Source organism: Castellaniella sp. (assembly GCF_041675725.1).
GTDB lineage: Bacteria > Pseudomonadota > Gammaproteobacteria > Burkholderiales > Burkholderiaceae_B > Castellaniella.
This window is the reverse complement of the sequence record NZ_JBAYTI010000017.1, coordinates 1-52089: the sequence shown is the minus strand read 5'-3', so window position 1 is coordinate 52089 and position 52089 is coordinate 1. Positions and strand designations below refer to the sequence as shown.

Genomic DNA, 52089 nt, shown 5'->3' with positions numbered 1-52089 from the left:
GTTGGCGATCCCCAGCAGGGTCTCGCGCAAATCCGCGAGCGTGGCGGCCAGGCTGCGCCGATCGGCATCGGACAAAGTGCCATTGCTGACTTCGACCAGACGCGCCTGAAGATCCTGCATCGACAGCGTCAGCGCGCCCAGGGCATTTTCTTCGAGTTCCAGCCCCTGACGGGCCACCGACCGATTCGCGGCGTAGCGCTGGTTGAGGGACAGCGACTGGGACAGATTGATGGCCTGCGAAGCGGCCAGCGGATCGTCGGCGGGGGTCACCAGCTTCTGGCCACGGCCGATCATTTGGTACAAATGCAGGAAGTCGGCCTGCTGGCTCTGGATGGTCTGCAGGCCGGTACGGAAAACCAGCTCGGAACTGATGCGCATGATGGGTCTCCCTGAAAGGGGCTCAGGCCCGCAGGCCCAGCAAGGTATCGAACATGGATGACGCCGTGTCAATCAGGCGGGCCGCGGCGCGATATTGTTCCTGGTAGCGTTGCAGGAGAATGAATTCTTCGTCCAGGTTGACGCCCGAAACGGCCTGCTGAGCCGCATGACTTTGCTGGTACAGCGCATTTTGCGCCTGTATGGCCGTCTGGTTGGCCTGTGCCTTGACTGCCACGGTATTGACCAGGCGGGAATAGGCTTCGTTCAGGCTCATGGCACCCTGCCCAGGGCCCGAATGGACGCTGCCGCCCAGCAACTTGCCCAGCTGCAGCTGGGCCATTTGCAAGGCATTGTCGCCATGGGCGGTACCACCCGGCAGGCCATCGGCGCCCAGGCCCGCTGCGGCGAATTCGGACGGATCCTGAAGCACCAGGCGCAGCCCCTTGATGGCATCGCGCACAGGCTCGAGGCGCCAGCTGTCGCCTGGCTGCGGTTGCAGGGCGCTGGTATCCAGCGCCAGGCCATCGAACGACAAGGGTTCGCCGGCCGACCCTGCTGCGACCTGGATGCCGTCGGACAGGCGCACGATCGTATATTGGACGCCGTCAAAACGGGCTTCGTAGTCGCTGCCGGTCAGTTTGGAGGCATCTTCGTAATGCAGCCCTGGCACCAGACCGGTCGAATTGCCGCCAAAGGCCCGGACCTGGGGATCCCCCACCGAGAACACTTCGCCGCCTGGCTGCCCGGACAAGCCATAACCCTGGGCATGCTGCGCGTTGATGGATAAAGCCAGGCCCACGGCCAGCCGGCCCAGATCGTTTTGCGCGGTATCCAGCACATCGCGCCGAAATTCGAGCAAGCCCCCCAACTGGCCTCCGGTCACGGAGGTTTCGGCCAGGGCCAGGGCGACGAGGCCGCCGTGGCCATCGGGAATCTCGACGCTGACGGTCAGGCGGCCGGCGTCAGCCGGCGCGGGCGTGGCCCGCAGATGGAACACGGTGTCGCCCGCCAGCAATAGCTGCCCATTGCCTGCATTCAGGCTCACTTGCCCATTTTGTTCGACCATTCTGACGTTGATGAGTTCGCCCAACTGGGCCAGGAGCTCGTCTCGCTGGTCCAGGAGGTCATTGGGCGGCTGCCCTGTGACACCCGCCCCTGCCGCAGCCACTTTCTGATTCAGGCTCTGAATCCGGTCGAGCAGACTGTTGGCCTGCTGCACCGCCGTGCTGATTTGCTCGTTCAGGTTGACCCGCTGATCATTCAGAAAATCATTGACCTGATGCAGCTGACTCACCAGGCTGTCTGCCCGCCCAAGGAGCTCCTGGCGTGCCGCGACGTCGGCGGGCGCCGACGCCACGGCCTGCAGACCGTCAAAAAACCGCTGCAATGCCGGAGACACCCCAGTGGATCGATCAGCCATCAGATTATTGATTTGCGCGATTTGCCCACCATAGGCATCCAATGCCGCCCCGCGCGTGCGCGCCTGCATGAGCTGCGCCGACAGGAAGGCATCGTAGGCGCGCTGCACGGTCACGGCACGTACGCCACGGCCCACCCAGCCTGCCGAGGTGGCCGTGGCCCCGGCTGTCTCGACCAGCACCTGTTGCCGGCTATAGCCTGGCGTGGCCGCATTGGTGATGTTGTGACCGGTGGTCTGCAAACGGTTCTGAGCCGCCAGCAGCCCCGATTGACCCACAGTTGCCAGATTCATGATGCGCTCCGCCTGAGAAATTCGACCGGGATGATTTTTCACACCCCCATACTTATATAAACGGCACGATTCCGAAAAACTTTAGCCAAAATCCGACAATCCGCGAAAATTATCCATGACCGCCACCAGTTTGTCGGCATAAGCGGGATCAGTGGCATACCCGGCCGCCTGAATCCGGCGCGCGGCGTCCGCGGGGTCACGCGCTTCGAGCACGGACCGATAACGCGGGCTGCGGCTGATCAGGCGCGCATAATCCGCAAAAGCCTCTTGGTAGGAATCGTAAGCGCGGAACGTCTGCACCATCTTGCGGGGCATGCCCTCGATGAATTCGGTCGTCATGACCTCGGCCGTCGGCCCTGTCCAGCCCGCACCGGCCTTGATGCCAAACAGGTTATGGCTGGAACGCCCATCGGCATGCCGGATTTCCCGCTGCCCCCACCCGGACTCGAGCGCCGCCTGCGCAAGAATCAGCTCGGCTGGCAAGCCACTGCCTTGCGCCGCGCGTTGCGCCGCATCCCACATTTGGCTGATGAACGCCTGGACAGGCCCGGCCGGCGGCTGGTTTTCAGTGTCGGCACGCGGCGTGGCATCCCCGCCTCCCAGGGCCATCTTTTGCAGCAGTTCATCAATCGAATCCGCCACCCAGTCGCGCCCTGGATGGCCCATCCCGGCCCCTGCGGACAAATCCAGGGGGGAGACGTCATCGCTCGGCAGGCCACGCCCCAGATTCATCTGTGCGACCAGGGCCTCGGCCAATCCGAAGCCCGTCTCCGTCATGGCAAGCGCCAGCTGATCATCCGCCAGGCTTTGCGCCATCTGCCGTGCAGAAGAGTGCGGCAGGCCGGCCATACCCTGTGCCGTCTGCCGCGCCTGACGCAGCAAGGTCTGGATCAGCAGGGACTCGAACTGACGGGCCACGGCCTTGAAGTCCGCGGCATCGGGCTCGCGGCCCGGCTGCACTTGAAGGCGCAGCGCATCCAGGCCGGAAAAATCGAGCGCCGAAGGGGCCATCCCGAAGCGCGGCAAAGGGGTGTGGGTGACCAGGGTCATGTCATGCGCCCTGAAACCCCTGCCCGGCGGCGGCGCCAGGAGGTATCGGACATGAGGGTGGTGTCGGTCATCAGATGATCTCCAGATCGGCGCGCAGGGCCCCGGCACTCTTGAGGTTCTGCAGAATCGAGAGCAGATCCTGGGGCGTCGCACCCAATAAATTCAGCGCACGCACGACCTCGGCCAGATTGGTGCTGGTTGCCACGCGCCGAATCGCGCCGTCGGCCGCCTGCACCTGGATATCGGTCTGTCGGGTCACCACGGTTTCACCGCCGCCGAACGGCGTGTCCGGCTGATCGACGTCATCGTGCTGGCTGATGACGACCGAGAGGTTGCCGTGCGAGACCGCGGCTTCGTCGATCGTGACCGTGCGGTTCATCACCACGGATCCGGTGCGCGCATTGACGACCACCCGGGCCCGGGCGGGCGGCAGGTTCACCTGCAGATTCTCGACCTGCGACAGGAAGGCGAGCTGATCGTCCGTCTGCAGCGGAGCGCGCAGTTCGATGGTGCGTCCATCCAGCGCCCGCGCCGTACGCGAGCCGAATGTTCGGTTCAAGGCCTGGGTCAGGTTTTGCGCGGTTCCGAAATCGCTGCTGTTCAGATCGAGACGCACAATGCCGTCACGCACGTAGGTGGTGGGCACGTCCCGTTCGACGATCGCGCCGCCGGGGATGACACCCGCGTTGAGCTGGTTGACCTGGACACTGGAGCCCCCTTGCGACGCCCCCGCCCCCCCGACCAGCAGGTTTCCTTGTGCAAGCGCATAGACCTGGCCATTCACCCCCTTGAGCGGCGTCATCAACAGCGTCCCCCCGCGCAGGCTCTTGGCATTGCCCAGCGAGGACACCACCACGTCGACCATCTGCCCGGGCTGTGTAAAGGCGGGCAGCCGTGCCGTCACCATTACAGCGGCGACGTTCTTCACCTGCATGTTCGTCCCCTGGGGCACCGTAATCCCCAACTGCGACAGCATGTTGGTGAGGCTTTGCTGGGTGAAGGGGCTTTGACGCACCTGATCGCCCGTGCCGTCGAGCCCGACCACCAGCCCATACCCGAGCAACGGATTCTCCCGTACCCCTTGAAAGGTCCCCAGATCCTTGATGCGCTCGGCCTGGGCGACCGACAGCGCACACAGGCACGACAGGATCAAGCCGGCCCAGCGCAGGCCCCGTGGGCCGACCCAGCGCCCTCGCCCCTGTGTTTTCATCCTGCTCATCTCGGTGGAAATCCTCATCATGTAGACCGCCCTGGTTTCGTGGGCCTGGGCCGTTACGGCCTAAAAAGGCGCAACATTCAGGAAAAACCGCTGCAGCCAGCCCATTTGCTGAACTTCGTCCATCACCCCCCTGCTGCGGTATTCGATCCGGGCATCCGCCACCAACGTGGACGAAATACTGCCCGCTCCGGTGATCGAACGGGGGTCGACCACACCCGAGAAGCGGATGTATTCGCTCCCCCGGTTGATCGCGATCTGCTTTTCACCGGCAATTTGCAGATTCCCGTTCGCCAGCACGCCAACTACCGTCGTGGTCAGGCTGCCATTGAACAGATTATTGGCGCTGCTCGAGCCCTTGCCCTTCGATTCATTGCCGCCGGAGGCATCGAAATTCTGGCGCGGCCCCAGGGCCGGCGGCAGAAAGTCGGGCGCCAGCGTGATCCCCAGCCCTGCGCTGCCAGCACGGTTGGTGCTGGTGTCGACGCTTTTGGTGGCATGGGTCTTCTCCTGGATGATCACGGTCACGATGTCGCCGACGTGGCGCGGCCGGTGATCCTCGAAGAGAGGATAATGGCCATAGGTTGACGGCTGGTAGATCGAACCGTTGGCCACGGCTTCGGGCGCCGGTGCCGGTGGCGGCATCGCGGTGAGCGGCCCCGTCACGATCGGCTCGGGCGGCACCAGGGCGCAGCCTGCCAAGCCCGCCAACGCCCCAAGAGCGAGCCAGCGCCCGCCACACTGGAAGCCGGCCCAGACCGCGCGGCCAATGGCGATGGTCGTCATGCCCCCCCCATGGACAGCGCTCAGAGCTGCGTCAGACGCGCCAGCATCTGATCCGTGGTCTGGACCGCCTTACTGTTCATTTCATAGGCCCGCTGCGTCGTGATCATGTTCACGAGTTCCTCGGCAACGTTCACATTGGAGGTTTCGACAAATTTCTGCAGCAGCAGACCGGCCCCCTCGGTACCTGGTTGCAATACATTGGCAGGACCGGACGCATCGGTTTCCACGTACAGGTTCTCGCCCAGGCTTTGCAGGCCCGCCGGATTGATGAACGCGGCCAGCTGCAGCTGGCCGACTTCCACATTCGTGCCGGGGGCGCCGGGCTGCGTGACCGACACCGTGCCGTCGGGGCCGATGGTGATGCTCATTGCGTTGTCCGGAATGTTGATCTCGGGCTGCAAGGGATACCCGCCCGCCGTGACCAGGCGGCCATTCTGGTCACGCTGCAGGCTGCCGTCCCGCGCATAGGCGAGCGTACCGTCCGGCAGTTCGATTTGCAGAAAACCATTGCCCTGGATGGCCACATCCATCGTGTTGCCGGTTTCCTTGAGATTTCCCTGGGTATGCACGCGTTCGGTGGCGGCAGTCCGCACCCCGGTACCCACCTGCAGCCCCGAAGGCAGCTGGTTGGCCGGCCCCTGGGTCGCGCCGGGCTGGCGCACGGTTTGATACATGAGGTCCTGGAAGACGGCCCGGCCCCGCTTGAACCCGTTCGTGTTGACGTTGGCCAGATTATTGGAAATAACCCCCATGTTGGTGTCCTGGGCCTGCAAGCCGGTCTTGGCGATCCACAGCGAAGGCAGCATCTCGATTCCTCTTTGGTTCTTGCCCCCATGGGCGTCCCATCCTGCGGCCCGAACGGCCGGCCCATCGAAGGACCCGGCCTGGCATCAGCCGGCGGCCGACAGGATGGCGTTGCTGCGCTGATCATTTTCGTCAGCGGTCTGGATGAATTTCATGTGTTGTTCAAACGCCCGAGCGTTGGCGATCAGAGCCACCATCGCTGCGGCCGGCTCTACATTGCTGTTCTCGACGAAACCCGGCAGAATGCGCAAGCGTTCGTCGGCAGGGGCTACTTCGGATCCCGGCAAAGAAAACAGCCCATCGGCCCGACGCCGCAGCTGTTCCGCAGGCGGGTTGACCAGCTTGAGCTGGCCGACCAGTTGCAAGTCGGCCGGGTGATCGCCCGCGCCCAAGGCACTGATCTGCCCGTCTTCAGCGATGGTCGGCGTGCCGCGCTCGGGCAGCTCGATGGGCTGCCCATCGACGGACAGCACGACCGCACCGGTGGCCGTGACCAGTTCGCCGTTGTCATTGACGGTAAATCGACCCGCCCGCGTATAGGCCTCGCCCTCGGGCGTGCGAACCGTAAACCAGCCGTCGCCCGCCATGGCCGCATCCAACGCATTGCCGGTCTCGACGACGGCGCCCTGGCCCAGGTGGGCCTGATGACTGGCCAGCACCGTGGTGACCCGGGTAGGCATTTCGCCGGCGGCCGGCTGGACGGGCACTGCGCGGTAGACGTCCAGCACGGCACGGAACCCGGTTGTGGTCGTGTTTGCCAGGTTGTTGGCCAGCGCCGACTGCTGCTCGAGAATGCGGGCCGCGCCATTGGATGCAACATACAGGATCCTGTCCATGCCGGGTCACCCGTCTCTAGCGCATCGTGATCAAGGTCTGCATCATCTGATCCTGGGTCTTGATGGACTGGGCGTTGGCCTGATACGTGCGTTGCGCCATGATCATGTCGACCAGCGACTTGCTGATGTCCACGTTGGACTCTTCGACCATCTGGCCCATGATGGACGCCAGACCATTGCTGCCGGGAATACCAAAAATGGGCTGGCCGGAATCGCCCGATTCAACCCAGGCGTTGCCGCCGACCGACCGCAGGCCCAGCACGTTGTTGAAATCCGCCAGCACGACAATGCCTATCACGGACTTTTCACCGTTGGTGTAGTGGGCCACCATTTCGCCATTGGTGGCAATGGAAATGCTGGAGAACTCGCCAGACGCGAAGCCATCCACTTGAAAGGACTGGGTGAAGCCACTGCTGTACTGGCTGGATCCTTCGTAATCGATACGGATATCCAGGTCATCCACCGGAGCCCCATTGACCACCAGGTTGGAAAAAGTCATGGTGGCGGCAGAGACCGCCGCAGGGTCCAGGGCCCCGGCGGAATCAAAGCTGAGCAGCAAGCTGGCGGCGTTGTCGGGCGCCTGGCCATCGAGCTGGAAATTGACCTCCCACTGGGCCATGCCACCCGCAGCTTCGCGCTTGGTGTAATACTGCATGAGACGATGCTTGTTGCCCAGAGAGTCGTAGACGGTGACCGGCACCACGTTCGAATAGGTGGCCGGATCGTCGGCGTCGAACACCACGGCGGCCGGCACCTCGGGCACCGAGGCATCCAGGTTGACCCGGTTGTCGAGCGTGGTGGACGCCTGGGGAGCGAGGTTTCCAGCCGGGATCTGCAGCCCGACCAGATTTGTGCCGCCTGGCGCATAGCCCATGAGCTGATAGCCCTGGGCGTTGACCACGTGATTCAGGCTATCGGGGAAAAACTGGCCGTTGCGCGTGAACAGCAACGAGCCCTCTTTGTCCTGCAAGACGAACAATCCCTTGTCGCCATCGATCGCCATGTCGAGCTGGTTGCCCGTGGAGCTTAACGTGCCGGAGCTGAAGTCTTGGCTGATACCGCTGACGTTGACCCCAAGGCCAATCACCGAGTTGGAATACACGTCCGAGAACGTCACGCTGCCCGATTTGTATCCAACGGTCGCAGAGTTGGCAATATTGTTGCCGATGACATCGAGGTTCTTTGCTGCGGCGCTCAGGCCGCTGAGGCTTTGTCCGAAACTCATGGCTGCTTTTCCTTGATTGAATGGGTCTTTTGAACGACCCGATTACATGATCTGACGCACGTCGAAGAGACTGACCGTACCGGCCAGACCCAGATCCAGCTGAAGCCCCTGAATCCCATAGGCCACACTGTCGACATGCCCATGGGTCAGGGCCTGGGACGCCAACAGGGCCCCCTCCTCGTCTTTGGCTTGTATCTCCAGGCGGTAAGAACCATCGGGCACGGTTGCGCCCGCATCGTCGGTGCCGTCCCAGACCAGGGGATGCACCCCGACCGGCAAAGGTCCGAGATCCATGCGCCGTACCGGCGCACCGGACGCATCGAAAATGGTGACCTCGGTGCTCGCTGCAGGCGACAGAAGGTCCATGCCGAACGGCGCCGCCACTTTGCCCTCGCCATCGGGCGACGAACCCAGCAGGATTTTCTCGCCGGGCACCAGTACGTCCTTGCCGATCAGGCCGGCTGCCTGCAGCGATTGCGACATGTCGATCTGTCCCGACAAGGCCAGGAGCGTCTGGTTGAGTTGCTGGATACCGTTGACGGTCGACAGCTGCGCCATCTGGGATGTGATTTCGGCATTGTCCATGGGGTTGAGCGGGTCCTGGTTCTGGAGTTGGGTAATCAGCATGGTCAGGAAGCGGTCCTGGATGTCGTCGGCCAAGCGCTCATTTCGATCCTGGGCGGTCTGGGCCAGCGTCTGCAGGGGACTGGTTGGCGTGGTCGGGGCGGATGCTGTGATGGCCATGTCGGGCATTCCGTTATTGGCCCAGGGACAACGTGCGGGCCATCAGCGTCTTGCTGGTATTGATGACCTCGACGCTGGCCTGGTAGGATCGCGCGGCAGAGATCACATTGACCATTTCCGCGACGGGATCCACGTTGGGCATGGTGACGTAGCCCTCGGCGTCTGCCAGGGGATTGCCCGGCTCATACTGCATGCGAGGGGGCGCATCGCTTTCCAATACGCGCACGACCCGTACCCCGCCGACCCCAACGGTGCCGCCATGAGGCTGAACCTGAAAAACCGGCAGCCGGGCTCGATAGGGCTGGCCATCCGGCTGCATGACGCTGTCGGCATTGGCGATGTTGCTGGCCGCGATGTTCATCCGCTGCGACTGGGCTGTCAGGGCGGATCCGGCAATCTGGAAGATACTGAAGGAAGACATGAGGGTCACCGTTCAAATGGGTGTCAGGTCAGGATTGGATCGCGGACAATAACGACCGGATGCGCTGGTTGAGCACCTGCAACTCGGTCTGGTAACGCAGGGTGTTGTCGGCGAATTCAACCCGCTCGACATCCATCTCTACGGTGTTGCCATCCAGGCTGGGCTGATGGGGGATGCGGAACAACGGATCATCCACCCCGGGCGCACGCGGCGCCTGCGCACCGATATGCCGCGAGGACGTCAAATGCAGGGTCACGCGGCCCGGCGCCGGGATACCGCCGTGGTCCGTCATGCGCGCCAGCGTGGCGGCAAAATCCACGTCACGCGCCTTGTACAGCGGTGTGTCGGCATGGGCGATGTTGGATGCCAGAACCGCCTGGCGCTGCTCGCGAACGGCCAGGGCAGTTCTGTAGAAATCCAGGTCAACCGCAATCCGCTCCATCATGGCGTTTTCCCAAAAGTGCTCATGACGGCATCATAGGGGTGCAAGCCGCTCGCAGAAGGTTTGAAGAAACAGCGCTTTCGGGTTCTATTCGAACTATCCCCAGCGGCTGATCCCTCTTAAGATGCCGGCATGGGGACTTCCGTCACACCATGGGTCGGTCGCTGCGGCGGCCTCGTCATCACCAGCCTGGTCTGCCTGCTCATGCCAACCGCCACAGCTGCTTCCGTACAGGCCATGCAGCCCGTTGAACCTCTCATGGAAGCGGCCCGGGCCCTGATCGAAGCACAGGCAAGCCACTACCCTGGCCAGGTCAGCGTTCATATCGATACGCCACGCCTCAACCCGCAGCCTGCATGCACCGACCTGTCATTCGATCTCATGGGCTCCGGCGCACTGCAAAGCAGAACCACCGTTCGGGCCCGCTGCCGTACGCCGCAACCATGGACGCTTTACTTGCGCGCAGAAGTTCGCCTGCCCGGGACGTATTTCGTCACCAACCGGCGCATCCGGCGGGGCGAGGCCCTGTCGCTGGACGACCTGGACACGCGCGAGGGCGATCTGTTGCGGCATTCTTCCTATGTGAGCGACCCCTCGCTGATCATCGACTGGATCGCCACACGCCCCATGGGGCCGGGTGCGGCCATCGAATCCGGTGCGCTGCGCCACCCAGACTCGATCGAGCGCGGCCAGCCCGTGCAGACCCGTATCAGCGGCCCCGGCTTCACCATCACAGGGACGGGACATGCGGTCGAGTCGGGGAACCCGGGAAGCGTGATACAGGTTCGCACACCGCACGGAAAAATCATCATGGGCACGGTCGTCAACACCCAGTGGGTACATGTCCCTTTGTGACATTTCAAAAAAATACTAAAGAATTCCGCATTTCTTCCGTAATAGAGTATAGAGACACCATTTCCGGAGACCCTCGTGAAAATCCCCGCCCTGCCAAACAACCAGGTCAGCAGCCGCAACGCGCCAGCGCCGGCCGACGGGCCCCTGGGCTCTACGGCCGGTTCCACGGCACCTCGTCGGTCCACTGACCCCGCCGTCGCCCTCAGCCCGGCTTCGCGGCAACTCACAGCTCTGCATGACCCAACCCAGGACGTCGACATGGCCCGCGTGCAACAGATTCGTCAGGCCCTGGACGAAGGCACACTGGTCATTCGCCCCGAACGCATCGCCCAAGGCCTGATTCAAAGCGCACTCGAGCTTCTTCATCCATGAATATCCCATCCGTTCTGCAACACGCCATTTCACGGCAGGCGCAGTTATTGAAAAAATTCATAGAATTCCTCGAATCTGAAACCGATGCGCTCAGCCAGGCACCTGACCCACAGACGCTCAGTCAGCTGGGCTTGCGCAAAAAAGAGTTCGCCAGCCGCCTGGCCGAGCTCGATGAACAGCGTACCGAGGCTCTGCTTGCCGCCGGATCCGACGACATCGACGCCACCTTGAACCTGTTCTGCGAACACGACCCTGCGCTGCAGCAAGCCGTCACCCATTGGCGACAGCTCGTTCGCCAGGCCCGCCGCATCAACGTGCGCAATGGCGAAATTCTGCTGGCCTTGAACCAGCACAACCAAAAAGCGTTGCAAATACTCCAGGCGCAACATGGCACCAGCTTGTACAACGCTCAGGGCCGTCTGGCGCCTGCCGGCCAATCACCCGACACGCCCGGCTGAGCGCACGGCGCCCGCGCCGTCATCCTGAAGGCGCCGCTCCTTCGCCCATCACAGCGGTTACCCGAATCAAGCTGTCTTCGGGGATCTCTGCCGTCGACAATACCGCCAGCTGCGGCAATTGCAGGCGCAGGAACCGGGCCAGCGCCACGCGCAATGCCGGCACGACCAGCAGCACGGGCGCATCGCCCCGGGTTTCCTGGATCTGCAACGTGCGCTGGGCCTCACGCAGCAAATTCTCGGCCAAACCAGGCTCCAGCCCGGCTTCGTTGCCCAACGTTTGCAACAAAACCTGCTCGAGACGGTGATCCAGCCCAATGACCCGCAGTTCCTGCGTTTGCCCGAACCATTGTTGTACGATGCTGCGCCCCAGCGCCTTGCGCAACTGGGCCAGCAAACGCCCCATATCCGGCCCGGAGGCCGCCGCATTTTGCGACGTAGTGGCCTCGGCCTGCTCGGTCATCGTTTCGAGGATGCTGCGCATGTCGCGGATCGATACCTCTTCCTTGAGCAACCCGCGCAGCAAGTGCTGGACTTGGGCCAGGCTGAGGATTTTGGGCACCAGTTCCTCGGTCAGTTTGGGAAAATCGCGCGCCACCCGCTCGATCAAGGCCTGGGTTTCCTGGCGGCCCAGAAGATCGGCGGCGTGCGTGCGCATGAGGTGGTTCAAGTGGGTGGCCACCACCGTTGGCGCATCCACCACGGTATAGCCCGCCAGTTGGGCCTGTTCGGTATGATCCGCAGAGATCCAGACGGCAGGCAGGCCAAAAGCGGGATCATGGGTCGGTGTGCCCGGAAGCGCCTCGGCGCTGTCCCCCGGATCGATGGCCAGCCACTGCCCATCATGGGCCTCGCCCTCGCCGATACGAACCCCCAGCAACAAAATATGATAAGCATTCGGGGCGATTTCCAGGTTGTCACGAATATGGACGACCGGCGGCAGAAAGCCGATTTCCTGGGCGAACTTCTTGCGCAGGCTGCGGATACGCTGTAGAAGCTCGGCGCTTTGCTGCACGTCGACCAATGGGATCAGGCGATAGCCCACCTCCAGGCTCAGCGTGTCCAGACTGTGGACATCATCCCACGTGGCCTCGACCGCAACCGGGTCCGCCAAAGGGTCCGCGAGCCCCGCGCGCGCCTGAGCCTGAGTATCCTGTGCTTTGCGCTGGCGCTTCAACAACGCCCAGCCAGCCGCGGCCAATACCAGGGCGAGCAGCAGAAAAGCCACGTGCGGCATGTTGGGGATCAACCCCATCAGAGCCAGGATGCCCGCAGTCAGAAACATGACGCTGGGATTGGAGAAAAGCTGGCTCATGACCTGCTGGCCAACATCCTCTTCGTTGGCCACCCGTGAAACCACGACACCGGCCGCCGTCGAAATCACCAGGGCGGGAATTTGGGCAACCAGACCGTCTCCAATGGTCAACAACGTATATACGCTGGCAGCCTCGCCGACGGGCAAATGGCGCTGGACCACGCCCACGATCAGACCCCCGACGACATTGATCACCATGATCAGCAACCCAGCGACGGCATCTCCGCGGACGAACTTGCTGGCGCCATCCATGGCCCCGTAGAATTCCGCTTCTTGGGCGATCTCCCGGCGTCGCGAGCGGGCCTCGTCTTCGTTGATCAGGCCGGCGTTCAGATCGGCATCGATGGCCATTTGCTTGCCTGGCATCGCATCCAGCGTGAAACGGGCACCCACTTCGGCGATGCGGCCAGCGCCCTTGGTGATCACGACGAAATTGATGATCACCAGAATGATGAACACCACCACGCCCACGGCAAAATTGCCGCCCACCAGAAACTGCCCGAAGGCTTCGATCACCCGCCCCGCGGCAGAGGGCCCATTATGCCCATTGAGCAATATGATCCGCGTCGAGGCCACGTTCAGGGACAGGCGCAGCAACGTGGCAAACAGCAGGACCGACGGGAAGGCGGCAAAATCCAGGGCCTTGCGGGTAAACATGGCCATGAGCAGGATCATCACCGCCAGCGAAATATTGAACGTGAAGAACAAGTCCAGCACGAAAATCGGCAAGGGCAGGATCATCATGGCCAGCACCATGAGGATCAGAACGGGCCCTGCCAGCATCCGGGCACTGCTCAGGCCCAGGGATTGCACCGAGCGTATCAGTGACATCATGGCGCCTCCCGCAGCGACCCGGCCCGGGGATCCATTGCGGCCGGTACGGGCAGCGCACGGGGCCGCTCGGGCGCATCCCCTTGCCCATGGCGCCAGCGGCGGACCTGATAGACCCAGGCCAGCACCTCGGCGACCGCCTGGTACAGCGCGGCTGGAATCTCGTGGTCCAGGGGCACCGCGTGATACAGTGCCCGCGCCAGAGGGGGCGCCTCGAGCTGCGGTATGGCATGCGCCTGCCCCAGGGCCCGGATGCGCGCGGCCAGCGGCCCGCGCCCCTTGGCGATCACGCGCGGAGCCGCCCCATCGCCTTCGATGTATTGCAGCGCCACGGCATAGCGAACCGGATTGGTGACGATGACGTCGGCCTTGGGTACGGCGCTCATCATCCGGTTGAACGCCATCGAGCGCTGCCGCTGGCGAATCATGCTCTTGACCTGCGGATCGCCTTCGCTTTCCTTGTGCTCCTGGCGTACGTCTTCGCGCGACATGCGCAATTGGCGCGCGTGATGCCACAGCTGCCAAGGCACGTCGATCATCACGACCAGCAACAAGGACGCGGCGATCCACGCACAACAGATCGCCACCAGCGTCATGGCATCGCGGACCGCGAGCGTGGGCGCCTTGCCCGAGAGCGCGAGCATGTCGTCCATGAACAACGCGATCACCTGAATCCCCACCAACGCCAGCAGGCTCGCCTTGGCCAGCGTCTTGGCAAGCTCGACCCAGGTTTGCGTGCCCAGCATGCGTTTCAGGCCTTTGAACGGGTCGAGCCGTTCGGGCTTGGGTGCCATGACCTGCAGCGACCAGACCCCCCCGCCCAGGGCGACCGACGCAAACAACGCGGCCAGGACCAGCACGCCGAAAATTGGCAAGAGCACCTGCAAGGCCTGCCACGCCGAAAGGAGCGCCGGTTGAAGCAACGAGGCCCGACCCTGCAGGATGACGGCATCGAAACCCAGACCGCGACGGATGATGGCGATGAGATTCGCATGAAAATACGGCCCGCTAAACCACAGCCCGACCATTCCGCAGAGCAACGCCAGAAAGGTGCCCAACTCGCGCGAACGCGCCACCTGCCCTTCCTCGCGGGCCTTTTCAAGCCGGCGCGGTGACGCGGGTTCCGTTTTTTCAAGATCGCTGTCGTCCGCCATGGCCTGATGCGTCCGGATTCAGGACTGGAGCCGGTTCAAAACCGAAGAAATCAAAACCCGAGGCTGGCCAGCAGATCATCCACCTGATCCTGGCCTGAAACGACCTCGGCGCCCGTCTTTGATGCAACGACCGGCCCATTGAGCAAGGAGCCCTGGCCCGCGTCGGATTTTTCCTGGGGAACATGGTCGATCAGCACCTGCAGAAGTTCGGACTCAATGGTGCCGATGACCTGCAGCATGCGTGAAATGACCTGCCCCGTGAGGTCCTGGAAATCCTGGGCAAGAATGATGGTCATCAGCCGCTCCTGCGAGGCCTGCGTTTTGGCCGGCAGCGCAGCCAGGTACGCGCGAGTATCGTCGACCAGGCCACGTGCCTGTTCGAGCTCGATGGGCGCGTCGAACCAGGCCTGCCAGGCGGCGCTCAGGGCCAGGGCGCCTTCCTGCATCTCGGTCTGCCAGGGTTGTATTTCCTCGGCTGCATTCAGAACCCGATTGGCCGCCTGTTCGGTCATGCTGGCGACGTAGTCGAGGCGGTCACGGGCATCGGGAATCGCGCTGGCCGCCTCTTTGATCGTCTGGTCGAGCCCCAGCTCGCGCATGCTTTCGCGCAATGTGCGTGTCAGCTGCGCGATACGCTGCAACAGTTCGACCGGCGCCTCACCCAGGCTGGCTGCGCCTGACAGTTTGGTAGTCATTGCGTCTTCCTCATCAAAGCTTCTCGAAGATCTTGTTCAGCTTTTCTTCAAGCGTCGCTGCCGTAAAGGGCTTGACGATGTAACCGTTGGCCCCCGCCTGGGCGGCCGCGATAATGTTTTCCTTGCGCGCCTCTGCGGTCACCATCAGGACGGGCAACTTGGACAGGGCCGCGTCGGCGCGGATCGCCTGGAGCATGGACAGGCCATCCATATTGGGCATGTTCCAGTCCGACAGGACAAAATCGAAGCCCCCATGGCGCAGCTTGTCGAGCCCCATGGCACCGTCTTCAGCTTCCTCGACATTGTCGAAACCCAGATCGCGCAGCAGGTTCTTGATGATCCGCCGCATGGTGGGGAAATCGTCCACCACCAGAAATTTCATGGACTTATCGACTTGCACAGCGTGATGCCTCCCAAGGCGCCTGCCTGTTGAACATTTCAGACCCGATGCCCATAGGCACCCGCTTTTTCAAGAATGACTTCGCTCATGGCCTGCAAAGGCACCGCGGCCTCGGCGGCTTCGATCAGCAGCGCCTCGCGGGGCATGCCGAAGACCACACTGCTGGCCTCGTCCTGGGCCAGCGTCTGGGCGCCCGCCTGCCGCATCGCCAGCAGACCCAGTGCGCCATCCTTGCCCATCCCGGTCAGAATGACACCGATCGCGTTCTTGCCTGCAACCGCGGCCGTGGAACGAAACAGCACGTCGACCGACGGCCGATGGCGATTGACGGGCGGCCCGTGGTCGAGGGCCACGACGTAATCCGCGCCCGAGCGGGCAAGGGTCAGATGCGCGATCCCGCCCGGCGCCAGATAGGCATGCCCGGGCAGGATGCGCTGCCCATGCTCGGCCTCGTGCACCGTGATGGCGCACAATGCGTCCAGCCGCTGTACGAACGAACGCGTGAAGCCCGCGGGCATGTGCTGGGTGATCAAGATGGCCGGGCTGTTGGCCGGCATGGGTTCGAGCACTTGGCGGATGGCCTCGACCCCGCCGGTGGACGCCCCGATGGCCACGATTTTTTCGGTGGAGGCCAGCGGCCCGGACAGGCGCGCGCGGGCGGGCGGACGTTTCTGATTGACGACGCGAACGTGCGCCTGGGCGGCCGCCCGGATCTTGTCGGCAATGGTGTCCGCGTAGCTCAGCAGGCCATCCTTCAGGCCCAGCCTGGGTTTGGTGACGAAATCCACCGCACCCAGCTCGAGGGCCCGCAGCGTGATCTCCGAGTGCCGTTCGGTCAGCGAAGACACCATGACCACCGGCATGGGCCGCAGGCGCATCAGGCGCTCGAGAAAATCGAGGCCGTCCATGTAGGGCATTTCGACATCCAGGGTCAGCACATCGGGATTGTGCTGCTTGATCAGGTCCCGGGCTTCGAGCGGGTGTGCCGCCGCAGCGACCACTTCCATGTCGGGCTGCTGGCTGATGATGCGCGCCATCAGGCTGCGCACGAGCGCGGAGTCATCGACACACAGGACGCGAATCTTGGAACGTTTGACCGTTGTCATAGGTCAGCCCGCCCTGGTGTAGACCGCTTTGCCCCGCAAGCGGACGCAGTCGCGCAAATCGGTATAGCTTTCGGAATGACCGACGAAAATCAGCCCATCGGGTTTGAGCCAATGAACAAAGCGGCGCAGGATCTTTTCCTGAAGAGCCCGATCAAAATAAATCATGGTGTTGCGGCAAAAAATGGCATCGAAACGCTGCCCCACCTGCCAGTGGGCACTGGCCAGATTGAATGACTGGAACGTGACGGTGGCGGCGAGCTCGGGCCGCACCCGTGCAAAGCCCTGCTGCACGCCCAGGCCCCGCTGGAAATGGCTGCGCAATAAATGCGCAGGAACGGACTGCACCCGTTCGAGCGGATAAACAGCGTCACGGGCCTGGGCCAGGGCTTCGGTATCGATATCGGTCGCCCAGACCGAAAACGCATTTGCACAGACGGACTGCAGGGTCATCGCGATGGAATACGGTTCCTCGCCAGTCGAGGCTGCCGCACACCAGATATGGACGGGCCGCGGGCGATCCTGCACGAACTCGGCCAGGATCGGGAAGTGATAGTCTTCGCGAAAGAACGCCGTGTGATTGATCATGAACGCATTGACGAAGTGCTCCCATTCGGGATGCGCGGCGTCTTGCTCCAGACTGTTCAGATACGCCGTGACGTCGTAAGCGCCCGTCAGATCGACCCGCTCGCGCAGGACGCGCTCGGCCATCATGCGCTTGTGCGTGCCCAGCACCATGCCACAGTGACGGCGCAGCAGCCGCTGCGCGCGCTCGACCTGCCCCGCTTCGAGGCGGGTTTGCGCCCAAGCGGCCTGCTGGCTGGGAAACAGATCGGCCGTATCAGCTGACATGCTCGATTTCGTGATCGATCAGGGCCATGTCCCGGCTCGTCATCAGCGCTTCGATGTCAATCAGTATCAGCATGCGATCGTCGGCCGTGCCGATGCCGGTCAGGTATTCTGCGGCAAAGGCCGAACCGAACTGTGGCGCGGCACTGATCTGGGCCGGCTTCAGGGTCTGGACGTCCGACACCGCATCGACCACGATACCGACCACCCGCGAATGGATGTTCAGAATGATGACCACGGTGTGTTCGTCGTAGCGGACCTGCTCGAGATTCAGACGCACGCGCAAGTCGACGACCGGCACAATGACGCCCCGCAGATTGGTGACCCCCTTGATGAATGAAGGGACATTGGCGATCCGCGTCACGGAATGCTCGTCGTAGCCGCGGATTTCCTGCACTTTGAGGATATCGATGCCGTATTCCTGTTGTGCAAGGGCAAACACCAGAAACTCGTGATCCAGGGCCGAGTCATCCTGGGATTTGGTGTGGACTGGGTTCATGTGGACTCCAAGGGGTGCAGAAATGTTAGTCAGGTGGCCAGCTCGGCCACGGCGACGGGCCGGGCCTGGCGCATGAGTGCGAAGATGTCGACAATCAGGGCCACGCTGCCGTCGCCCAGGATCGTGGCCGCCGAAATGCCGGATACCTTGCGGTAATTCGCCTCCAGGCTCTTGACCACGACCTGATGCTGGCCAACCAGCTGATCGACCAATACGGCAAAGCGGGATTCTTCGGCCTGCACGATGACGGCGATGGCACGGGCCGGATCTGTTTCGGCGCCTGGAACCTGAAATACCTGATGCAGCGGCACGATGGACAGGTACTCGCCCCGCACGTGCAGCACCTGTTCGCCGGCGGACAGCTCGCGGATCTGATCTGCGCTGGCCTGCAGGGATTCATTGACGTGGCCCAGGGGCAATATGAACGTTTCAGCCCCGACCTTGACCGACATGCCATCCAGGATGGCCAAAGTCAGCGGCAGAACGATGCGGGTCGTCGTGCCGTGGCCGACCTGCGAAAACAGCTGGATGTGGCCGCCCAGGCTCTGGATGTTGCGCCGTACGACATCCATCCCGACCCCCCTGCCGGAAATGTCGGTCACCTGTTCAGCCGTGGAGAAGCCCGGCGCAAACACCAGCGGCCAGAGTTCTTCGTCTGGCGTCGCATCCGACACCGACAGACCGGCTTCGCGCGCCTTGGCCAGGATGCGCTCGCGATTGAGCCCGGCGCCGTCATCGCAGACTTCGATCACGACGTGCCCGCCACTATGCTGGGCGGTCAGGGTCAGGACCCCTTCCGGCGGTTTGCCATGGGCCTCGCGATCGGCTGGCCGCTCGATGCCGTGGTCCAGGCTGTTGCGTACCAGGTGCGTCAGCGGGTCGATGATCCGTTCGATCAGGCTCTTGTCGAGCTCGGTTGCCTGGCCGTGTGTTTCCAGGCGGATCTTCTTGCCCAGCCGGGCCGCGCTTTCGCGCACGACCCGTGGGAACCGGCTGAAGACATAATCCATGGGCACCATGCGGATCGACATCACCGCCTCCTGGAGATCGCGCGCATTGCGATCGAGCTGCTCGATGCCGCCCAACAGGCGATCGTGAACGATCGCGTCCAGCCCCTGGGAGCTTTGTGCCAGCATGGCCTGCGTAATCACCAGCTCACCCACCAAATTGATGATCTGATCGACCTTTTCGACCCCCACGCGGATGGTGCCCCGCTCTTTTACGGTGCCGCCCCGGGCCGTCTCAGACTCGGTGCGCGGCGCCTGAACGGACGAACGATCGCCTGGTGCGGCGCAGGCCGGATCAGGCACCTGCCCGGCGGCATGTTCCGCTGCGGCGGGCGCCTCGGCATCCGGCCACGGCTGCGGCGCATTTTCTACTGCGGCCGCCTCGATGCCTGGCACCGGTTCGCGCGTGACATGCACTTGATCGGCATCCACGACAAAGCAGCAGACCGCGGCCAGATCGTGCGGGCGCACAGAGGTGTCCAGCCAGACCGACCAGCCGGCGTCGTCATGAACTTGATGCAACACCGTGCCCATCAGGCCCATTTCGTGCGCGATGGCGGCGGTGTCTTCCTGTGCCAGGCGCTCGATGCGCACGCGCACCGGCCAGTCGGCCTCATCGTCTGGCGCAGTGTGCGTCGTACCGGCCAACGCCTGCAGCTGGGCACAAATGCGGGCATAGGCTGCCTCATCGGGCGCGGCCTGCTTTCTATAGGCGGCTACTTGAGCGCTCAACACGTCTTTTGTCTCCAGAAAAAGATCGATCATCCCGGCCTGCAAAGCGATATCCCCGTGCCGGATGGGATCAAGAATGTTTTCCAGGGTGTGGGTGACGGTCGTCAGTTCTTCGAAGCAGCCAAAGGTGGCCGCCCCCCCCTTGATGGAATGCGCGGCCCGGAATATCGCGGCGAGCGCATCCATGTCGGGCGCGGCAGGATCGAGATGCAGCAAGTGCTGCTCCATGGCATCGAGCAGCTCGTCTGCCTCATCGAAGAAAGTATCGAAGAATTCACTCAGGTCTACGGCTTCGCTCATAAGGCCTCCGGTGATTCGCCAGCGGGCTGGAATCGGCCCCTGTTCAAGGCTTGCAGCGCCTCGAGGCTCTGGGCCCCGACGGCATCCTGGCGATCGATGCGCCGCTCGGCCCGTTTGTTGAGTACCAGGATGCTGATACGCCGGTTCACGGCGGCCAGCGGCTCTTCCTTGACCAGGTTCACGGTTTCCCCCAGCCCCAAAATGCGCTTGATCTTGTGTTCCACGAGCCCGCCGATGATCAGCTCGCGCCGTGCGGCATTGGCCCGGTCGGCGGACAGTTCCCAGTTGCTGTAGCTGCGGTCGCCCTGGGCATAGCGCATGGCATCGGTGTGCCCCGAGACGGTAATGGCATTGGGCAGCGCGTTCAGGGGCACCGCGAGCTCACGCAGGATATCGCGCATGTACGACTGCACGATGTCACTGCCCAAGGCAAACATGGGCCGATTGTTCTGGTCCAGGATCTGGATGCGCAGCCCGTCCGGGGTCATGTCGAGCAACAGTTGCGGCCTGAATTGCTGCAGGACGGGGTTGCGTGCGATGAGGCTCTCGAGCGTGCGCTTCAGATCTTCGAGCTGGCGCTGGTCGGCTTCGTCCTCATCGAGGGCCCCGGCGTCCGGTTCGGGTATCGGCGCCATGGCCTGGCCCAGGCTGTCTTGGGAAATGGAGCCGCTGTCGTCGAGCTTGAACTGCTCTGGAATCACGCTGGGATCGCCTCCGGGGATCACCGAGCGGGTGGAGCCCGCGTGATCGTTGGCCTGCATGGCCTCGGACAGGCTCATGCGGAAATACTGCGCGATTTCCTGCAGATCAGTGCGCGGTACCAGCAAAAGCAGCCACATGACCAGAAAAAAGGCCATCATCGCCGTCATGAAATCCGCATAGGCGATCTTCCAGCTGCCGCCATGAGCAGACGGGTCAGGAATGCGCTTGCGCCGAATGACGACACGCCCGGGTTCCATATGCCGCGCCATAACCGATGCTAATCTGCCTGACGGCGAAACTCGCGCACGTGGCCATCGAGTTCGCTGAAGGAGGGGCGGACGGAAGAAAACAAAACCTTGCGCCCGAATTCGATGGCCAGCGGGGGTGGATAACCGTTCAGGCTGGCCAGCAACGTAATCTTGATGCACTCCAGGGTTTTCAGGCGCGCCTTGGCCTGGCGCTCGAGGGCCGATGCCAGCGGCGAAACAAAGCCATATGACAACAATATCCCCAGGAAGGTACCCACCATCGCCTTGGAAATCAGGTCGGCCAGTATGGCGGGCGGTTGGTCTACCGCAGCCAACGCTTTGACGACGCCCAGAACGGCAGCCACGATGCCGAACGCGGGCAAGCCATCGGCCACCGACTTCAGGGCGTTGATGGGGATGTCGTGTTCATTTTTGGCGGCCTCGATTTCTTCGTCCATGAGCTGCTCGATCTCGAAGGCATTCATGTTTCCGCTGATCATGATGCGCAGGTAATCGGTGAGAAATTCCATCAGGCGCGGGTTGCGGGTCACCTGGGGGAACTCTGCGAACAATGGGCTTGCCGGCGGATCCTCGATCTCTGATTCGATGGCCATGGGCCCGTCTCGCCGCATGCGTTGGAGGATCTTGTACAGGACCGACAGCAATTCCATGAACAGCGCCTTGTTGTGGGTGTCACGGCGCAAGGCCCAGGGGATGGCGCGGCCCAGCAAGCGCACGGAATCCAAGTTGCTGCCACCGATATAGGCCCCCACGGCACAGCCCCCTATCAGCAGGAATTCGAAGGGCTGGTACAACGCCCCCAGATGCCCCCCCATGAGCACGTAGCTGCCGATCACGGCCAACCCGACGACCAGGTATCCAAGAAAGATAAACACGACATGGCCTTTTACGAATGCAGTCATGATCGCTGCTTTTTCGGGAAGCAAAGCCTGGATTCGGATGGGTTTTCCCGCCCTAATCCAGCCATCGTGATCCGGAATCCGGACGGTGATGATCGATGGCGGCCCGCCCGCTGCGAGTGCAGTCGGCCAGGTGGCGCCCTTCGAGATCACTGCGCTAGTTTCTTGGGGATGCCCGCACTTTTCCGGCGCGCGGAGGCGGCTTGCAAATGCTGCATACATAATGGGCATCCGGATCATGGGCGTGGGCAACGAACTGGCCACGACAACGGACACAGCGTGAACACTGGAGCTGGCCACTATCGAAGAAACGCAGCAGCATCCAGGCACGGGTGAAACTCAAGAGCGGCGCGTCGCCCGAGCGGGCATCGGGCACCAGGCCCGCCTGCACCTGCTCGAGATACAGTTTGTAGGCTTCGACGGCCGCCTGGATCGGGGCGATCCCCACCCTGTCTTTCAGGTAGCAGTGGATGTTGTAGAACAGGCTGCTGTGCACGTTGGGCAACCAGGTCATGTACCAGTCGAGCGAGTATGGCAACATGCCCTTGGGCGCGGACCGCCCGCAGATGTCACGATACAGGCGCGACAGCCGATCGTAGCTCAGGCGGGTTTCCGCCTGCAGGACCTGCAGGCGCGCACCCAGGCGGATCATCTCGGAGGCGAGAAGGATCTCGGCGGCTTCCTGGGCAACGCTGGGTTTGCTCATTTGACCAATTCGGCAGCAGGTTGGGCCATTAGAATGGCCGCATGGGCCTGCTGCAATATGCCATCGAGCGTACCCTGGCACAAGGACTGCAGCAGATCGGCATCATTGAGCCGAAAGCCACACACCAGGGAACTGGACTGGGCAAGCCGCACGACCTGTGCGGGGGACAAGTTCAGCAACAGCTCGGCCGTGTCCTGATCGACCCCAAGCCGGTAGGCGCCGGCTGCCAGGTTTTCTCCGAGGAGCTTCTGGGCGAGCATCAGATACGACAGGTTGATCTCATAAACATCATGCAGTACTGCAGGGTTGTGGTGATACATGACAACCGTCTCCACGTTGACTTCTGTGGAGCTTTTCCGCTCCGGATGATTGAACAGAGCCGCTCAGGCCGCGCGAATGTCTCCGGATCCCGACATTAGAATTCGGCCCATTCGCCTACGCTATGGGGGGTCTGGCCAGCCGCCGCGGTGCCGTTCTCCCGGCGGGCACGATGCCCGCCTTCGGGTGCCGGCGCGGGTTTTTTCTGCGAAGCGGCAGCCGCGCCGACCTTGATGTCGGACGATAGCCCGACGGCCGGCCTTCTGGGCTGGGATGTGCCATTTCCGGCACTGGCCAGCAGCGCGGGGCCGGCCAGGGCGGCCCCGGATTGACCGGCCAAACGGGCTTTTGCGCCGCTGGCGCCCTGTGACGCCGCCGCCCCGCCACCGTGCTCGTGGGCGTGCTGGGCTGCCGCGCTGTGCGGGGACGGCTCGCGCAGTGTAAACGTACCGACCAGCCGCGCCAGGCCGTCGGCCTGTTCTTGCAGGCTGGTCGCCGCTGCGGCCGACTCTTCCACCAGGCTGGCGTTCTGGCGGGTCACGTCGTCCATTTGTGCCACCGCCGAATTGACCTGCTCGATGGCTGTCGTCTGTTCCTGGCTGGCCGCGCTGATCTCACCCACGATGTCGGTCACGCGCCGGATGCTGTCGACCACCTCCTGCATCGATGCCTCGGCGCGCTGAGCCTGCTCGTTGCCGTGGTGGGCAGCCTGTTCAGAGGCATTGATGAGCGTCTTGATTTCTTTGGCCGACTCGGCGCTGCGCTGCGCCAGCGCCCGGACCTCGGAGGCCACCACGGCGAAACCCCGGCCCTGCTCGCCCGCGCGGGCGGCTTCGACGGCGGCATTGAGGGCCAGAATATTGGTTTGGAAGGCGATGGAGTCGATCACCCCGACGATTTCGGTGACCTGCTGCGATTTGACGTTGATTTCGCCCATGGTCGCCACCAGGCTGCTGATGACGTCGCCGCCTTCTTGCGCCGTTTTGCTGGCGTCGCCCGCCAGCGAGTTGGCCTGCTGCGCGTTGTCGGCATTCTGGCGCACAGTCGAGGTGATTTCTTCCATGGTGGCGGCGGTTTCGGCCAGGGAACTGGATTGCTGCTCGGTGCGAGAGGACAAGTCGAGGTTGCCGGCCGAAATCTGCGACGCCGCGAGGGCCACGGAGTCTGAGTCCTGGCGCACCAAGAGCATGACCTCGCTCAGGCCGCTTTGCATGTCTTCGAGCGCCTTGAGCAATTGGCCGATTTCGTCCTGGCCATGCGCCTGCACCGTCTGGCTGAAGTCGCGCCGGGCGACGCGCTGCGCCACCGTCACGGCGGTTTGCAAGGGTACCGCGATCGCGCGGCTGATGCGCCAGCCGGTGATGCTGCCAAAAAGCAACACCAGGGCCCCCACCAGCCACAGGATCTGCTCGCTGAGCCGGTTCACTGCCGCGGATTGTTCGAGCGCTTCGCGCACCCGATCATTCTGGAACCCGACCAACGCCTGCACGCTTCCGAGAAATTGGGCCTGTACGGCCGCCAATGGGCCATTGATGGCGGTGAATATCTGATCGCTGTGCCCCGAGTGCTTGACCTGCATCACCATGTCACTGACGGCCGTGATGTACTGATTGCGATGCTTTACGAGATCGTCGTAAAGCACGCGGGCCTCGGGCTCGTGGATCAGGCCATCGGCCTGCTGAACGGCGCGCCCCAGCTGCTGCGTGGAGGCGGCCTCGCCATTTCTGAAATAGAGCTCGGACTGGGTGTCGGGCGCCACCGCATAGCCGTACACCATGGGGTCCTTGATCTTGACCAGGCTTTCGATTTCGTTGAGCAGGGTCTGGATTTCCTGGCGCTGCCGGATGTCGTCTTGGTTGCCTACCATGACCTGCATGTTCCACAGTGCGATGCCCACCAGGATGGCCGACAGGAACAGCAGGAAGCCGAATGCCAACCATAACCGGGTGCTGATTTTGATGTTTTTCATGTACGTTGCCTACTCCGACATGTGATTTGTCATCGTGTTTACTTCTTGATACGATGTGCGACGTCACAAACCATACGATTTGAGCCGCTTTCTTATGAAATTCTGAGCTTTAGTATCGACGGTTGATGCGTTAATATAAATAGATAAATCCGACAGAGGGTTGCGTTTTCCCGTCATGGATATCGCACTGCCTACCTACGCGCTCTATGGCCAGAACTACCAAGCGGTCGAGCCCAGCTACGTCCACATGGAAACGCTGGCGGATTTTCGGCACCGGTTAAAAGATTCGATGCAGGCCCACCGCCATCTGGATCTTGCCCACCTGATCTGGGTGCACGAAGGCACTATCCAAGCCTTTCTCGAAGGCCGGTATTTGGATGTACAGCCGCCCGCCGTCATTTTCGTGCCTGCGCCCGCCATCCACGCCTTCCGGGTGAGCCCGGACGCCCGCGGCATGACCCTCACCCTCAGCCAGGAGCTGATACACACCCTATCGACCCACCTGCCCCCACTGAAAACCTGGGTGCTGGGACCCTCTCAGGCCATCCAGGCCGATGCGGCCAGCGGCCTGGATGTCATCATGGCCCGCCTGTTCCACTCACTGTGGCAGGAATACACCAAAATGAGCGACCACTACCAGGCCGCTTTTTTTGGGCATATCTTGCAGATTTTTGTCGAGCTGACCCGCCAGCAGCGACACGAAAAGATTTCCGCACCGCTGTCGGACCAAAAACAATGGACCCTGTTCCAGGACTTCCACGCGCTGGTAGAGCAACACTATGCCACCCACAAGCGCATCAGCGACTACGCCCTGGTGTTGTCAGTCAGTGATCGCACCCTGCAACGGGCCTGCCAGGCAGTCAGCGGGTTGGCACCGCAGCAGATCGTGCAGGAGCGCATCATGCTCGAAGCCAAACGCCTGCTGACACACACCGATCGAAACGTCAGCACCATCGCCTACCAGCTAGGGTTCGACGACCCCAGCTACTTTACGCATTTTTTTACCCGCCACGCCGACATGACGCCCGCCCGGTACCGGCAAACCATGCAAGCCAGCCCCCGGGCCTGACGGCCCGCCGCGCAGGGGCGCACGGGGCGGCCTGCTCAGTGGTCGCTCAGGGCGGTCTGCTGAAAACTGGGCCGCCCCTGCAGCTGCGTATCATACAGCCGCGCCAGGTTCGGGTGACGCGCACGCCAACCGAGATCCGAAAAGCGAAAGTCCAGATACGACAGCGCGCAGCCCACCACCAGGTCGGCCAGCGTCAGGTGCCCCCCGGCAATGCACCACGGCTGGCCGGCCAACCGCTGATCCATGACCTGCAAGGTGTCGCCGATCTTCTTCATTTGGCGATCGATCCAGGCCTGGGAGCGTTCAGCGGCCTGGCGCCCCTTCCAGGTCTGTTCGAGGCGTGCGGTCGTGGCCGCATCCATCAGGCCATCGGCCATGGCCTCCCAGAGCCGCACCTCTAGGTGCGCGCGCCCCATCAGCGGAATCAGCGGATTCGATGTCGACGCCTGATCCAGATACTCGACGATCACGCGCGAGTCGAAAATGGCTTCGTTGCCGTCTGTGAGTAGACAAGGCTCCTTGCCCAGCGGATTGACGGCCGACATGTGCGTATCGGCCGCCCAGACATCTTCGGCCACCCATTCATAGGGAATTTCTTTTTCGATGAAAACGATGCGCACCTTACGCGCGAACGGACTGTGTCCCGAGCCAAGCAAACGCATAACGCCTCCTGTCATGGTTTGTAAAAATCAATGGTTCAACTCAGTATATACCCTGATTTTGCGGTGTTTGGCACGGCTTCAACTAAATTTTTCCGGAATCCTGCCGTAACCCAGTACATAGGAACACGAAACATATCCAAGGCCCGCCACGTCGCCTTCAGATAGATTTCGGGCCCGATGCCGGGCCTTCCTGAATCAAAGTCGGAAACGCCGTTTTTCCCTCAAAGGAGTATCTCATGGCCGTCATCAACACCAACTACCTTGCTCTGGTCTCCCAGAACAACCTGAACAGGTCCCAGAATTCACTGGGCACCGCCATCGAGCGCCTGTCTTCGGGCCTGCGCATCAACAGCGCGAAAGACGATGCCGCCGGGCAGGCCATCGCCAATCGGTTCACCGCGAACATCCAGGGTCTGTCACAGGCGGCACGCAACGCCAATGATGGCATCTCCATCGCACAGACCACCGAAGGTTCGCTCAATGAAATCAACAACAACCTGCTGCGCATCCGCGAACTGGCCGTACAGGCGGCCAATGGGTCGGACTCCCAGTCGGACCTGGATTCGATCCAGGCAGAAATCCAGCAGCGCCTGGACGAAATCGATCGGGTATCGTCGCAAACGCAGTTCAACAGCGTGCGCGTCCTGGCCAACGACACGCAAATGTCCATCCAGGTGGGAGCCAACGATGGTGAAACCATCGAAATCAGCCTAAGCAAGATCACGGCGGGCACCCTGGGCCTTTCGGGTTTCAATGTCAACGACAAGGGCGCAGTCGACAACGCGCACGCCAGCGCCAACGACCTGACGCTCGCCGGTTTCGCCCAAGGGGCGACCATCGACGGCACGACCACCTACACACAAACCGTCAACACCACCACCGACAATGCACGGGCCACGGCCAACAATGTGCTGCAAAGCCTGGGCGATGCCACCCAGGTCACTTATGCCGGCACCAATACAGGCCTGGGCGTACAGGCCGACGGCGGTGTGTACACATACGATGCCGGTTCCAACACGTTCAGCTTCGATGCCAGCGCGGTCAGCGTCGGCAGCCTGCAAGCCTACCTCACGCCCAACGTAGGCGATTCAGTCGAAGCATCCATCGATATCGGTGGCACCAGCGTAGACGTCGTCATCAAGCAAGACGGCTCGATCACCGCACGGGACGGCTCGGCGCTGTACCTCGACGTCACCGGCAACCTGACCCAGAACTCGGTGGGCAATCCACCCGCCGCCAGCCTGTCGGCACTGGAAAACAACGTCGACGGCTCGAACGCTGCGGTCGCGGCCACCATCACCGTAGGCGACACCACGATATCCATCGCGGGCGACGCCGGTGACATCGACGTCACCGGCGCAACCATCTCGGCAGAAAAACTGGCGACGGCCGTGGCAGCCAGCGCAGGGTCATTCGTCGTGAATGGTGGCGGGCCTCTGGCTGGCACCTACAACGTCGACAACGACGGCCTGGTTGCCGACAACGCGCTCGACCCACTGTACGTCGATGGCGACCCAATGGGCGGCGGCGGCTTCACGACCAACAGCGACTACACCGAGACCGTCACCACAACGTACTATTCGCACGCCAGCAACGGCAACGTGACCGACCACCAGGGCAATGTCGTCTATCTGGCCAACGATGGCGGCTTCACCCAGGATGCCCAGACGATTTCAGCCCGTACGGCCAACCCGCTGAAAGCACTCGACCAGGCCCTGTCCACCGTCGACGGCATGCGCAGCGACCTGGGTGCGATTCAAAACCGCTTCGAGTCCACCATCGCCAACCTGAACAATACGGTCACCAACCTGTCGGCGGCCCGCTCGCGCATCGAAGACGCCGACTACGCCATTGAAGTCTCCAACATGACGCGCGCGCAGATCCTGCAGCAAGCCGGCACGGCCGTTCTGGCCCAGGCAAACCAGGTACCGCAAACCATGCTCAGCCTGCTGCGTTAAGCATGACGCCATAGGTTTACCCCAGGGGCCGAGGCACCGGCCCCGCCATCCGCCATCCGGCGCCCCGCCGGATGGCGGATGGTTTTTTATGTACGCGCCCGCTACTGCATGAACCAGCCGTGGCTGACCACCAAAGACTGGCCATTGAGCGCATTGCTGGGAAACGCGGCAAAAGTCAGTGCCACCTGTGCGACATCGTCGGCTGTGGTGAATTCTCCGTCGACGGTATCCTTGAGCATGACATTGCGGATCACTTCTTCTTCGGTAATGCCCAGTTCTTTGGCCTGCTCGGGGATTTGTTTCTCGACCAGCGGCGTACGCACGAAGCCGGGGCAAATCACGTTGGCCCGGATGCCGTAGGCGGCACCCTCTTTGGCAATCACCTTGGCAAGGCCTTCGAGGCCGTGCTTTGCAGCGACATACGGGCTTTTCAGGCGCGAGGCCTCTTTTGAATGCACGGACCCCATGAAAATAATGCTGCCGCCCCTTTTCGAGGCAATCATCTGGCGCACTGCGGCGCGCGACGTCAGGAAGCCACCATCCAGGTGCACCGCCAGGAGCTTCTTCCAGTCTGAAAATTTGAAATCCTGGATGGGCGCCACGATTTGTATACCGGCATTGCTGACCATGATATCGACCGGGCCCAGCGCTTTTTCTACCTGGGCAAACCCGCCATCCACTGCCGCTTCGTCGGTGACATCCATGGCGACCGCCATGGTTTTCACACCCGCCGCCTGGGCAATGGCATCTGCCGTGGCCTGAGCGGCCGCCTGGTTCAGGTCGGCGATCACGATGTCGGCACCGGCCTGAGCAAAGAGTTCGGCAATACGTTTGCCCAGGCCGCTGGCGGCGCCAGTCACCAATGCAATCTTGCCTTCGAGGCTGAGCACGGGGGTGGCCTGGCCGGCCGGGGCTGTTTCTTGTGTCATGATGGTTCCTTGTCTTGCGTCTACACGACTTTATCGTAACAGGATTCAGGCACCCTCGATGGCGCCGGCCTGCCCGAAATGGACTGAAGAACCTGGGAATTGGTGCCGGCTAGAGGAGTCGAACCCCCGACCTTCTCATTACGAATGAGCTGCTCTACCAACTGAGCTAAGCCGGCCTGGCCACGGGCGTCGCCCGTGCCTGATCGATGCTGCCTGGCAGACAGCACCAAAGCCAGGGATTGTACATGAAATTCACCGTCCATCAGGGCGGTGGGGGCGCCTGGTGCGAATTTTCCCTGCCTTCATGGTATAGGGCGACCACGTCTGGGAACATGTCCCAGCACGTGATGAAGAGTGCGGCAAACAACGGCCCGATCACGAAGCCGTTGAGGCCGAATGCCGAAAGACCGCCCAGCGTCGAAACCAACACGACGTAATCCGGCAATTTGGTGTCCTTGCCAACCAGTATGGGGCGCAGGAGATTATCGAGCAAACCGATGACCAGCAGGCCAAAAAGAATCAGCAGCACACCCTGCCAGAGATCGCCGGTCACCAGGAAATAAATGGCCACCGGCGCCCAGATCAACGAAGCGCCCACGGCCGGCAGCAGCGACAACACCCCCATGACCACGCCCCAGAACAAAGGGCCCTGGATACCCAGAAAAGCGAACATGAGCCCACCCAGCAAACCCTGTGCGGCCGCAATCACGATATTGCCCTTGACAGTCGCACGCACCACGGTGGCGAATTTCAGCAGCAAATCATGCCGGTAATTGTCTTCCAGCGGAATCACGTGTTTGATGCGCGCCGCCAGCTCGGGGCCATCACGCAGCAGGAAAAAGAGCAGGTACAGCATGACCCCGAGCCCAATGACGAACTGGAAGGTATTCTGGCCGATGTTGACAGCCTGGCGAGCCAGCCATTGGCTGACCTCGAGGGCACCCGCCGACAGTTTTTCACGGATATCGAGCAGATTGCCAAAACCGTAGGAGTCCAGCCAGCCATGAACCGACACAGGCAGCGCTGAAATAATCTGCGCATAATGCCGGCCGAGATTGAGTTGACCCGAATTGATCCGGCTGTACAGGCTAGCGACCTCGTTGGCCAGCGACCCCGCAATGAACAGCATGGGCAGGATGACGATGCATATGATGCAAAGCAGGGACAGCAATGCCGCCAAGCCCGACCGCTGGCCGGTGACCCGCAACATGAAACGCTGCAGCGGGCTGAACAGGACCGCGAGCACACCGCCCCAGAAAAGAGCGGCATAAAATGGCAGCAGAATACTGAAGAAGGCGATGGATACCGCAATCAGCAACAGCAGAAAGCTGCGGAAATTAACCGTCGGCGACATCTCAGGCGGTACCGCCGACGGTGAGGCCATCGATCCGGAGCGTCGGCATGCCGACGCCGACCGGCACGCTTTGACCTTCTTTGCCACAGGTGCCTACGCCAGAATCCAGCGCCAGGTCGTTGCCGATCATGGCGATTTGGCCCATCGCCTGTGGGCCACTGCCGATCAGGGTGGCCCCCTTGACCGGGCGGGTGATGCGGCCATTTTCGATCAGATACGCCTCGGACGCCGAAAAAACGAACTTGCCGCTGGTGATGTCGACCTGCCCACCGCCGAAATTGACCGCATACAGGCCTTTCTTGACGGAGGCAATGATGGCCTGAGGGTCGTCGCGACCCGCCAACATATACGTGTTGGTCATGCGCGGCATGGGGATATGGGCGTAAGACTCGCGGCGAGCATTGCCCGTCGTAGCCTGCCCCATGAGGCGGGCATTCAGGCTGTCTTGCATGTAGCCTTTGAGGATGCCGTCTTCGATCAGCACATTGCGCTGGCTGGGATGGCCTTCGTCATCGACATTCAGTGAACCTCTGCGATCGGGCAGGGTACCGTCGTCTACGACGGTGACACCGCGGGATGCCACCCGCTCGCCAATCCGTCCTGAAAACAGGCTGGAGCCCTTGCGGTTGAAGTCGCCCTCGAGCCCGTGACCGACCGCCTCGTGCAACAGGATGCCGGGCCAGCCCGATCCCAGCACCACGGGCATTTGCCCTGCGGGGGCAGGCTGCGCCTCGAGGTTGACGCGCGCTTCATGTACGGCCCGCTGCACATAGCCCTGCAGGATCTCATCCGAAAAATAGGCCAGGCCCACGCGCCCGCCGCCCCCGGCATGGCCCATTTCACGCCGCCCCGCACGCTCCATGATGACCGTCAGCGACAACCGTACCAACGGCCGCACGTCGGCCACCTGGCGGCCGTCGCTACCTACGATGAGCACGACGTCGTGCTCGGCAGCCAACCCCGCCATGACCTGGATGATTTCTGCATCAGCCGCCCGGGCCATGCGCTCGAGGCGCTCGAGCAAGGCGACCTTTTCGGGGGCGGACAGAGAGTCGACCGGATTGATGGCCGAGTACAGCGAGTCCGCCCGGGCCCCGGGCGGTGTGACGTGGCAGCGCCCTGCCCCCCGCCGGGCAATATTGCGTACCGCGCGCGCTGAAGACAGCAACGCGTCGGCAGACAACGCATCCGAATAGGCAAAAGCGGTTTTCTCGCCCTGTATGGCCCGCACCCCCACGCCCTGGTCGATGGAAAAGCTGCCGGTCTTGACGATGCCTTCCTCTAGGCTCCAGCCTTCTGAACAGCTGTACTGGAAGTAGAGATCGGCATAATCGACCTTGTGCGCATGGATTTCGGCCAGCGCCTGTGCAAAATGGCTTTCATCGAGCCCCCATGGATCCATCAGCAGGTTGCGCGCGGCATGCAAGGCTTCAAGGCCGGGTTCCGTCAGTTTCATTGAGAATGTCCAGTAGCAATTAAGGAGAAGGGCCGGCGCCTGCGCCGCGCCGGGCGCCTGGTGGGCTTATGCGAGTCGTTCGACCACCCGGTCGTGCAACGCAGGCAGCGAGCGCCGGACTGCACGGATGCGTTCGGCGGAGAGCTCGCCGGAGACCACGCCCGGCCCTTCGGGCAGGCAATCGACGATCTCGCCCCAAGGATCCACCAGCATGGTGTGCCCCCAGGTGCGCCGGCCGTTTTCGTGCCGCCCCCCCTGCGCGCTGGCCAGCACATAGCACTGATTTTCGATGGCCCGCGCCCGAAGGAGGATCTCCCAGTGCGCCGAACCCGTGGTATGGGTAAAGGCCGCTGGCAATATGATGACCTGCATGTCGCCCTGGGCACGGAAGAACTCGGGAAACCGCACATCGTAGCAAATACCCAGCCCAACCCGTCCGAACGGCAGGCTGAAAGCCGGGTTGCGGCCATCGCCTGGCCGAATGGTAAGCGATTCATCGTACGATTCATGCGCCCCCTGAAAACCGAACAAGTGCAGTTTATCGTAGCGGGCATGCGGTTGTCCGCTGGGGTCGAACACCAGGCAGGTATTGTAGATTCGTTCTGGATCCGGGCTGCGCACGGGAATGGTGCCGCCCACCAGCCAGATGCCATGCTGACGGGCCTGACCGGCCAGGAAATCCTGGTTTGGACCCAGGCCTGCCGTTTCTGCGATCGCCAGCTTGTCGGCCGGATCCTGGCCCAGCAGACAAAAATATTCTGGCAGTACGATCAGCTTCGCGCCGGCGGCCGCAGCCTGCCCGATCAGGGACGCAGCCTGGCGGAGATTATCGGCCACCCGAACGCCGGATACCATTTGTATGGCGGCCACCGGTACGGGGTCTGCATATTCCATTATCCAAGCATCCGAAATACATGACGTTGAAATTATATAAGAAGAACATGCATGCAGAGGATTACATGCAACGCAAAATCTGTTTAAAATGTCGACGTGAATCGTCGAGATCAAACTTCTTTAAAATTTTCCCTAAACCAATTGAATCCCTACACACCGGAGTCAGTAATGCCCCGAGCCAGCTATAGTGCAGAAAAAAACCGAATTCAGAAAGAAATCGACAAGCTCGAAAAAAAGATGCAACAGCTCAAAGCAAAAGAACGCAAGCCCATGATTGCGTCCATCGTGAAATCAATGCGCGATTATGATATTTCCCTGGAAGACATCGCGGTTATTTATAACCGCAAGTCGGCTACGCGGGCGGCCAGCAAAACGGCGGGCGGCGCCGCGGCCCGTCCGGCCAGCAAGCGTGTGATTCCGCCCAAGTACCGCGACCCGAACACGGGGGCCACCTGGACGGGTCGCGGCAAGGCGCCGCGCTGGATCTCCGACGCCGAAGCAACGGGCGTATCGCGCGACACCTTCCTGATCGAACAACCCGCAGTGCCAGCCACCATCTGATCACGCAGTTGCCGCTCGTGCTTGCAACAGGCCCCGCACCAGCGGGGCTTGTTGCTTTAGCCCGCTGGCAAACGATCCGTACCCTTCGAACGGCTGGACTACAATCCAGGACAGAATATTTCTCTTGTGTCCCTCATGCGCACCGATCACGCCCATACCCTGCACCGCACCGATTATGCTCCATACCCATTTGGCTTGTCGCACGTGCGGTTGGAATTCGACCTGGCAGCAGAAACGACCCGCGTCACCTCAGAGCTGCGTTTCTACCCAATCGACCGGCAAGGCGGGCCTGACCGGGTGGTGCTCCAGGGTCAGGATCTCGAACTGATCGAACTGCAGGTCGACGGCCGTCCTCTGGACAGCGCCGACTACCAATTGGATGCCGACACCCTGCAATTTGCCGCTCCCGATCGCGGCAAAGATTTTGTCGTGCGTATCGTCAGCCAGTGCCATCCGGCAAAGAACACCAGCCTGATGGGCCTGTATCAGTCCGACGACAAGCTCTTCACCCAATGCGAGGCGGAAGGCTTCCGCCGCATCACCTGGTTCCCGGATCGGCCCGACGTCATGAGCCGCTATGAAGTCGTATTGCGGGCCGACCCCAGGCAATATCCGATATTGCTGTCCAATGGCAATCGGGTCGAGCAAACCCTGCTCGACGACGGCCGCCGCCAGGTGACGTGGCGCGATCCCCATCCCAAACCCTGTTATTTATTCGCGCTGGTCGCCGGCGATTTCGACTGCCTCGAGCGTTCCGACACGACCCGCAGCGGCCGTCCGGTATTGCTGCAAGTCTACAGCGACCGGGGCTTTCTAGAACAAACCCGCTGGGCCATGGATTGCCTGGCGCGCGCGCTGCACTGGGATGAAACCCGCTTCGGGCTCGAGCTGGATCTCGACCGTTTCATGGTAGTGGCCGCCCGGGACTTCAACATGGGCGCCATGGAAAACAAGGGGTTGAATATCTTCAACGCCGCCTACGTGCTGGCGGATCCCCTGACGGCGACGGACGCCGCGTACCGCGGCATCGAATCCGTCATCGGCCACGAATACTTTCACAACTGGACCGGCAACCGGGTAACTTGCCGCGACTGGTTCCAGCTGTCTCTGAAAGAAGGCCTGACCGTGTTCCGCGAACAGGAATTCGCCGCTGACATGCTGGCCCGCGGGCTGCCCGATGCCGAAGCGGCCAGCGCCCGGGCGGTAAAGCGGATCGACGACGTCCATACCCTGCGGCTCGCCCAGTTTCCGGAAGACGCGGGCCCCATGGCGCACCCGATTCGCCCGGATTCCTACCAGCAGATCGCAAACTTCTATACGGCCACCATCTACGAAAAAGGGGCGGAAGTGATTCGCATGCAGCATACGCTGCTGGATGAAGCGGGCTTTCGTGCCGGGATGGACGAGTACTTCCGCCGCCACGACGGCCAGGCGGTCACCTGCGATGACTTCGTGCGCGCCATGGAATCCGTTTATGCGAGGCAACACCCGGGGCGGGACCTCACCGTCTTTCACCGCTGGTACGAGCAAGCCGGCACACCCCGCGTCCGGGTTTCGCTGCAATACAGCCCGCAGGCCCGCCAGGCCGAACTGACGCTCGAGCAGCACTGCGCGCCTGTGGGGCTCGAGACCCGGCGTACGCCAGTGGCCGAGAAGCCGCCCCTGCACATACCGGTCGCGATCGGGCTGCTGGGCGGCACGGGTGCCGCCTTGCCGATTCACTGGGGCGGCCAGGTATACGACACACTGATTCTCGAACTGCGAGAAGCCAAACAGCACTGGGTCTTCACCGACCTGGATGAACGCCCGCTGCTGTCGTTGTTGCGCGGATTCTCTGCGCCGGTCATTCTCGAAACCACCCGCAGCCAAGAGGATCTGGCGTTGCTGGCGCAGCACGACAACGACGCTTTCGCGCGCTGGGACGCCTGCCAGGAATTAACGCATCATGCCCTGCAGGCGCGGCTGGCCGGCAGCCACGACCCGCAGGACGAAGCCCGATTGCTGGCCGTCTGGCGCACCGGCCTGAACGATCCAGCCATCTCAGCCGACTACAAGGCCAGGCTTCTGGCCATGCCCGCTGTGCGCGAAGTGCTGATGCGCACGGCGCCCATGGATCCGCACGCCACACGGCAGGCCTGGAACCAGACGCAGTGGCTGCTGGGTACCCAACTGTCAGACACGTGGCGCCGGATCCATGATGATCTGGCCGAAGACGATGGCCGCCCGTACTCGCCCGACCCTGTGGCGGCGGGCAAGCGCGCCCTGCGCAATCTGGCCCTGGCCTACCTGCTTGCTGCCGGAGCGGATGGGGCCGTGGAACGGGCCCAGGCCCAATACCAAGGGGCGCGCAACATGACCGAAAGCTTCGGGGCGCTGTCCGCGTTGGTCCATCATGCCCCCGAGCACGCACACGATGGACTGGCCGACTTCTTCAACCGCTGGCAACATGACCCGCTGGTACTCGACCGCTGGTTCAGCGTACAAGCCACGGCGCCCAGCACGCGCGTGAGCGACTTGCGCACGCTGATGGCGCTGCCCGAATTTTCCCTGCGCAACCCCAATCGCGCGCGCGCCGTGGTCTTTCGTTTCTGCCTCGAAAACCTGTCGGGCCTGCACACACAGGCCGGCTACGATTTCTGGGCGGAACAGGTCCTGGCTCTCGATGCCCTGAATCCCGAAATCGCGGCGCGGCTCGCACGGGCCTTCGATCTCTGGTCACACTTCGAGCCCGAGGCCCAGCACGGCATGCAGGCAGCGCTGCAACAGGTCCTGGCAAGTCCCGGCCTGTCGCCCAACGTCCACGAAATCATCTCCAAGGCCCTGAATGCCTGAATCCACCAGTCACTGAGGAACCCGCTTTGAAATACAAAACTCTGACGCAATACCTGGTCGAACAGCAACGCCTGCATCAGGCGGTATCCGCCGAAGTGCGCCTGCTCATCGAGACCGTGTCACGCGCCTGCAAGGCCATCAGCCACGCGGTCAGCAAAGGCGCACTGGGGGGCGTGCTGGGCAGCCTGGACAGCGAAAACGTGCAGGGCGAAATCCAGAAGAAACTCGACGTGCTGTCCAACGAGATCCTGCTCGAAGCCAACGAATGGGGCGGCAACCTGGCCGCCATGGCCTCGGAAGAGATGCAATCCATCCACCGGATTCCACACCATTACCCCAAGGGGCAGAACCTGCTGCTGTTCGACCCGCTCGATGGTTCGTCGAACATTGACGTCAACGTCTCCATCGGTACTATTTTCTCGGTGCTGCAGGCGTCATCCGAGGCGACCGGGCGCGAAATCGAAGAAAGCGACTTTCTCCAGCCGGGCCTTCGCCAGGTGGCTGCGGGATACGCCGTCTATGGCCCACAAAGCATGCTGGTGCTCACCGTCGGCAACGGGGTCATGGGCTTCACCCTGGATCGCGAAATGGGGTCATGGCTGCTCACCCACGAACACATGCGGATACCCGAGGACACCTCCGAGTTCGCCATCAACATGTCCAACATGCGCCACTGGGATCCTCCGGTACGCCGCTACATCGATGAATGCCTGCAGGGCGAAACGGGGCCTTTGGGCAAAAACTACAACATGCGCTGGGTCGCCTCGATGGTGGCCGACGTGCACCGTATCCTGACGCGCGGCGGCATCTTCATGTATCCCCGGGATGCCCGGGCGTCGGGCCGCAAGGGCAAGCTGCGGCTGATGTACGAAGCCAACCCCATGAGCTATCTGATCGAGCAGGCTGGCGGGCGCGCCATCGACGGCGCACATCGTATCCTGGAGATCCAGCCCGACTCGCTGCACCAGCGCGTTGGCGTGATCCTGGGATCACGCAACGAAGTCGAGCGGGTACAGGCCTACCATCTCAGTCAAGCGTGAAGATGGTGGCACCGGTCGTCTGCCGGGCCAACAACGCCTCATGAGCCAGGGCCGCATCCTTCAGGGGAAAGCGTTGGCCAATGACGACGTCGAGCTTGCCGGCCGTCACCAGATCGAAGACCTCGGCGGCGGCGGCCTGCATGGCCTGTACGGTAGGCACGTGCGTGCCCAGCGTGGGCCGAGTGACATACAGCGAGCCCTTGGTGGCCAATATGCCCAGATTGACCCCATCGACCGGGCCAGAGGCATTGCCGAAACTGACCAGCAGCCCGCGTGGTTGCAGGCAGTCGAGCGAGGTCTCCCAGGTGGCCTTGCCGACGCCGTCGTAGACGACCGGCACTTTGTGGCCTTCGGTGAGTTCGAGCACCCTTTCAACGACATTTTCATGGCTGTAGTTGATGACCTCCCAGGCGCCATGCTGGCGCGCCAGCGCAGCCTTGGCTGGTGTGGAGGCCGTACCGATCAGGCGCACCCCCAGGGCACGCGCCCATTGGCAGGCGATCAGCCCGACACCGCCCGCAGCGGCATGAAACAGGATGGTTTCATGCCCCTTGAGCCGGTAGGTCTGGCGAAACAGGTACTGGACGGTCAGGCCCTTGAGCATCAAGGCGGCGGCCTGTTCGAAGCTGACGGCATCCGGGATGGCGACCACCTGGCTGGCCGGCACGTTGCGCAGATCGGCGTACGCGCCCAGGGGGCTCTGGCCGTAGGCGGCCCGATCACCGACCTTCAGGTGCGTGACCCCGGCCCCCACCGCCTCGATGATACCGGCGGCCTCGTAGCCCAGGCCATGGGGCAATGGGTTCGGATAGAGCCCCGTGCGACAATACACATCGACGAAATTCAGGCCGATGGCCTTGTGCCGGATGCGGACCTCGTCGGGCCCGACCGGGGGGACTTCGATGCGTTCGAGCCGCATGACTTCGGGGCCACCATGCTGGTGTACGCGTATGGCGAGTGCTTGTTCCACTGTGGTTTCTCCGGCCCCGGGCGGGGCGATCTTTCATTTCACAGATGCAGACTAGCATGAAATCGCGCGAAGCTCGTGTTGCCATCCACGTGGCCGCCGTGCTTTTCGGGCTCACTGGGATTTTCGGCGAGCTGATCCAGGGCAGCGCCTGGCTGATCACGGCGGGCCGGGCTGCATTCGCCAGCCTGGGCCTGCTGTTGTTCATGCGCCATACCGGCCATCGGCTGACGTGGCCCCAGGGCACGGTTGCCCGCTTCATCGGGCTGGCAGGCCTTTTGCTGGCCGTCCACTGGGTCAGTTTCTTCATGGCGGTCAAGGTGGGCGGCATTGCGATTGCCACTTTGGGTTTCGCGAGCTTCCCTGCCTTCATCACCCTGCTGGAAGGTCTGCTCTTTCGCGAGCGGACCCGGGCAAGCGAGTGGGCGATCGTCGGGCTGGTCAGCCTGGGGTTGATCGGGGTCGCCCCGTCGTTCGATTTTCAGGACGAGGCCACGATCGGTTTGCTTTGGGCAATCGGCTCGGGGTTGTCGTTCGCGCTGTTCACGCTGGCCAACCGAAAAGCCGTCGACCACCTGCCGGCCCATGCCCTGGCGTGCCTGGAAAACGCGCTGGTGGCCGTGCTGACACTGCCCTGGTGCCTGACGGAATTCGCCACCCTGCGCGCGCTGGACTGGTTCTGGATTTTCATGCTGGGCGTCGTGTGCACTGCATTTTCCCATGCCCTGCTGGTGGCCAGCCTGAGCCGGCTCAAGGCGCGCAGTGCGGCCATCGTGATCGCGCTGGAGCCCGTTTACGCGATTGCATTTGCCGCCCTGTTTTTTGCACAATATCCGCCCGCCAGAGCCATTTTAGGCGGGGCGCTCATCATCACGGCCATTCTCGCGTCGGGCGCCGCCCGCGGCCGGAAACCCGCCACCACGGCAGACCGATTGGACATTAACGGGTAAAATCAGGCATTTATCAGGTTTCAAACATATAGATCATCATGGCCGGACATAGTAAGTGGGCAAACATCCAGCACCGCAAGGGGCGCCAAGACGCCAAGCGCGGCAAGCTCTGGACCAAAATCATCCGTGAAATCACCGTGGCCGCGCGCGATGCGGGCCCCGACCCTGCCGCCAACCCGGCCCTTCGGCTGGCCTGGGACAAGGCCACGGCAGCCAACATGCCCAAAGACAACATCCTGCGGGCCATTCAGCGGGGCGCCGGCGGCGGCGACGACAGCCACTACGAAGAAATCCGCTACGAAGGCTACGGGGTCGGAGGCGCCGCCGTCCTGATCGAATGCCTGACGGACAACCGGCAACGCACGGTGTCCGAAGTGCGGCACACCCTGTCGAAACACGGCGGCAACCTCGGGCAGGATGGTAGCGTGGCGTTCATGTTCAAGCATTGCGGCCAGTTCATCTTCGCGCCCGGTTCGTCCGAAGACGCCATCATGGAGGTGGCGCTCGAGCACGGTGCCGACGACGTCCAGACCGACGAAGAAGGCGTCATCGAAGTCACCTGCGAACCCGGTCAATACACGAGCCTGAAAAAAGCGTTCGTCGAGGCCGGCCTCGAACCCGAGCTCGACGGCGTCATCATGAAGGCGCTCAGCGAAGTCCAGCTCGAGGGCGAAGAGGCGGAACGCATGCAGAAAATCATCGATCTCCTCGAAGGCCTGGATGATGTCCAGGAAGTCTACACGACAGCCGTCATGGACGAAGCCGAATGAAGCTGCTGGTCATTGGGTCCGGAGGGCGCGAGCACGCCCTGGCTTGGTGTCTGGCCAAATCCCCGCGGGTACAGAAAGTCTACGTGGCACCTGGCAACGGGGGCACGAGCCGCCGTGCCGAATACGAAAACCTGCCCCTCACCGATCCGGCGGGCCTGGTTGCGTTCGCCCGCGAACAAAATATCGCCTTTACGGTGGTGGGGCCAGAAGCCCCGCTGGCCAGCGGGCTGGTCGATGCGTTCCGCCAGGCGGGTCTGCGCATTTGCGGCCCCACCCAGGCCGCCGCCAGGCTGGAAAGCTCCAAAGACTACGCCAAAGCGTTCATGCTGCGTCACGGGCTGCCCACCGCAGGCTACCAGAGCTTCACAGACCGCATCCAGGCACGCGAATACGTACGCCATCACGGCGCCCCCATCGTCATCAAGGCCGACGGCCTGGCGGCCGGCAAAGGGGTGGTGGTGGCGGAAACCACCGACCAGGCCCTGGCGGCCATCGACCACATGCTGGGCCCTGATGGCGCCTTTGGCCACGCCGGAGCCCGCGTCGTCATAGAAGACTACCTCGAAGGCGAAGAAGCGAGCTTCATCGTCCTGTGCGATGGCCAGCACATTCTGCCGCTGGCAACCAGCCAGGACCACAAACGGCTGCTCGACGGCGACGGCGGGCCCAACACAGGGGGGATGGGCGCCTACTCGCCAGCACCCATCGTGTCACCAGGCCTGCATAATCGCATCATGCGGGAAATCATGATGCCCGCCGTACGCGGCATGGCCCAGGATGGTGTCCCCTACACCGGCTTCCTGTATGCCGGGCTGATGATCGGGCCCGGGCCCGATGCCGCGCGCAGCCTCAAGGTGCTCGAATTCAACTGCCGCCTGGGCGACCCGGAGGCTCAACCGATCCTGATGCGCGTCAAGAACGATTTCACACAGGTCATCGAACACGCGATCGACGGCACGCTCGACCAGGCCGAGATCGAATGGGACCGGCGCACGGCGCTTGGCGTCGTATTGGCATCCGCAGGCTATCCAGAGGCCCCCTGCACGGGCCGCCCGATCACCGCTCTGGCGCCCGACACGGGCGAATGCATGACATTTCACGCGGGTACCGCCCTGCAGGATGGCCAGCTGGTCACCACCGGCGGGCGGGTGCTGTGCGTGACGGTGTTGGCCGATTCAGTCCGGCGGGCCCGGCAACTGGCCTACGAAGCCGTCGGCCAGACACACTTCGAAGGCTGCCAGTACCGCCATGACATCGGCTGGCGTGCCCTGCCCGATACCCCCTTGCACCGAGATGCATCATGATGGTTCCCATCCAACGCGCCCACGATTTCTTTGCCGGCCTCCAGGACAGCATCGTACACGCCCTCGAGGCCCTGGAAGGCGCGGCATTCGGCCGCGACCCCTGGCAGCGCCCCGAAGGGGGTGGGGGCCTGGCCCGCTACTGTGAAGGCGGGGCGGTCTTCGAACGGGCGGGCGTGCTGTTCAGTCATGTGCAAGGGGCTGCGCTGCCGCCCTCGGCCAGCGCCCTGCGCCCCGAGCTGGCGGGTCGGTCCTGGGAGGCCATGGGCGTATCCATGGTGTTGCATCCGCGCAATCCTCACGTACCCACCACGCACATGAACGTGCGCTTGTTCGTTGCCCACGGCCATCAGGGCGAAGAAGACGTATTCTGGTTCGGCGGTGGCCTGGATCTCACGCCGTACTATCCGGTCGAGGCCGACGTCCGGCATTTCCATCAAGTGTGCCACGACGCCGTCGCCCCCTTCGGCGCAGACAAATACCCGCGCTACAAGGCATGGTGCGATGAATACTTTTTTCTGCGTCATCGCAACGAAACCCGCGGGGTCGGCGGCCTGTTTTTCGACGACCTGAACACCCCCGGATTCGACACTTGTTTCGCGCTCACCCGCGCCGTGGGCGAATGCTTCGTGCCGGCCTACGTGCCTATCGTACAGGCGCGCAAACAAACCGCGTATGGCGAACGTGAACGGGCGTTCCAGGCCTACCGGCGTGGTCGCTACGTAGAATTCAATCTGGTCTATGACCGCGGCACCCTGTTTGGCCTGCAATCAGGCGGGCGTACCGAATCCATCCTCCTTTCCATGCCGCCGGTTGCCCAATGGCGCTACGACTGGCAACCCGAACCCGGTTCGGCCGAAGACCAGCTGTCTGCCTATCTCAAGCCGCGCGCATGGCTGGACGCCTGAAAATCGGGCTGCTGGGCGGCAGCTTCGACCCTGTGCACAATGCGCACATCCGGCTGGCCCTGGCCGCGCGCGAGCATCTCGGGCTCGATCGGGTCGAGCTGATCCCGGCCTCAGCCCCCTGGCAACGCAGCCCGCTGCACACAGACGCCCGGCACAGGCTGCGCATGCTCGAGCTCGCGCTCGCAAGCGAGCCCACCCTGACCATCAACCCAAGCGAGCTGGAACGCGCCGGGCAAACCTACACCATCGATACCGTCCAGGCGCTGGATCCCGCCCATGACTACATATGGATCCTGGGTGCCGACCAGCTGGCCAATTTCTGTACGTGGCATGCGTGGCGCGAGATCCTGAACCACGTTCAGCTGGCCGTCGCAGCCCGCCCGGGTTACGCACCCGACCCGCCTGCCGATCTGCAGCAGGCCTTGCTGGACACACCCGACAAACCGCTGCTGCACATCCCATTCGAGCCCGACCCCACCTCAGCCACCTGGATACGCCAGGCGCTGGCCCGCGGGCACCCTGTACAGGATCTACTGCACCCACACGTACTATCCTATATCCACACGCATCATCTCTACCAGAACGGGGCGAGCGCCCGAGCACACACCTTATGAACCTGCAAAAACAGCAACGACTGGTCATTGACGCCCTGGAAGACGCCAAAGCCAGGGACATCAAAGTCTTCAACACAACCGGCCTGACGGGCCTGTTCGACCGGGTGGTCATTGCCAGCGGCACCTCGAGCCGCCAAACCAGGGCGATTGCCCAGCACGTGGCCGAACAGGCAAAAAAAAGGGGGTTGGAGATCATCGCCTTCGAGGGCGAGGACACAGGCGAGTGGGTGCTGATCGATCTGGGCGACATCGTGGTGCACTGCATGCAGCCGGATATTCGCCTGTATTACAACCTGGAAGAAATCTGGGGCGGTAAACCGGTGCGGGTGAAGCTGCTGGCGTCATGAAGCTGCTGGTCTACGCCGTCGGCCAGCGCATGCCGACCTGGGTGCAGGATGCCTGGGACGACTACGCCAGGCGCATGCCACGCGAGTGTCCCCTGACGCTGCACGAAATCCGCCCCGAGTCCCGCGCCCTGGGCAAGACAGCCGAGCAGCTGATGCGCGCCGAAGCCGCGCGTATCGAAGCAGCCTTGCCGGACCAGGCCCAACGCATCATACTGGACGAACACGGCAAAACGCTGAACACCATGCAGTTGGCGCAGCAGCTGCAGCGCTGGCGAGACGCCAGCACCGACGTGGCGTTCGTGATCGGTGGCCCGGATGGCCTGGATCCCGACCTGAAACGCTCGGCCCACCAGAGCCTGCGGCTTTCATCCCTGACCCTGCCCCACCCCATGGTGCGCATCCTGCTGGCCGAGCAGCTCTATCGCGCCTGGAGCATACTGGCCGGACATCCATACCACCGCAGCTGATGCTGCGCGCCTGACCACGCTGTGCCGATTTACACCGTTTCGGAGATTCTCATGACACCGCGCCGCCGCACCAAGATCGTTGCCACTCTGGGGCCTTCGACCTCCAGTCCAGAACGGATCGAGGCCATGATCTTGGCGGGCCTGGACGTCGCGCGCCTGAACTTCTCGCATGGCCAGCCAGAGGACCATCGCCAGCGGGTGCTGCGCGTACGGGCCATTGCACAGCGGCTGGATCGCCACGTGGCAATCATGGGCGATCTGCAAGGGCCCAAGATCCGGATTGCCCGCTTTGCGGCCGGGCGCGTCACGCTGCAGGCCGGCCAGCCCTTCACCTTGTCGACCCTCCATCCACTGGATGCCGGCACGGAGCGCGTCGTGGGCATCGAATATCCGCCCCTGGTGCACGCTTGCGCACCCGGCGACGAGCTGCTGCTGGACGACGGCCGGGTCATCCTGCACGTGGACGCTGTCGACGCGGACCAGGTCCACACGACCATCAAGGTCGGGGGCGAGTTGTCCGACAATAAAGGGATCAACCGTCGTGGCGGCGGGATTTCCGCACCCAGCCTGACAGCCAAGGACCACAGGGATATCGAATTGGCCGCCGAACTCGAGCTCGATTACGTGGCGGTGTCTTTTCCCCGCTCCGGCGCGGATATCAGCAGCGCACGCGAGCTCGTGCGGGCCGCAGGCAGCCAGGCCTGGATCATTGCCAAGATCGAGCGCGCCGAGGCCGTGGCCGACGACGCCGCGCTGGATGACCTGATCCGCGCCAGCGACGGCGTGATGGTGGCCCGCGGCGACCTTGGCGTAGAGATCGGCGATGCACGCCTGGTCGGCATACAGAAACGGATCATCCGCCACGCCCGCACGCTGAACAAATTGGTCATCACGGCCACCCAGATGATGGAATCCATGACGGCCAGCCCCGTGCCCACCCGTGCCGAAGTATCGGACGTTGCCAACGCCGTGCTCGACTACACCGATGCCGTCATGCTGTCGGCCGAATCGGCATCCGGCGACTATCCGGTGGAGGCGGTAGAGGCCATGGCGCGGATCTGCCTGGGCGCCGAGCAGGAACCCACCAGCACCCAATCGCATCACCGCATGGGCGAGACTTTTTCACGCTGTGATGAAACCATCGCACTGGCCAGCATGTATGCCGCCAACCACTTTCCCGGCATCAAGGCCATCATCTCGCTCACGGAAAGCGGCCACACGCCTTTGATCATGTCGCGCATCCGCTCGGGGGTGCCGATTTACTGCTATACCCGGCACGTCAGTACCCAGCGCCGTGCCGCCCTGTTTCGCGGCGTGTATACCGTCCCCTTCGATGCAACGCACCTGCCTCCAGCCGACGTCAGTGAAGCGGCCATCGACCTCCTGCGCCGACAGGGGCTCTTGCAAAAGGACGACTGGGTCATACTGACCAAGGGCGACTTCTACAGCGACAGCGGCGGCACCAACGGCATGAAGATTCTGCGCGTACACTGAACCCCACCCGTCTCACCAATGAATGATTTCGTCCTGCTCGCATCCGCCAGCCCCAGACGCCACGAGATACTGACGCAACTGGGCATCGAACACGCGGTGCTCCACGTACCGCCACCAGCGGGCGAAGACGAGCCGCGCCTGGTTGGCGAGCCCGCAGCCGACTACGTGCGCCGCACAGCACGCAACAAAGCGCAGCATGCACGCGCCTGGCTGCAGGCCGGCGGTCGGCCGCCCGGCGCGGTGCCACCGGATTGGCCGACCCACTGGCCGCAGTGCCCGATACTGACCGCGGACACCACCGTTTCCATCGATGACGAAGTGCTGGGCAAGCCCTTGGACGCGGCCGATGCGGCGCGCATGCTGCGCCGGCTGTCCGGCGGCCGGCACCAGGTGCTGACCGCGGTCGCCCTGCAGGCGCATGGCCAGCTGCATCAGGCCATCAGCGTCAGCCATGTCTGGTTGCAGCGCCTGACGGCCTCGGACATCGATCGCTACATCGCGAGCGGCGAGCCCTTCGGCAAGGCGGGCGCATACGCCATCCAGGGGCGCGCAGCCGCCTTCATCACCCGGCTGGAAGGCAGCTATACCGGGGTCATGGGGCTGCCCGCGCACGAAACCACACAATTGCTGCGTGCTGCCCACGCGACCTGACACCCGGCATCACGCAAAAGCCCGCTCGATGATCACGGCCTGGTCCTGCGCGTGGCTCGAATGGAAACTGCCAGCCGGCGAGGCACTTTCGGGCCGGCCACAGAATCTGAACCGGGGGTGGGCGCAGCCGGCCAGACGGGCCAGGTCCTCGAGCCGGCGATCATAGTATGGCCAGGCGCCCATGTTTTCGGGCTCTTCCTGCACCCAGACGAGGTCGGCGGATGGATGGTTCTGCAGCAATGCACGCAATTCATCCGTTGGCAAAGGGTACAGCTGCTCGAGACGGACGATCGTGACATCCGGATGGTGATGGGCCTGGCGGTGGTCTTCCAGCTCGTAGGCAATTTTTCCGGAACACACGAGGAGCCGGCGTGCCGGTGACGACGCAGGGCTGACGTGCAGTGCGGAGAACCGCGTGCCCGGACAGAACGCAGCCAACGGTGATACGGCGGCGGGTAGCCGCAGCAGGGTCTTGGGCGCCACCACGATCAAGGGCCGCTCCTGACCGTCGAGCACGTGCTGGCGCAGCGCATGGAAATAATTGGCCGGCGTCGTGGGATTGATGAGCCACAGATTGCCATGGGCGCACAATTGAAGATAACGCTCGATCCGGGCCGAGGAATGCTCCGGCCCCTGCCCCTCGAGCCCATGCGGCAACAATACCACGAGCCCTGATGACTGCCGCCACTTGCACGCGCCGCTGGTGATGAACTGGTCGATCATGATCTGGGCGCCATTGGCAAAATCACCGAACTGCGCCTCCCACAGCGTCAACGTGTTTTTGGCGGCCAGGCTATGCCCGTACTCGAACCCCAGTACCGCATATTCGGACAGTGGGCTGTTGATGACCTCGAACGCCCCCTGCCCCGCCCCCAGATGATTCAGACTGCAGTACCTCCGATTGTCATGGACGTCGGTCAGAACGAAATGTCGATGCGAAAACGCGCCACGCGCCACGTCCTGACCGCTGAGGCGCACGTTCAGGCCTTCGGCCAGGAGGCTGGCAAAGGCAAGCGCTTCAGCCACGGCCCAGGCGACCCCTTGCTCCGTATGGCTGCGAGCACGGATCTGCTTTGCCAGCCGGTCGCCAAGCGTCAACCCATCCGGTACGTGGGCCAGCGCCTCGAGCAGACCCAGCAGCCGCTCCTGCGGCACGCCGGTCTGCGGACTTGGCACGGGTTCGATGGCTGCGGCAAGGCCCGGTTCCCCGGCCTGATCCACCGCACGCTGCTTGCGCTGCCCCGCGGCCTCGAATGCGAGATCCAACTGCTTCCAGTGCTGCTTCGCAAAATCCCTGGCCGCTTGCGGATCGAGCGCGCCCGAGGCCAGCAGGCGCTTTTCCAGCTGGTTCCCAAGTGGCTCACGCTGGTCGATCGCCTGATACAGCACCGGCTGCGTGAACCGGGGTTCGTCAAACTCATTGTGGCCATGACGCCGGTATACGACCAGATCGATCACGGCGTCGCATGCCTGGGCCTGGCGATACTCGACCGCCAGGCCGGCGGCCCGGATGGCCGATTCAGGGCATTCGCCATTGACATGCAGGATCAGGCCGTCGACCGCTTTCCAGGAATCGGTGCAATGGTAGGAACTGCGCCCCTCGTCAGGTTCGGTGGTGAAGCCCAGCTGATTGTTGACCACCACGTGGATGGTGCCCGCCGTCGAGAACCCGGCCACCGCACCCAGTTGGAGACATTCGCTGACGATCCCCTGCCCGATCACCGCGGCATCGGTATGCAGAATGACGCCCAACACGTTGCCGGACTGCCCGTCGGGGCGACCCGCCTGGCGCGCGCGGGTCACGCCCAGCGCCACTGGATCCACCGCTTCGAGGTGCGACGGATTGGGCAGCAGGCGGACCCGGACCGACCTCCCCCCTTTGGTGACGGTGCCCTCATAGCCAAGATGGTAAGGGATGTCTGCCGGAATATCCGGGGCCTCTGGAAACGGATGAAGGCCCATGAATTCGGCAAGCAGGTCAACCAGGGGTTTGCCCAGCACATTGGCCATGAGATTGAGACGCCCTCGATGCATGCTGCCCAGCACGACTTCCTCGACCCCCATGCGAGCCGCCTGCGTCAGGATCTGGTCGAGCACGACCGACAGGATTTCAGCCCCCTCGAGACCAAATTTCTTTTTACCAGGGAAACGGGTCATCAAAAAACGCTCGAACTCGCTGGCCGCCACCACGCTGCGCCAGGCATCGATGAGCACGTCGTCGGAACACGCGGCCCAGGGCTGCGAGAGCCGTTCATCCACCCATTGCACGCGGTCCAGGCGAGTCATGTGCGCCGTCTCGACAGCCAACGTGCCGGTGTATTGGCGGCGCAACGTATCCGGATCGGTTTCAAGCCCCCACTGTCCGGCAAAGAACGCCTCGAGCACATCGACCGGCGGCGGATCGCCATCAGCCAGTGGGTTCAGGTCTGCCAGCAAATGACCGTAGCGGCGCAACAGAGTGGCGCGCAGGGCGGCCGCTGCGCCGCCCTGCGCCGTACCTACGGCCGCTGGATCATCGGTTTGGATCAGGTCATCGATGAAGCGGAACACACTTTGCCAAGACGAATCCACTGACGCAGGCTGCTCGCGAAATTGCGCATACAGGGATTCCATATAATGGACTGAAGCATTCCCAAGGGCTGAAGGCAGGAACTTTTGTCTGAGCATGGTCGAACCGGAGAGTTATGTCGAAGCTTATATACTGCATCATGATTTCATCCACCTTACTTTACCCGGGACCCAGGCACACTGGCAGCACACCATGAAGACAGAAAACGGATCAGGCCCCTCGGCGCAACTTGCCAGGGTCCGACAATCCCTGGAAAACGTCAAGGTACTGTTCGACGCGGCCGTCATGGCCATCGCACGGCAGTGCAGCGAACACGCCCGGCTGAAGAATACACTGCTCGACGCCTACCAGGCCAGCAGCTACGAGCTGGCCTGGGCATGCGCCGAGTGGCAGGCCGCGTACCATCTGTGTCACGGCCCCGATTCCGGGCAGGCGCTGGACCAGGGCCTGAACCTGACCTACGCGATGGATGCCGCGCAATCCATCCTGACCCGCCTCGAACGCGTCTATGCCGACGTCGGCATGGATCCCGAGCCCATCGCAATCCTTGCCTATAGCCAGGCCTTTCAGTCGCTTCGGCGCGAATTGTGCGCAGCCCACCAAAAAGCAAAGCTCGGTGCCATGGCCATCGATCACCCCGAGAAAATCGGGCGCGTCGAGCTGCACCCCGATGTGGCCATGATCCAGGATGCCTTCCAGCGGTTTGCACAAGATGTCGTGCGGCCCCAGGCCACACAGATCCATCGCAAAGACCTTACGGTGCCAGACGACATTCTCTCGGGCATGTGCTCGATGGGCGCCTTCGGCCTGAGCATTCCCGAAAACCATGGGGGCAGTGCCGATGGCTCCCCCAACGACCTGCCCGCCATGCTGGCGGTCACCGAAACCCTGTCCGATGCATCGCTGGGCGCGGCCGGCAGCCTCCTGACACGCCCGGAGATTCTCGCGCGGGCGCTGCTCGAGGGCGGGACCCAGGCGCAGAAAGACCACTGGCTGCCGCGGATGGCCAGCGGCGAGGTGCTGTGCGCCATCGCCATCACCGAGCCCGACCATGGTTCGGATGTGGCGCGACTCACCCTCAAGGCGCACAGGACCCCCCAGGGCTGGCTGTTGAACGGCGCCAAGACCTGGTGCACATTCGCCGGGAAAGCACACTTGATCATGGTGGTTGCACGAACCGAATCCCAGCCGGGTTACCAGGGCCTGAGCCTGTTCCTGGTCGACAAGCCGTCCTTCGATGGCCACGAATTCATGCACCGCCAGCCCTCTGGGGGCCACCTGTCTGGCCGCGCGATTCCCACCATAGGTTATCGGGGCATGCATTCCTTCGATCTGCATTTTGAAGACTATCTCGTGCCCGACAGCCAGCTCATCGGCGCAGAAAAAGGACGAGGGCGCGGGTTTTACTACACCATGGCCGGCATGACCGGGGGCCGTATGCAGACAGCCGCCAGGGCGGCCGGGGTGATGCACGCCGCCCTGACCGAGGCCATTGCCTATGTCAAAGATCGCACGCTTTTTGGCACACCATTGGCCAGCCATCAACTCACACAAGTCAAAATCTGCGATATGGCGGCTTTGTACGCGGCGGCCCGCAAGCTCGCCTACGCCGTCAGCCATCAGTTGTCCACGGGCGGCAACCCCATGCAGGCCAGCCTGGTCAAATTGCTGGCCTGCCGGGCCGCAGAGCACGTCACGCGCGATGCGCAGCAACTGCACGGAGGGCTGGGCTATGCCGAAGAAACCGCTGTCAGCCGGCACTTCGTGGATGCACGCGTATTGTCCATCTTCGAGGGCGCCGAAGAAACCCTGGCCTTGAAAGTCATTTCCAGAAGTCTGTATGAATCGGCCCTCAGTGCCGCAGACGCCACCCATCAACCTACTACCGCCTGAAGGACACCATGTTTCCACACTTGCTCAACGATCTTCACGTCATCGAACTATCCGCTTTTGTGGCCGCTCCATTGGGGGGTATGACGCTGGCCCAGATGGGGGCCGATGTCATCCGGATCGACCCGCTGGGCGGCGGGCTGGATAGCGCGCGCTGGCCACTGGCGGACAATGGCGGCAGTCTCTTCTGGAATGGCCTGAACAAAGCCAAGAAGTCGGTAGCCATCAATCTGCACACCGAGGCGGGGAAAGCGCTCGCGCGAGCATTGATTCTGGCAAGGAATGAAACGATCCTGCTCACCAATTTCCCGTCTCGGGGCTTACTGGACTACAACGCGCTCAGTAAAAACATGCCGAGTCTCATCCAACTGACGATCACCGGCAATCATCACGGAAAATCCGCCGTCGATTACACGGTCAATCCGGCCGTGGGATTGCCCCTGATCACCGGGCCGGAAGACAGCCAGGATGTCTGCAACCACGTGCTGCCCGCCTGGGATCTGATCACCGGGCACATGGCCGTGATCGGCATCCTGGGGGCCGAACGGCAACGACAGCGCACGGGCCTCGGGCAGCATGTCAAGCTGGCGCTCGAAGATGCGGCATTGGCCATGATGGGTCACCTGGGCTTCGTTGCCGAAGCGCAGCTTGGCCACGAACGCCAACGATACGGCAATTATCTGTTCGGTGCGTTCGGCAAGGACTTCATGACCGCCGACGGCCGCCGGATCATGGTGATCGGCCTGACACTCAAGCAGTGGCGCAGCCTTTGCGCTGCGACCGAATTGGACAGCGACATTCAGGCGCTTGGAGAACGACTGGGTCTGGACCTGAATGACGAAGGCAACCGCTTCAAGGCGCGCGAAGACATCGCCGCCCTGCTGGGCCCATGGTGCGCGCGCCGCTCATTGGCCGATATCCAGCAGGTATTCGATGCCCATGGCGTATGTTGGGGCCCATATCAGTCCATGATGGAATGCGTGCAGCAGACAGGGCCGGCCAGCCTGGCTGAAAATCCTATTTTCTCGGCGATCCACCAGCCAGGCATTGGAGATTACCTGATGCCGGGCCTGCCTCTGGATTTTTCTGCCGCCCGGCGCGAAGCGACCGCGCCTGCACCGGTTCTTGGAGAACATACCGAAGAAGTCCTCACCAAGGTGCTCGGCTTGAGCACTGCGCAAATCGGCGTCCTGATCGACGAAAAAACCATCGCGAAACCCTGACTTCCTGATCGACGCGACGGCCGGCCGGATATGCAAAAAGCCCCTGCAGTTTGTTTCTGCAGGGGCTTTTTCGGATAAGGTGCCTGACGATGACCTACTTTCACGGATGTCCATCCACTATCATCGGCGCGAAGGCGTTT

At 62.8% G+C, this 52089-nt stretch carries 49 protein-coding genes, 1 tRNA gene and 1 pseudogene; 19 read left to right on the top strand and 32 right to left on the bottom strand.

Annotated features, from left to right (window positions below; all coding sequences use genetic code 11):
• The 11 genes and pseudogenes from WCZ84_RS05300 to flgB form a co-directional block, all read right to left on the bottom strand.
• Positions 1–378 (bottom strand): annotated as a pseudogene (locus WCZ84_RS05300) (flagellar hook-associated protein 3); the annotation flags it as partial.
• A gap of 22 nt (positions 379–400) precedes the next feature.
• Positions 401–2089 carry a flagellar hook-associated protein FlgK gene (gene flgK / locus WCZ84_RS05295; protein WP_372685215.1) on the bottom strand — a complete coding sequence of 563 codons (1689 nt, stop codon included), beginning with the start codon at positions 2087–2089 and terminating at the stop codon, positions 401–403.
• An 81-nt stretch (positions 2090–2170) separates the two neighbouring features.
• Positions 2171–3139, bottom strand: a complete 969-nt coding sequence (flgJ, locus tag WCZ84_RS05290; protein WP_372685214.1) for a flagellar assembly peptidoglycan hydrolase FlgJ — start codon at positions 3137–3139, stop codon at positions 2171–2173.
• Between the two features lie 70 nt (positions 3140–3209).
• Complete coding sequence (locus WCZ84_RS05285; RefSeq protein WP_372685218.1) at positions 3210–4349, bottom strand: flagellar basal body P-ring protein FlgI; 1140 nt, start codon at positions 4347–4349, stop codon at positions 3210–3212.
• A 69-nt stretch (positions 4350–4418) separates the two neighbouring features.
• Entirely contained in the window at positions 4419–5141 is a 723-nt protein-coding gene (locus WCZ84_RS05280; protein WP_372685213.1) for a flagellar basal body L-ring protein FlgH, read from the bottom strand.
• Between the two features lie 20 nt (positions 5142–5161).
• On the bottom strand, positions 5162–5947 hold the full coding sequence (flgG, locus tag WCZ84_RS05275; RefSeq protein WP_372685212.1) for a flagellar basal-body rod protein FlgG: 786 nt from the start codon (positions 5945–5947) through the stop codon (positions 5162–5164).
• An 84-nt stretch (positions 5948–6031) separates the two neighbouring features.
• The gene (locus WCZ84_RS05270) at positions 6032–6781 is read right to left on the bottom strand and encodes a flagellar basal body rod protein FlgF (protein ID WP_372685211.1); all 750 of its coding nucleotides are present in this window, start codon (positions 6779–6781) and stop codon (positions 6032–6034) included.
• A 16-nt stretch (positions 6782–6797) separates the two neighbouring features.
• Entirely contained in the window at positions 6798–8006 is a 1209-nt protein-coding gene (gene flgE / locus WCZ84_RS05265) for a flagellar hook protein FlgE (protein WP_372685210.1), read from the bottom strand.
• A 42-nt stretch (positions 8007–8048) separates the two neighbouring features.
• Complete coding sequence (locus WCZ84_RS05260) at positions 8049–8750, bottom strand: flagellar hook capping FlgD N-terminal domain-containing protein (RefSeq protein WP_372685209.1); 702 nt, start codon at positions 8748–8750, stop codon at positions 8049–8051.
• A gap of 13 nt (positions 8751–8763) precedes the next feature.
• The gene (flgC, locus tag WCZ84_RS05255) at positions 8764–9171 is read right to left on the bottom strand and encodes a flagellar basal body rod protein FlgC (RefSeq protein ID WP_372685208.1); all 408 of its coding nucleotides are present in this window, start codon (positions 9169–9171) and stop codon (positions 8764–8766) included.
• Positions 9172–9199: 28 nt separating this feature from the next.
• Entirely contained in the window at positions 9200–9616 is a 417-nt protein-coding gene (flgB, locus tag WCZ84_RS05250; protein ID WP_372685207.1) for a flagellar basal body rod protein FlgB, read from the bottom strand.
• Between the two features lie 129 nt (positions 9617–9745).
• Here flgB and flgA point away from each other — a divergent pair, with 129 nt between their 5' ends.
• From flgA to WCZ84_RS05235, 3 genes are all read left to right on the top strand, one after another.
• A complete protein-coding gene (gene flgA / locus WCZ84_RS05245; protein WP_372685206.1) occupies positions 9746–10468 on the top strand; it encodes a flagellar basal body P-ring formation chaperone FlgA in 723 nt (240 codons plus the stop codon).
• Between the two features lie 75 nt (positions 10469–10543).
• On the top strand, positions 10544–10840 hold the full coding sequence (gene flgM / locus WCZ84_RS05240; RefSeq protein WP_372685205.1) for a flagellar biosynthesis anti-sigma factor FlgM: 297 nt from the start codon (positions 10544–10546) through the stop codon (positions 10838–10840).
• Positions 10837–11298 carry a flagella synthesis protein FlgN gene (locus WCZ84_RS05235; protein WP_372685204.1) on the top strand — a complete coding sequence of 154 codons (462 nt, stop codon included), beginning with the start codon at positions 10837–10839 and terminating at the stop codon, positions 11296–11298. Before flgM ends, WCZ84_RS05235 begins: the two co-directional genes overlap by 4 nt.
• A gap of 19 nt (positions 11299–11317) precedes the next feature.
• Here the strand turns inward: WCZ84_RS05235 and flhA are convergent, their stop codons facing one another.
• The 13 genes from flhA to WCZ84_RS05170 all read right to left on the bottom strand — a co-directional run bounded on the left by flhA (position 11318) and on the right by WCZ84_RS05170 (position 25043).
• Positions 11318–13444 carry a flagellar biosynthesis protein FlhA gene (flhA, locus tag WCZ84_RS05230; RefSeq protein WP_372685203.1) on the bottom strand — a complete coding sequence of 709 codons (2127 nt, stop codon included), beginning with the start codon at positions 13442–13444 and terminating at the stop codon, positions 11318–11320.
• Positions 13441–14595, bottom strand: coding sequence for a flagellar biosynthesis protein FlhB (gene flhB, locus WCZ84_RS05225; protein WP_372685202.1), 1155 nt, complete (start codon positions 14593–14595; stop codon positions 13441–13443). The genes flhA and flhB overlap by 4 nt, the downstream gene beginning before the upstream one ends.
• A 50-nt stretch (positions 14596–14645) precedes the next feature.
• Positions 14646–15290, bottom strand: coding sequence for a protein phosphatase CheZ (gene cheZ / locus WCZ84_RS05220; protein ID WP_372685201.1), 645 nt, complete (start codon positions 15288–15290; stop codon positions 14646–14648).
• 13 nt (positions 15291–15303) lie between these two features.
• Entirely contained in the window at positions 15304–15672 is a 369-nt protein-coding gene (gene cheY, locus WCZ84_RS05215) for a chemotaxis response regulator CheY (protein WP_372685200.1), read from the bottom strand.
• A gap of 56 nt (positions 15673–15728) precedes the next feature.
• A complete protein-coding gene (locus tag WCZ84_RS05210) occupies positions 15729–16796 on the bottom strand; it encodes a chemotaxis response regulator protein-glutamate methylesterase (RefSeq protein WP_372685199.1) in 1068 nt (355 codons plus the stop codon).
• 3 nt (positions 16797–16799) lie between these two features.
• Positions 16800–17645: a CheR family methyltransferase gene (locus tag WCZ84_RS05205; protein WP_372685198.1), complete on the bottom strand. Its 846-nt coding sequence runs from the start codon at positions 17643–17645 to the stop codon at positions 16800–16802.
• Positions 17635–18141, bottom strand: coding sequence for a chemotaxis protein CheW (locus tag WCZ84_RS05200; protein ID WP_372685197.1), 507 nt, complete (start codon positions 18139–18141; stop codon positions 17635–17637). The genes WCZ84_RS05205 and WCZ84_RS05200 overlap by 11 nt, the downstream gene beginning before the upstream one ends.
• A gap of 29 nt (positions 18142–18170) precedes the next feature.
• Positions 18171–20180, bottom strand: a complete 2010-nt coding sequence (gene cheA / locus WCZ84_RS05195) for a chemotaxis protein CheA (RefSeq protein ID WP_372685196.1) — start codon at positions 20178–20180, stop codon at positions 18171–18173.
• On the bottom strand, positions 20177–21139 hold the full coding sequence (gene motB, locus WCZ84_RS05190; protein WP_372685195.1) for a flagellar motor protein MotB: 963 nt from the start codon (positions 21137–21139) through the stop codon (positions 20177–20179). The genes cheA and motB overlap by 4 nt, the downstream gene beginning before the upstream one ends.
• Positions 21140–21159: 20 nt before the next feature.
• Positions 21160–22026 (bottom strand): flagellar motor stator protein MotA, encoded by an 867-nt coding sequence (gene motA / locus WCZ84_RS05185; RefSeq protein WP_372685217.1) that lies wholly within the window; start codon positions 22024–22026, stop codon positions 21160–21162.
• A gap of 181 nt (positions 22027–22207) precedes the next feature.
• Positions 22208–22756 (bottom strand): flagellar transcriptional regulator FlhC, encoded by a 549-nt coding sequence (flhC, locus tag WCZ84_RS05180; RefSeq protein WP_372685194.1) that lies wholly within the window; start codon positions 22754–22756, stop codon positions 22208–22210.
• Positions 22753–23076, bottom strand: a complete 324-nt coding sequence (gene flhD, locus WCZ84_RS05175; RefSeq protein WP_372685193.1) for a flagellar transcriptional regulator FlhD — start codon at positions 23074–23076, stop codon at positions 22753–22755. Before flhD ends, flhC begins: the two co-directional genes overlap by 4 nt.
• 95 nt (positions 23077–23171) lie before the next feature.
• Positions 23172–25043, bottom strand: a complete 1872-nt coding sequence (locus tag WCZ84_RS05170; protein ID WP_372685192.1) for a methyl-accepting chemotaxis protein — start codon at positions 25041–25043, stop codon at positions 23172–23174.
• A 175-nt stretch (positions 25044–25218) separates the two neighbouring features.
• Here WCZ84_RS05170 and WCZ84_RS05165 point away from each other — a divergent pair, with 175 nt between their 5' ends.
• A complete protein-coding gene (locus WCZ84_RS05165; RefSeq protein ID WP_372685191.1) occupies positions 25219–26112 on the top strand; it encodes an AraC family transcriptional regulator in 894 nt (297 codons plus the stop codon).
• A gap of 35 nt (positions 26113–26147) precedes the next feature.
• Here the strand turns inward: WCZ84_RS05165 and WCZ84_RS05160 are convergent, their stop codons facing one another.
• Positions 26148–26774 (bottom strand): glutathione S-transferase C-terminal domain-containing protein, encoded by a 627-nt coding sequence (locus WCZ84_RS05160; protein ID WP_372685190.1) that lies wholly within the window; start codon positions 26772–26774, stop codon positions 26148–26150.
• A 236-nt stretch (positions 26775–27010) separates the two neighbouring features.
• Here WCZ84_RS05160 and WCZ84_RS05155 point away from each other — a divergent pair, with 236 nt between their 5' ends.
• Entirely contained in the window at positions 27011–28732 is a 1722-nt protein-coding gene (locus WCZ84_RS05155; RefSeq protein WP_372685189.1) for a flagellin, read from the top strand.
• 101 nt (positions 28733–28833) lie between these two features.
• Here WCZ84_RS05155 and WCZ84_RS05150 read toward each other — a convergent pair whose 3' ends face one another.
• From WCZ84_RS05150 to WCZ84_RS05130, 5 genes are all read right to left on the bottom strand, one after another.
• Positions 28834–29661, bottom strand: coding sequence for a 3-hydroxybutyrate dehydrogenase (locus WCZ84_RS05150; protein WP_372685188.1), 828 nt, complete (start codon positions 29659–29661; stop codon positions 28834–28836).
• 100 nt (positions 29662–29761) lie between these two features.
• A tRNA-Thr gene (locus WCZ84_RS05145) sits at positions 29762–29837 on the bottom strand.
• Between the two features lie 86 nt (positions 29838–29923).
• A complete protein-coding gene (locus WCZ84_RS05140) occupies positions 29924–31015 on the bottom strand; it encodes an AI-2E family transporter (RefSeq protein WP_372685187.1) in 1092 nt (363 codons plus the stop codon).
• Position 31016: 1 nt separating this feature from the next.
• A complete protein-coding gene (tldD, locus tag WCZ84_RS05135; RefSeq protein ID WP_372685186.1) occupies positions 31017–32471 on the bottom strand; it encodes a metalloprotease TldD in 1455 nt (484 codons plus the stop codon).
• Positions 32472–32537: 66 nt separating this feature from the next.
• Positions 32538–33365, bottom strand: a complete 828-nt coding sequence (locus tag WCZ84_RS05130) for a carbon-nitrogen hydrolase family protein (RefSeq protein ID WP_372685185.1) — start codon at positions 33363–33365, stop codon at positions 32538–32540.
• A gap of 168 nt (positions 33366–33533) precedes the next feature.
• Between WCZ84_RS05130 and WCZ84_RS05125 the strand changes: the two genes are divergently transcribed.
• From WCZ84_RS05125 to WCZ84_RS05115, 3 genes are all read left to right on the top strand, one after another.
• Entirely contained in the window at positions 33534–33926 is a 393-nt protein-coding gene (locus tag WCZ84_RS05125) for an H-NS family nucleoid-associated regulatory protein (RefSeq protein WP_372685216.1), read from the top strand.
• Between the two features lie 135 nt (positions 33927–34061).
• Positions 34062–36758 carry an aminopeptidase N gene (gene pepN / locus WCZ84_RS05120; RefSeq protein ID WP_372685184.1) on the top strand — a complete coding sequence of 899 codons (2697 nt, stop codon included), beginning with the start codon at positions 34062–34064 and terminating at the stop codon, positions 36756–36758.
• A 26-nt stretch (positions 36759–36784) separates the two neighbouring features.
• On the top strand, positions 36785–37798 hold the full coding sequence (locus WCZ84_RS05115) for a class 1 fructose-bisphosphatase (protein WP_372685183.1): 1014 nt from the start codon (positions 36785–36787) through the stop codon (positions 37796–37798).
• Here the strand turns inward: WCZ84_RS05115 and WCZ84_RS05110 are convergent.
• Entirely contained in the window at positions 37785–38768 is a 984-nt protein-coding gene (locus tag WCZ84_RS05110; protein ID WP_372685182.1) for a quinone oxidoreductase, read from the bottom strand. The two genes, WCZ84_RS05115 and WCZ84_RS05110, sit on opposite strands and share 14 nt — an antisense overlap.
• 56 nt (positions 38769–38824) lie before the next feature.
• Between WCZ84_RS05110 and WCZ84_RS05105 the strand changes: the two genes are divergently transcribed.
• Genes WCZ84_RS05105 through WCZ84_RS05065 form a run of 9 tightly spaced genes read left to right on the top strand, consistent with a single transcriptional unit; the run spans position 38825 to position 46267 of the window.
• Positions 38825–39715, top strand: a complete 891-nt coding sequence (locus tag WCZ84_RS05105; RefSeq protein ID WP_372685181.1) for a DMT family transporter — start codon at positions 38825–38827, stop codon at positions 39713–39715.
• 38 nt (positions 39716–39753) lie between these two features.
• Positions 39754–40485: a YebC/PmpR family DNA-binding transcriptional regulator gene (locus WCZ84_RS05100; protein WP_372685180.1), complete on the top strand. Its 732-nt coding sequence runs from the start codon at positions 39754–39756 to the stop codon at positions 40483–40485.
• Entirely contained in the window at positions 40482–41789 is a 1308-nt protein-coding gene (gene purD / locus WCZ84_RS05095; protein WP_372685179.1) for a phosphoribosylamine--glycine ligase, read from the top strand. Before WCZ84_RS05100 ends, purD begins: the two co-directional genes overlap by 4 nt.
• Positions 41786–42694 carry an oxygen-dependent coproporphyrinogen oxidase gene (gene hemF / locus WCZ84_RS05090; RefSeq protein ID WP_372685178.1) on the top strand — a complete coding sequence of 303 codons (909 nt, stop codon included), beginning with the start codon at positions 41786–41788 and terminating at the stop codon, positions 42692–42694. Before purD ends, hemF begins: the two co-directional genes overlap by 4 nt.
• Positions 42679–43308 (top strand): nicotinate (nicotinamide) nucleotide adenylyltransferase, encoded by a 630-nt coding sequence (gene nadD, locus WCZ84_RS05085; protein WP_372685177.1) that lies wholly within the window; start codon positions 42679–42681, stop codon positions 43306–43308. The genes hemF and nadD overlap by 16 nt, the downstream gene beginning before the upstream one ends.
• On the top strand, positions 43305–43655 hold the full coding sequence (gene rsfS, locus WCZ84_RS05080) for a ribosome silencing factor (protein ID WP_372685176.1): 351 nt from the start codon (positions 43305–43307) through the stop codon (positions 43653–43655). The genes nadD and rsfS overlap by 4 nt, the downstream gene beginning before the upstream one ends.
• Positions 43652–44122 carry a 23S rRNA (pseudouridine(1915)-N(3))-methyltransferase RlmH gene (gene rlmH / locus WCZ84_RS05075; protein WP_372685175.1) on the top strand — a complete coding sequence of 157 codons (471 nt, stop codon included), beginning with the start codon at positions 43652–43654 and terminating at the stop codon, positions 44120–44122. Before rsfS ends, rlmH begins: the two co-directional genes overlap by 4 nt.
• 51 nt (positions 44123–44173) lie before the next feature.
• Positions 44174–45616, top strand: coding sequence for a pyruvate kinase (pyk, locus tag WCZ84_RS05070; protein ID WP_372685174.1), 1443 nt, complete (start codon positions 44174–44176; stop codon positions 45614–45616).
• An 18-nt stretch (positions 45617–45634) separates the two neighbouring features.
• Positions 45635–46267, top strand: coding sequence for a nucleoside triphosphate pyrophosphatase (locus WCZ84_RS05065; protein ID WP_372685173.1), 633 nt, complete (start codon positions 45635–45637; stop codon positions 46265–46267).
• 9 nt (positions 46268–46276) lie between these two features.
• On the opposite strand, the gene WCZ84_RS05060 is transcribed toward WCZ84_RS05065, so the two are convergent.
• Positions 46277–48934: a 2-oxoglutarate dehydrogenase E1 component gene (locus WCZ84_RS05060; protein WP_372685172.1), complete on the bottom strand. Its 2658-nt coding sequence runs from the start codon at positions 48932–48934 to the stop codon at positions 46277–46279.
• Positions 48935–49028: 94 nt separating this feature from the next.
• On the opposite strand from WCZ84_RS05060, the gene WCZ84_RS05055 reads away from it, so the two are divergent.
• On the top strand, positions 49029–50729 hold the full coding sequence (locus tag WCZ84_RS05055; RefSeq protein ID WP_372685171.1) for an acyl-CoA dehydrogenase family protein: 1701 nt from the start codon (positions 49029–49031) through the stop codon (positions 50727–50729).
• Between the two features lie 8 nt (positions 50730–50737).
• Positions 50738–51949, top strand: a complete 1212-nt coding sequence (locus tag WCZ84_RS05050) for a CoA transferase (RefSeq protein ID WP_372685170.1) — start codon at positions 50738–50740, stop codon at positions 51947–51949.
• Positions 51950–52089 lie beyond the last annotated feature (140 nt).

Coding starts and splice junctions, on each gene's coding strand:
- flgK (WP_372685215.1), bottom strand. CDS start 2,089: ATGAATCTGGCAACTGTGGGTCAATCGGGGCTGCTGGCGGCTCAGAAC.
- flgJ (WP_372685214.1), bottom strand. CDS start 3,139: ATGACCCTGGTCACCCACACCCCTTTGCCGCGCTTCGGGATGGCCCCT.
- WCZ84_RS05285 (WP_372685218.1), bottom strand. CDS start 4,349: ATGAAAACACAGGGGCGAGGGCGCTGGGTCGGCCCACGGGGCCTGCGC.
- WCZ84_RS05280 (WP_372685213.1), bottom strand. CDS start 5,141: ATGACGACCATCGCCATTGGCCGCGCGGTCTGGGCCGGCTTCCAGTGT.
- flgG (WP_372685212.1), bottom strand. CDS start 5,947: ATGCTGCCTTCGCTGTGGATCGCCAAGACCGGCTTGCAGGCCCAGGAC.
- WCZ84_RS05270 (WP_372685211.1), bottom strand. CDS start 6,781: ATGGACAGGATCCTGTATGTTGCATCCAATGGCGCGGCCCGCATTCTC.
- flgE (WP_372685210.1), bottom strand. CDS start 8,006: ATGAGTTTCGGACAAAGCCTCAGCGGCCTGAGCGCCGCAGCAAAGAAC.
- WCZ84_RS05260 (WP_372685209.1), bottom strand. CDS start 8,750: ATGGCCATCACAGCATCCGCCCCGACCACGCCAACCAGTCCCCTGCAG.
- flgC (WP_372685208.1), bottom strand. CDS start 9,171: ATGTCTTCCTTCAGTATCTTCCAGATTGCCGGATCCGCCCTGACAGCC.
- flgB (WP_372685207.1), bottom strand. CDS start 9,616: ATGATGGAGCGGATTGCGGTTGACCTGGATTTCTACAGAACTGCCCTG.
- flgA (WP_372685206.1), top strand. CDS start 9,746: ATGGGGACTTCCGTCACACCATGGGTCGGTCGCTGCGGCGGCCTCGTC.
- WCZ84_RS05235 (WP_372685204.1), top strand. CDS start 10,837: ATGAATATCCCATCCGTTCTGCAACACGCCATTTCACGGCAGGCGCAG.
- flhA (WP_372685203.1), bottom strand. CDS start 13,444: ATGATGTCACTGATACGCTCGGTGCAATCCCTGGGCCTGAGCAGTGCC.
- flhB (WP_372685202.1), bottom strand. CDS start 14,595: ATGGCGGACGACAGCGATCTTGAAAAAACGGAACCCGCGTCACCGCGC.
- cheZ (WP_372685201.1), bottom strand. CDS start 15,290: ATGACTACCAAACTGTCAGGCGCAGCCAGCCTGGGTGAGGCGCCGGTC.
- cheY (WP_372685200.1), bottom strand. CDS start 15,672: ATGAAATTTCTGGTGGTGGACGATTTCCCCACCATGCGGCGGATCATC.
- WCZ84_RS05210 (WP_372685199.1), bottom strand. CDS start 16,796: ATGACAACGGTCAAACGTTCCAAGATTCGCGTCCTGTGTGTCGATGAC.
- WCZ84_RS05205 (WP_372685198.1), bottom strand. CDS start 17,645: ATGTCAGCTGATACGGCCGATCTGTTTCCCAGCCAGCAGGCCGCTTGG.
- WCZ84_RS05200 (WP_372685197.1), bottom strand. CDS start 18,141: ATGAACCCAGTCCACACCAAATCCCAGGATGACTCGGCCCTGGATCAC.
- cheA (WP_372685196.1), bottom strand. CDS start 20,180: ATGAGCGAAGCCGTAGACCTGAGTGAATTCTTCGATACTTTCTTCGAT.
- motB (WP_372685195.1), bottom strand. CDS start 21,139: ATGGAACCCGGGCGTGTCGTCATTCGGCGCAAGCGCATTCCTGACCCG.
- flhC (WP_372685194.1), bottom strand. CDS start 22,756: ATGAGCAAACCCAGCGTTGCCCAGGAAGCCGCCGAGATCCTTCTCGCC.
- flhD (WP_372685193.1), bottom strand. CDS start 23,076: ATGTATCACCACAACCCTGCAGTACTGCATGATGTTTATGAGATCAAC.
- WCZ84_RS05170 (WP_372685192.1), bottom strand. CDS start 25,043: ATGAAAAACATCAAAATCAGCACCCGGTTATGGTTGGCATTCGGCTTC.
- WCZ84_RS05165 (WP_372685191.1), top strand. CDS start 25,219: ATGGATATCGCACTGCCTACCTACGCGCTCTATGGCCAGAACTACCAA.
- WCZ84_RS05160 (WP_372685190.1), bottom strand. CDS start 26,774: ATGCGTTTGCTTGGCTCGGGACACAGTCCGTTCGCGCGTAAGGTGCGC.
- WCZ84_RS05155 (WP_372685189.1), top strand. CDS start 27,011: ATGGCCGTCATCAACACCAACTACCTTGCTCTGGTCTCCCAGAACAAC.
- WCZ84_RS05150 (WP_372685188.1), bottom strand. CDS start 29,661: ATGACACAAGAAACAGCCCCGGCCGGCCAGGCCACCCCCGTGCTCAGC.
- WCZ84_RS05140 (WP_372685187.1), bottom strand. CDS start 31,015: ATGTCGCCGACGGTTAATTTCCGCAGCTTTCTGCTGTTGCTGATTGCG.
- tldD (WP_372685186.1), bottom strand. CDS start 32,471: ATGAAACTGACGGAACCCGGCCTTGAAGCCTTGCATGCCGCGCGCAAC.
- WCZ84_RS05130 (WP_372685185.1), bottom strand. CDS start 33,365: ATGGAATATGCAGACCCCGTACCGGTGGCCGCCATACAAATGGTATCC.
- WCZ84_RS05125 (WP_372685216.1), top strand. CDS start 33,534: ATGCCCCGAGCCAGCTATAGTGCAGAAAAAAACCGAATTCAGAAAGAA.
- pepN (WP_372685184.1), top strand. CDS start 34,062: ATGCGCACCGATCACGCCCATACCCTGCACCGCACCGATTATGCTCCA.
- WCZ84_RS05105 (WP_372685181.1), top strand. CDS start 38,825: ATGAAATCGCGCGAAGCTCGTGTTGCCATCCACGTGGCCGCCGTGCTT.
- WCZ84_RS05100 (WP_372685180.1), top strand. CDS start 39,754: ATGGCCGGACATAGTAAGTGGGCAAACATCCAGCACCGCAAGGGGCGC.
- purD (WP_372685179.1), top strand. CDS start 40,482: ATGAAGCTGCTGGTCATTGGGTCCGGAGGGCGCGAGCACGCCCTGGCT.
- hemF (WP_372685178.1), top strand. CDS start 41,786: ATGATGGTTCCCATCCAACGCGCCCACGATTTCTTTGCCGGCCTCCAG.
- nadD (WP_372685177.1), top strand. CDS start 42,679: ATGGCTGGACGCCTGAAAATCGGGCTGCTGGGCGGCAGCTTCGACCCT.
- rsfS (WP_372685176.1), top strand. CDS start 43,305: ATGAACCTGCAAAAACAGCAACGACTGGTCATTGACGCCCTGGAAGAC.
- rlmH (WP_372685175.1), top strand. CDS start 43,652: ATGAAGCTGCTGGTCTACGCCGTCGGCCAGCGCATGCCGACCTGGGTG.
- pyk (WP_372685174.1), top strand. CDS start 44,174: ATGACACCGCGCCGCCGCACCAAGATCGTTGCCACTCTGGGGCCTTCG.
- WCZ84_RS05065 (WP_372685173.1), top strand. CDS start 45,635: ATGAATGATTTCGTCCTGCTCGCATCCGCCAGCCCCAGACGCCACGAG.
- WCZ84_RS05060 (WP_372685172.1), bottom strand. CDS start 48,934: ATGCTCAGACAAAAGTTCCTGCCTTCAGCCCTTGGGAATGCTTCAGTC.
- WCZ84_RS05055 (WP_372685171.1), top strand. CDS start 49,029: ATGAAGACAGAAAACGGATCAGGCCCCTCGGCGCAACTTGCCAGGGTC.
- WCZ84_RS05050 (WP_372685170.1), top strand. CDS start 50,738: ATGTTTCCACACTTGCTCAACGATCTTCACGTCATCGAACTATCCGCT.